At 69.2% G+C, this 56,945-nt stretch carries 53 protein-coding genes (2 of these 53 only partly in view); 27 read left to right on the forward strand and 26 right to left on the reverse strand.

Annotated features, from left to right (window positions below; translation table 11 throughout):
* The 3 genes from SFC76_RS02030 to SFC76_RS02040 form a co-directional block, all read left to right on the forward strand.
* Positions 1-776, forward strand: partial view of a ribonuclease J gene (locus SFC76_RS02030; protein ID WP_322847812.1) — the 3' portion only. Its footprint begins 880 nt before the window's first position; 776 of the gene's 1,656 nt are visible here — the last part of the coding sequence; the start codon falls outside the window, past its left edge; the stop codon is at positions 774-776.
* A 6-nt stretch (positions 777-782) separates the two neighbouring features.
* Positions 783-1,067 (forward strand): DUF1467 family protein, encoded by a 285-nt coding sequence (locus tag SFC76_RS02035; protein WP_322847813.1) that lies wholly within the window; start codon positions 783-785, stop codon positions 1,065-1,067.
* A gap of 112 nt (positions 1,068-1,179) precedes the next feature.
* Positions 1,180-1,335, forward strand: coding sequence for a hypothetical protein (locus tag SFC76_RS02040; protein ID WP_322847814.1), 156 nt, complete (start codon positions 1,180-1,182; stop codon positions 1,333-1,335).
* Between the two features lie 15 nt (positions 1,336-1,350).
* Here SFC76_RS02040 and SFC76_RS02045 read toward each other — a convergent pair whose 3' ends face one another.
* Positions 1,351-3,639, reverse strand: coding sequence for a hypothetical protein (locus SFC76_RS02045; RefSeq protein WP_322847815.1), 2,289 nt, complete (start codon positions 3,637-3,639; stop codon positions 1,351-1,353).
* Positions 3,640-3,750: 111 nt separating this feature from the next.
* On the opposite strand from SFC76_RS02045, the gene SFC76_RS02050 reads away from it, so the two are divergent.
* The 4 genes from SFC76_RS02050 to SFC76_RS02065 all read left to right on the forward strand — a co-directional run bounded on the left by SFC76_RS02050 (position 3,751) and on the right by SFC76_RS02065 (position 7,763).
* The gene (locus SFC76_RS02050) at positions 3,751-4,041 is read left to right on the forward strand and encodes an Hpt domain-containing protein (protein ID WP_322847816.1); all 291 of its coding nucleotides are present in this window, start codon (positions 3,751-3,753) and stop codon (positions 4,039-4,041) included.
* Between the two features lie 65 nt (positions 4,042-4,106).
* Positions 4,107-5,288, forward strand: coding sequence for a hypothetical protein (locus SFC76_RS02055; RefSeq protein WP_322847817.1), 1,182 nt, complete (start codon positions 4,107-4,109; stop codon positions 5,286-5,288).
* A 67-nt stretch (positions 5,289-5,355) separates the two neighbouring features.
* Positions 5,356-6,423 (forward strand): DUF2336 domain-containing protein, encoded by a 1,068-nt coding sequence (locus SFC76_RS02060; protein ID WP_322847818.1) that lies wholly within the window; start codon positions 5,356-5,358, stop codon positions 6,421-6,423.
* The gene (locus tag SFC76_RS02065; RefSeq protein WP_322847819.1) at positions 6,420-7,763 is read left to right on the forward strand and encodes a sensor histidine kinase; all 1,344 of its coding nucleotides are present in this window, start codon (positions 6,420-6,422) and stop codon (positions 7,761-7,763) included. The genes SFC76_RS02060 and SFC76_RS02065 overlap by 4 nt, the downstream gene beginning before the upstream one ends.
* Positions 7,764-8,126: 363 nt before the next feature.
* Here SFC76_RS02065 and SFC76_RS02070 read toward each other — a convergent pair whose 3' ends face one another.
* The 3 genes from SFC76_RS02070 to gltX are packed head-to-tail and all read right to left on the reverse strand — an operon-like array spanning position 8,127 to position 11,051.
* Entirely contained in the window at positions 8,127-8,288 is a 162-nt protein-coding gene (locus tag SFC76_RS02070; RefSeq protein ID WP_322847820.1) for a hypothetical protein, read from the reverse strand.
* 41 nt (positions 8,289-8,329) lie between these two features.
* Positions 8,330-9,628, reverse strand: coding sequence for a citrate synthase (locus SFC76_RS02075; protein ID WP_322847821.1), 1,299 nt, complete (start codon positions 9,626-9,628; stop codon positions 8,330-8,332).
* Positions 9,629-9,644: 16 nt separating this feature from the next.
* Positions 9,645-11,051 carry a glutamate--tRNA ligase gene (gltX, locus tag SFC76_RS02080; protein WP_322847822.1) on the reverse strand — a complete coding sequence of 469 codons (1,407 nt, stop codon included), beginning with the start codon at positions 11,049-11,051 and terminating at the stop codon, positions 9,645-9,647.
* A gap of 92 nt (positions 11,052-11,143) precedes the next feature.
* On the opposite strand from gltX, the gene SFC76_RS02085 reads away from it, so the two are divergent.
* On the forward strand, positions 11,144-13,267 hold the full coding sequence (locus SFC76_RS02085) for a ComEC/Rec2 family competence protein (RefSeq protein ID WP_322847823.1): 2,124 nt from the start codon (positions 11,144-11,146) through the stop codon (positions 13,265-13,267).
* A 370-nt stretch (positions 13,268-13,637) separates the two neighbouring features.
* Here SFC76_RS02085 and lexA read toward each other — a convergent pair whose 3' ends face one another.
* From lexA to SFC76_RS02115, 6 genes are read right to left on the reverse strand one after another with little or no spacing between them, the layout of a single operon-like run.
* Positions 13,638-14,327: a transcriptional repressor LexA gene (gene lexA, locus SFC76_RS02090; protein WP_322847824.1), complete on the reverse strand. Its 690-nt coding sequence runs from the start codon at positions 14,325-14,327 to the stop codon at positions 13,638-13,640.
* Positions 14,328-14,385: 58 nt separating this feature from the next.
* Positions 14,386-15,567, reverse strand: coding sequence for a molybdopterin molybdotransferase MoeA (locus SFC76_RS02095; RefSeq protein ID WP_322847825.1), 1,182 nt, complete (start codon positions 15,565-15,567; stop codon positions 14,386-14,388).
* A gap of 4 nt (positions 15,568-15,571) precedes the next feature.
* The gene (gene moaC / locus SFC76_RS02100; RefSeq protein WP_322847826.1) at positions 15,572-16,039 is read right to left on the reverse strand and encodes a cyclic pyranopterin monophosphate synthase MoaC; all 468 of its coding nucleotides are present in this window, start codon (positions 16,037-16,039) and stop codon (positions 15,572-15,574) included.
* Complete coding sequence (gene trpC, locus SFC76_RS02105) at positions 16,036-16,812, reverse strand: indole-3-glycerol phosphate synthase TrpC (RefSeq protein ID WP_322847827.1); 777 nt, start codon at positions 16,810-16,812, stop codon at positions 16,036-16,038. The genes moaC and trpC overlap by 4 nt, the downstream gene beginning before the upstream one ends.
* A complete protein-coding gene (gene trpD, locus SFC76_RS02110) occupies positions 16,809-17,804 on the reverse strand; it encodes an anthranilate phosphoribosyltransferase (protein ID WP_322847828.1) in 996 nt (331 codons plus the stop codon). The genes trpC and trpD overlap by 4 nt, the downstream gene beginning before the upstream one ends.
* The gene (locus SFC76_RS02115; RefSeq protein ID WP_322847829.1) at positions 17,801-18,385 is read right to left on the reverse strand and encodes an anthranilate synthase component II; all 585 of its coding nucleotides are present in this window, start codon (positions 18,383-18,385) and stop codon (positions 17,801-17,803) included. The genes trpD and SFC76_RS02115 overlap by 4 nt, the downstream gene beginning before the upstream one ends.
* A gap of 151 nt (positions 18,386-18,536) precedes the next feature.
* On the opposite strand from SFC76_RS02115, the gene SFC76_RS02120 reads away from it, so the two are divergent.
* Positions 18,537-18,959, forward strand: a complete 423-nt coding sequence (locus SFC76_RS02120) for a hypothetical protein (RefSeq protein ID WP_322847830.1) — start codon at positions 18,537-18,539, stop codon at positions 18,957-18,959.
* A gap of 39 nt (positions 18,960-18,998) precedes the next feature.
* Here SFC76_RS02120 and trpE read toward each other — a convergent pair whose 3' ends face one another.
* Positions 18,999-20,474: an anthranilate synthase component I gene (gene trpE / locus SFC76_RS02125; protein WP_322848058.1), complete on the reverse strand. Its 1,476-nt coding sequence runs from the start codon at positions 20,472-20,474 to the stop codon at positions 18,999-19,001.
* A gap of 28 nt (positions 20,475-20,502) precedes the next feature.
* Complete coding sequence (locus tag SFC76_RS02130) at positions 20,503-22,464, reverse strand: peptidylprolyl isomerase (RefSeq protein WP_322847831.1); 1,962 nt, start codon at positions 22,462-22,464, stop codon at positions 20,503-20,505.
* A gap of 109 nt (positions 22,465-22,573) precedes the next feature.
* Between SFC76_RS02130 and tpiA the strand changes: the two genes are divergently transcribed.
* Positions 22,574-23,320, forward strand: coding sequence for a triose-phosphate isomerase (gene tpiA / locus SFC76_RS02135; protein WP_322847832.1), 747 nt, complete (start codon positions 22,574-22,576; stop codon positions 23,318-23,320).
* 108 nt (positions 23,321-23,428) lie between these two features.
* Entirely contained in the window at positions 23,429-24,169 is a 741-nt protein-coding gene (locus SFC76_RS02140) for a TonB family protein (RefSeq protein ID WP_322847833.1), read from the forward strand.
* Here the strand turns inward: SFC76_RS02140 and SFC76_RS02145 are convergent.
* From SFC76_RS02145 to rimO, 5 genes are all read right to left on the reverse strand, one after another.
* Complete coding sequence (locus SFC76_RS02145) at positions 24,166-24,633, reverse strand: DUF1203 domain-containing protein (protein WP_322847834.1); 468 nt, start codon at positions 24,631-24,633, stop codon at positions 24,166-24,168. The genes SFC76_RS02140 and SFC76_RS02145 overlap by 4 nt on opposite strands.
* A gap of 82 nt (positions 24,634-24,715) precedes the next feature.
* The gene (locus SFC76_RS02150; RefSeq protein ID WP_322847835.1) at positions 24,716-25,225 is read right to left on the reverse strand and encodes a DUF2867 domain-containing protein; all 510 of its coding nucleotides are present in this window, start codon (positions 25,223-25,225) and stop codon (positions 24,716-24,718) included.
* Positions 25,222-26,586 (reverse strand): leucyl aminopeptidase family protein, encoded by a 1,365-nt coding sequence (locus SFC76_RS02155; protein ID WP_322847836.1) that lies wholly within the window; start codon positions 26,584-26,586, stop codon positions 25,222-25,224. Before SFC76_RS02155 ends, SFC76_RS02150 begins: the two co-directional genes overlap by 4 nt.
* A gap of 1 nt (position 26,587) precedes the next feature.
* Positions 26,588-27,979, reverse strand: a complete 1,392-nt coding sequence (locus SFC76_RS02160; protein ID WP_322847837.1) for a serine hydrolase domain-containing protein — start codon at positions 27,977-27,979, stop codon at positions 26,588-26,590.
* Between the two features lie 576 nt (positions 27,980-28,555).
* Positions 28,556-29,893 (reverse strand): 30S ribosomal protein S12 methylthiotransferase RimO, encoded by a 1,338-nt coding sequence (gene rimO / locus SFC76_RS02165; protein WP_322847838.1) that lies wholly within the window; start codon positions 29,891-29,893, stop codon positions 28,556-28,558.
* A 120-nt stretch (positions 29,894-30,013) separates the two neighbouring features.
* Here rimO and SFC76_RS02170 point away from each other — a divergent pair, with 120 nt between their 5' ends.
* Positions 30,014-31,099: an anhydro-N-acetylmuramic acid kinase gene (locus tag SFC76_RS02170; RefSeq protein ID WP_322848059.1), complete on the forward strand. Its 1,086-nt coding sequence runs from the start codon at positions 30,014-30,016 to the stop codon at positions 31,097-31,099.
* Positions 31,100-31,239: 140 nt separating this feature from the next.
* On the opposite strand, the gene SFC76_RS02175 is transcribed toward SFC76_RS02170, so the two are convergent.
* The 4 genes from SFC76_RS02175 to SFC76_RS02190 form a co-directional block, all read right to left on the reverse strand.
* Positions 31,240-32,418: a vWA domain-containing protein gene (locus SFC76_RS02175; RefSeq protein WP_322847839.1), complete on the reverse strand. Its 1,179-nt coding sequence runs from the start codon at positions 32,416-32,418 to the stop codon at positions 31,240-31,242.
* A 31-nt stretch (positions 32,419-32,449) separates the two neighbouring features.
* A complete protein-coding gene (locus tag SFC76_RS02180) occupies positions 32,450-33,013 on the reverse strand; it encodes a CHAP domain-containing protein (RefSeq protein ID WP_416222370.1) in 564 nt (187 codons plus the stop codon).
* A gap of 136 nt (positions 33,014-33,149) precedes the next feature.
* The gene (locus tag SFC76_RS02185) at positions 33,150-33,995 is read right to left on the reverse strand and encodes an AAA family ATPase (RefSeq protein WP_322847840.1); all 846 of its coding nucleotides are present in this window, start codon (positions 33,993-33,995) and stop codon (positions 33,150-33,152) included.
* 78 nt (positions 33,996-34,073) lie between these two features.
* The gene (locus tag SFC76_RS02190) at positions 34,074-34,733 is read right to left on the reverse strand and encodes a DUF6975 family protein (RefSeq protein ID WP_322847841.1); all 660 of its coding nucleotides are present in this window, start codon (positions 34,731-34,733) and stop codon (positions 34,074-34,076) included.
* A 224-nt stretch (positions 34,734-34,957) separates the two neighbouring features.
* Between SFC76_RS02190 and SFC76_RS02195 the strand changes: the two genes are divergently transcribed.
* From SFC76_RS02195 to SFC76_RS02215, 5 genes are all read left to right on the forward strand, one after another.
* Positions 34,958-37,174 carry a DPP IV N-terminal domain-containing protein gene (locus tag SFC76_RS02195; RefSeq protein WP_416222371.1) on the forward strand — a complete coding sequence of 739 codons (2,217 nt, stop codon included), beginning with the start codon at positions 34,958-34,960 and terminating at the stop codon, positions 37,172-37,174.
* A 264-nt stretch (positions 37,175-37,438) separates the two neighbouring features.
* Positions 37,439-38,155 (forward strand): MgtC/SapB family protein, encoded by a 717-nt coding sequence (locus tag SFC76_RS02200; protein WP_322847843.1) that lies wholly within the window; start codon positions 37,439-37,441, stop codon positions 38,153-38,155.
* Between the two features lie 63 nt (positions 38,156-38,218).
* Positions 38,219-39,247: an aspartate-semialdehyde dehydrogenase gene (locus tag SFC76_RS02205; RefSeq protein WP_322847844.1), complete on the forward strand. Its 1,029-nt coding sequence runs from the start codon at positions 38,219-38,221 to the stop codon at positions 39,245-39,247.
* 32 nt (positions 39,248-39,279) lie between these two features.
* A complete protein-coding gene (locus SFC76_RS02210) occupies positions 39,280-39,531 on the forward strand; it encodes a FitA-like ribbon-helix-helix domain-containing protein (protein ID WP_322847845.1) in 252 nt (83 codons plus the stop codon).
* Positions 39,528-39,947, forward strand: coding sequence for a type II toxin-antitoxin system VapC family toxin (locus tag SFC76_RS02215; protein ID WP_322847846.1), 420 nt, complete (start codon positions 39,528-39,530; stop codon positions 39,945-39,947). Before SFC76_RS02210 ends, SFC76_RS02215 begins: the two co-directional genes overlap by 4 nt.
* On the opposite strand, the gene SFC76_RS02220 is transcribed toward SFC76_RS02215, so the two are convergent.
* Together SFC76_RS02220 and SFC76_RS02225 are read right to left on the reverse strand one after the other, a co-directional pair.
* Positions 39,944-40,567: a YitT family protein gene (locus SFC76_RS02220; RefSeq protein ID WP_322847847.1), complete on the reverse strand. Its 624-nt coding sequence runs from the start codon at positions 40,565-40,567 to the stop codon at positions 39,944-39,946. The genes SFC76_RS02215 and SFC76_RS02220 overlap by 4 nt on opposite strands.
* A 104-nt stretch (positions 40,568-40,671) precedes the next feature.
* Complete coding sequence (locus SFC76_RS02225) at positions 40,672-40,950, reverse strand: hypothetical protein (RefSeq protein ID WP_322847848.1); 279 nt, start codon at positions 40,948-40,950, stop codon at positions 40,672-40,674.
* Positions 40,951-41,141: 191 nt separating this feature from the next.
* Between SFC76_RS02225 and SFC76_RS02230 the strand changes: the two genes are divergently transcribed.
* Together SFC76_RS02230 and SFC76_RS02235 are read left to right on the forward strand one after the other, a co-directional pair.
* A complete protein-coding gene (locus SFC76_RS02230) occupies positions 41,142-41,903 on the forward strand; it encodes an alpha/beta hydrolase (RefSeq protein ID WP_322847849.1) in 762 nt (253 codons plus the stop codon).
* Positions 41,904-41,977: 74 nt separating this feature from the next.
* Complete coding sequence (locus tag SFC76_RS02235) at positions 41,978-43,801, forward strand: M2 family metallopeptidase (RefSeq protein WP_322847850.1); 1,824 nt, start codon at positions 41,978-41,980, stop codon at positions 43,799-43,801.
* A 199-nt stretch (positions 43,802-44,000) separates the two neighbouring features.
* Here the strand turns inward: SFC76_RS02235 and SFC76_RS02240 are convergent, their stop codons facing one another.
* From SFC76_RS02240 to SFC76_RS02250, 3 genes are all read right to left on the reverse strand, one after another.
* Positions 44,001-44,537: a hypothetical protein gene (locus SFC76_RS02240; protein ID WP_322847851.1), complete on the reverse strand. Its 537-nt coding sequence runs from the start codon at positions 44,535-44,537 to the stop codon at positions 44,001-44,003.
* Between the two features lie 82 nt (positions 44,538-44,619).
* Positions 44,620-46,056 (reverse strand): AMP nucleosidase, encoded by a 1,437-nt coding sequence (locus tag SFC76_RS02245; protein WP_322847852.1) that lies wholly within the window; start codon positions 46,054-46,056, stop codon positions 44,620-44,622.
* A 282-nt stretch (positions 46,057-46,338) separates the two neighbouring features.
* Complete coding sequence (locus tag SFC76_RS02250) at positions 46,339-46,818, reverse strand: peroxiredoxin (RefSeq protein ID WP_322847853.1); 480 nt, start codon at positions 46,816-46,818, stop codon at positions 46,339-46,341.
* A gap of 121 nt (positions 46,819-46,939) precedes the next feature.
* Here SFC76_RS02250 and SFC76_RS02255 point away from each other — a divergent pair, with 121 nt between their 5' ends.
* From SFC76_RS02255 to addA, 8 genes are all read left to right on the forward strand, one after another.
* Positions 46,940-47,500, forward strand: coding sequence for a YqgE/AlgH family protein (locus SFC76_RS02255; protein ID WP_322847854.1), 561 nt, complete (start codon positions 46,940-46,942; stop codon positions 47,498-47,500).
* A 100-nt stretch (positions 47,501-47,600) separates the two neighbouring features.
* Complete coding sequence (gene ahcY, locus SFC76_RS02260) at positions 47,601-49,022, forward strand: adenosylhomocysteinase (protein WP_322847855.1); 1,422 nt, start codon at positions 47,601-47,603, stop codon at positions 49,020-49,022.
* A gap of 164 nt (positions 49,023-49,186) precedes the next feature.
* Positions 49,187-51,538, forward strand: coding sequence for a PAS-domain containing protein (locus tag SFC76_RS02265; RefSeq protein WP_322847856.1), 2,352 nt, complete (start codon positions 49,187-49,189; stop codon positions 51,536-51,538).
* Complete coding sequence (gene tsaE / locus SFC76_RS02270) at positions 51,535-52,002, forward strand: tRNA (adenosine(37)-N6)-threonylcarbamoyltransferase complex ATPase subunit type 1 TsaE (RefSeq protein WP_322847857.1); 468 nt, start codon at positions 51,535-51,537, stop codon at positions 52,000-52,002. The genes SFC76_RS02265 and tsaE overlap by 4 nt, the downstream gene beginning before the upstream one ends.
* A complete protein-coding gene (locus SFC76_RS02275; RefSeq protein ID WP_322848061.1) occupies positions 51,999-52,964 on the forward strand; it encodes an aminoglycoside phosphotransferase family protein in 966 nt (321 codons plus the stop codon). Before tsaE ends, SFC76_RS02275 begins: the two co-directional genes overlap by 4 nt.
* Positions 52,961-53,716: a nucleotidyltransferase family protein gene (locus SFC76_RS02280; protein ID WP_322847858.1), complete on the forward strand. Its 756-nt coding sequence runs from the start codon at positions 52,961-52,963 to the stop codon at positions 53,714-53,716. The genes SFC76_RS02275 and SFC76_RS02280 overlap by 4 nt, the downstream gene beginning before the upstream one ends.
* A complete protein-coding gene (gene addB / locus SFC76_RS02285; RefSeq protein WP_322847859.1) occupies positions 53,709-56,675 on the forward strand; it encodes a double-strand break repair protein AddB in 2,967 nt (988 codons plus the stop codon). The genes SFC76_RS02280 and addB overlap by 8 nt, the downstream gene beginning before the upstream one ends.
* Positions 56,662-56,945 carry the start of a double-strand break repair helicase AddA gene (gene addA / locus SFC76_RS02290; RefSeq protein ID WP_322847860.1) on the forward strand. 3,139 nt of this gene lie beyond the right edge of the window, so only the first 284 of its 3,423 coding nucleotides appear in the window; the start codon lies at positions 56,662-56,664; its stop codon lies beyond the right edge, outside the window. The genes addB and addA overlap by 14 nt, the downstream gene beginning before the upstream one ends.

Here is a 56,945-nt window from a genome sequence, read left to right on the forward strand (position 1 = left end):
AGAACAAGGTGCTGATCGTCGCCACCGGCGGCCAGGGCGAGCCGCGCGCCGCGCTGGCCCGCGTCGCCGACGGATCGCATACGATCAAGCTCGACCTCGGCGACACGGTGATCTTCTCGTCCAAGCAGATCCCCGGCAACGAGGTGGCGATCGGCAAGATCCAGAACACGCTCGCCGGCAAGGGCGTGGTGATGATCACCGAGCGTCAGGCGCACGTCCACGTCTCCGGTCACCCCGGCCGCCCCGAGCTGGCGCAGATGTACAAGTGGATCCGCCCCGAGGTGCTGATCCCCGTGCACGGCGAAATGCGCCACATGATGGAGCATGCCCGTTTCGCGCTGAGCGAGGGCGTGCCGCAGTCGATCGTGCAGAGCGACGGCGACATCCTGCGGCTGCTGCCGGGCAAGGTCGAGAAGATCGGCAATGCCGGCGTCGGCCGGCTGGTGCTCGACGGCGACGTGATCCTGCCGGCGGACGGCTCGACGATCAACGAGCGGCGCCGGTTGGCGATCAACGGCCAGATTTCGGTCGCGGTCGCGATCGGTCGCGACGGGCGGGCGCTCGGCCGGCCGCAGATCCGAGTCCAGGGCGTGCCGGTCGAAGAGGACCGTGCCGCCTTCGTCGAGGATGCCGCCGAGGCGGCGTTCGAGGCGATGAAGGGGCAGAAGCGCGAGATCGATCGTCGCCGCGAGGACATCCGGCTCGCCGTACGCCGCGTCGCGACGCGCTGGACCGGCAAGAAGCCGATCGTCGACGTGCTGATCGTCGAGGCCTGATCCTCGATGCGCTGGACGTCGGTACTCGCGATCTACGTCCTGTTCTGGGCGTTCTCGGTATTCCTGGTCCTGCCTTGGGGCGTCCGGACGACGCGCGAGGCGGGGGGCGACTATGTCGCCGGCCAGGCCGAGAGCGCCCCGCACGAGTTTCAACTGGGCCGGCTGGCGATCCGCGTGACGATCGTCGCGACCTTGCTGTTCGGCCTGTTCTTCGCCAATTACCGCTTCGGCTGGGTCACGCCGCAGATGCTCGACCTCTTCAATCGCGAGGCGGTCTATAACGCGGTGTGAGCGGCCGAGATGACGTCGATGTCACCCGGACGCCAGCTTCCCACGACCAGCATCTGATATTGCCTGCGAAGAGGGCGGCCGATGGGGTCGCCCGATCGTGGAAGGCGTGCGCGTGAACCTGACCTGCCTTCAGACGCTCGATCTGCTGACCCGCGCGCTAGACCTGATGGACGAGGAGGGTCGCGACCATATCGCCGTTCGCATCGCGATGGCGATCGACGATCTCACCGACGACCAATCCTCTCCGGAGCGTACGACGATCAACTGATCGCCGTGCCCGATCCTAGCGCAGCCGTTCGATCGCCTGCGCCAGGGCGACGTACAATTTGCCCATGTCGGAAGACAGCAGCGTCACGCTAAGCGGCGAGCCGTCGCGCTGGGCGAGGATGTTACGCAACATGCTCTCGAAATCGTGGATGTAACGATTGACCGCCTCGCGGAACGTCTCGTCGTCGTCGTACAGCCGGGCGATATCGCGGGCGTCGGTGGGGTCGAGCACGCGGACGGCGCGGCGGGTGAAGACACCGCGGTCGCCCTTGAGATAGGCCGCCCAGGCGCTGTCCGAGATTTCGGGCGCGAACGCCTTGGTGATGTCGATCGAGGCCGAGTGGAGCGATTCGATCAGCAGCGATGCGCGACGGGCGAAGGTGTCGTGTTCCGCCTCGTCGCGTTCGCTACGCGCCTGATCGATCTTCGTTTCGACCAGCGCGGTCTGTTCGAGGATCTGGCGGACCTGCGCGGAGATCCGTTCGGTCGCGCGGGTGGCGGCCTCGACCGCTTCGCCGGTCGCATCGGCGATGGCGCGGACCTGACGCTCGACGGTATCGCCGGTGGCGCGGCGCATCGCGTCGGCGCTCGCCTGCTCCCATTGCGCGGCGGCATCGGGAATGACGGTCGACAGCGTCTCGCGGGCCTTGTCGGCGGCGACCGTCGCGGTCTCGCGGACGCGGAGCAAGGCATCGACCAGCCGCGGCGCGGCATCCTCGGCGAAGCGGTGCGTGCGCTCGATCGTCTCGTCGACCATCATGCCGAGCGCATCCGCCTTGGCGCGCCCCTCGCTGAGCGTCTGGAGCAAGGTGCCCGAGAGCTGATCCAGCGTGCCGCTCTGTTCGGAGATGACGCCGGCGATCGCCTCGATCGCCTCGTGCGTGCTTTCCGCGGCAGCGACGAGCGCCAGCAGTTCGGGCTTGGCGGCGACGACGACCTGCTTGCTGGCGAGGACCTTGGTATCGAGGCGGGCAAGCGCCTCGGGCAGCGTCTCGTCGATCTCGCGCGCCGCGGCATCTAGCGCGATCAGCAGCGATTCGGTGGTGGTGATCGTCCGGGATGCCATAGTGTCGCCGGCGCGCAACGCCTCGGTCATCCCATCGGCGGAGCCGCCGAGCGCGCTGATCGACGCGGCGAGCATCTGCGATCGTTCGACGCCGTGGACGTGCAGCTGATCGAGACGCGTTTCGACCTGCCCGATGCTGCCGTCGAGCCCGGCGAGTAGTTCCTCGCTCGCCATCCGCTGGTCGTGCAGCCGCAGGGTGACGCGATCGATCACGTCCTCCAGCCCCGCGACCCGATCGGTGAGCGCGTCGACGCTGTCGCGCGCGGCGCTGTCGAGCGCGGCCTGGTTGACGCGCAGCATCGCCAGCATCGCCTCGCCCTGGACGGCGATGCCCTTGCGCGCCTCGTCCACTGCATCGGCGGTACGGTCGAGCAGACCGTCGACCGCACCCGACATGCTGCCGGTGACGGCTTCGAGCCGCGCGCTCGCGGTTTCGCTGGTCGCTTCCATGCGGGCGATATGCGCGGCGAGCTTCTGCGCCGCGCTGCCCGTGACGTGTTCGGCCTCGCGACCGCGCTCGGCGAGCGCGGTGAGCTGCGCCGACAGCGCCGCGGCATGCTCGCTCGCGGCGAGCCCGGTATCGTCGAGCAGATGCTGGATATCGACGACATCGGCCTGCGCGCGCGGCAGGGAGGCGAGCAGCACGCCGAGGCTCTGCTGCGCATCGGTAGCGGCTTGAGAGAGGGCGTAGGCGTGGGCCTCCGCCTGGTCGATTTGCTGGGCCATGCCGCGGCTGACCGATGTGAGGCGTTCGCTGGCGGTGTCGCCCATGGTTTTGAGCGTCGCGACCTGTTCGGCGAGCTGGCGGCGGTTGCCGTCGAGCGCATGCGAAAGCATCGCGACGGTGCGCTCGAGCCCGGCGGCCTCGGCATGCATCGCCGCGGCGGTGGCGCCGAACCGCCGCGCCTCGCGCCGGCTGGTCCGCATCGCGAGAAGGTAGACGATGCCGATCAGCACCGGCACGACCGCGAGCGCGGCGATGAACTGGACGAGGTCGACGGGCAGCAGGAAGGGCAGCTGATCGCGCGCCAGCCACAGCATGCCGCCCAGCCAGAGCAGCGACACCGCGATCGCGAGCACCGGTCCCAGCCAGGCGAAGCGGGGCGCCTCCGGCTCGGCCGCGTCCGCCCAGGGGAGCGGCTCGGTCTGCCAATCGCTATCGTTTTCCGCCATATAGCCGCCGATCCGATCGTGCTCACCAGAGGCGTAAGCGTCGCTGGTGGCGCTGTCTGCCCGCATGTCGATGATCATGGAACCCCCGTTCTTCGCTGGCGAACCTACCCGTCTTCGCCCCCCTCATAAAGCAAAACCGCAACACTTGGTTAAGCAGAGCGGCGCTACACGATGACGATGGCTTATGATCCAGGTGCGATCGATGCGGCGCTGGCCGCGGCGGTGGGTGACGAACCGGCGTTGATCGCCGAGTTGCGGATGGCGTTCGTCGAGAGCGCGCAGCGCGGCTTGGCGGCGCTGGAGGCGGCGCACGACGACGAGGAATGGCGCGGTGCGGCGGCACGGCTGAAGGGGCTGGCGGCCAGCTTCGGCGCGGTGCGGCTGATGGCCCTCGCGACGCAGGCGGCCGAACTGCCGCACGATGCGGCGCTGCTCGCCAAGCTGCGGCGGTCGATCGACCGTCTCTGACGCCGGGCGCGACAAAGCGCGCGTGGCTCTAGGCACGAGCGGCATCACCGCCTAACAGCGGCCGGATGCTCGCCGGCCTTCTCTTCGCCATGCACGACGCGGACGATCGGCCCGCGATGCTGACCGCGACGCTGCCGTTCGGCGGCGTGACGCTCATCGAATATCAGGCGCGGCTGCTGATCGCGGCGGGGGCATCGCAGATCGTGATCCTCGTCGCGCGCCTGACGCCCGAATTGCTCGGCGCGATCAGCCGGATCGGCAAGCGCGGCGTCGCGGTCGATACCGTGCGCACTGCGGCCGAGGCGGCGGAGAAGCTGCACCCGCTCGCCCGCGTGCTGATGCTCGCCGACGGCCTGACGACGACGACCGAGACGCTGGCGGCAATGGCGCGGGACGGCGGCGACGCCTTGCTGGTGATGCCCGAGGAGCAGGCGACGCTCGGCTACGAGCGGGTCGGCAGCGGCATGGTTTGGGCGGGCGTCGCGCGGCTCGATCCGCGCCGGGTCGCGGAGCTCGCCGCGATGCCGCGCGATTACGACGTCCAGTCGACGCTCGTCCGTCTCGCCTCGCAGGCGCATGCGGTGCACCTGTTGCTGCCGCAGGAGGCGATCCGCGGCGGGCATGGCGTCGGCCATGCGGCGGCCGCGCTGGAAGCGCGCGGGCGGACGGTGCTCGCGGCGATGATCTCCGGCCGGAGCGGCTGGTTCGAGCGATTCGTCACCGCACCGCTGGCACGTACCGTGATCCCCTTGCTCGTCCCGCGCGCGGTCCCGGCGACCGCGGTGGCGGCGGGGGCCGGCGTCGTCGGGCTGCTGGGGCTGACGCTGATCGCCATCGCCTATCCGGGGTCGGGTCTGCTGCTGACCTTGCTCGGTACGCTCGGCCTGTCGCTCGCCGCGACGCTGGCGGACCTGCGCGACGAGCCTGCGGTCGAGCGCTGGTTGCAGGGGCTGGCCGGTGGCCTGCCGGCGCTGGCGGTGCTGGTATATGGTCGACAGGCGGCACAGGTGCAGGCGGACGGCGCGCCGGAGATACTGGCGATCGGCCTCGTCCTGCTCGCGGTGCTCGGCGAACGTGCGCTCGGCCGCCGGCCGCGGCGGACGTGGTGGGGCAGCGCACCCGCTTATCTGATGCTCGTCTGGTTCGGCGCGATCGTCGCCGCGCCGGTCGCCGGGCTCGGCCTCGCCACCGTATACGCCGGCGCCACCTTGACCGCTGCAATCGAACGATTGCGGCGTCAGCCTTAGCGCTGTCTTAATGATAGAGAGGTAGCGTCAGGCCATGGCGGTCGGACCGGAACAGACGGAGCGGGATGTGCTCGACACCCGTATCAATGCAGCGCGCCGGCTCGCCGCGCGCGCGGACGCGCGCCTGACGGGAGCGATCGCGGACTTCTTCCTCGCAGAAGAGGCGCGACTCGACGAGCAAACGCGGCTGACCCTCGGCCGGGTGCTGAGCGGCGTCGTGCAGGGTATCGAGCTCGAGATTCGCCGCCACGCGGCACGCATGCTGACCGGACGGGGCGCCGAAGCGCGGGCCGAGCAATTGCTTACCGGACATGACGACGTGGTGCGGCGGCTGTCGCGCGCCGGCCTGTTGCGCGACCGGCTGCTGATCGACGAATTGCTGGCACAGGTCCGCTGCGATCTGATCGCCGCGCGCCTTGCGCCCAGTGCGGCGACCCCCGAGCAGGCGAGCCTGCTGGTCCGCCTCGCCGAGGTCGACGACGGCGTCGTCGCCGCGGCGGCGCGCGCGCTGCTGTCGGCGGAGACGCGGCGACGCGCGGCCGCGGAGCAGGGCGGCGTTGTGACCGGTATCCTGCCCGCCGAACGCCATCATCAATTGGTCTGGTGGGTCGCGGCGGCGATCCGCGAGGCGCAGGTCGCGGCCGGCGGCGAGGACGGCGGCGTCGATCGCGCGATCGTCGAGGCGGCGCAACGCAATCTCGCCGCGCATGACGAGGGGCAGCGGCCCGAGGCTGCCGCGGTGCGGCTGGCGGCGGCGATCGACGCGCGCCCGCACGAGGTCGGCGAATTGCTGATCGAGACGCTGGGGGACCGGCGGCTGCTATTGTTCATCGCGGTGCTCGGCCGTGCGGTCGATCTCGACTTCGAGGGCGCGCGGACGATCGTCCTTGAGCCGGAGGGCGACCGCCTGTGGCTGGCGCTGCGTGCGGCGGGGCTGGACCGCGCGGCGATCGCACGGATCGCTTTGGCCCTGGCGGATGCCGACCCGCGCCGTGACATCGAGGCGTTCGCCGACGATCTCGACGCGATCGTCGCGGTGTCCGCGGAGGCGGCGCGATCGGCGCTGGCGCCGTTGACGCTGCACCACGATCTGCGGCTGGCGATCGCGGCGCTGACCCGCGAGGCGATGCGATGAGGGTCGACAGCATTCCCGACATGCCGGTGAGCCACGCGTCGCTTGACGGCGAAGGGCGGTTGATCGCCGCGGATCCGGCGCTGACGGCGCTCAACGATCAGGCGGGGGGCGCGATCGGCGCGGCGCTGGCGATCCCGCAACTGGCGACGGTGGTGCGGCTCGCGCGGCGACTCGGCATCCTGGTGTCGCGTTCGGTGACCGTCGCCGATCAGGACGCCGACCTCGAACTCTGGGTGCGGGTGCAGCCGGAGGGCGAGGGGGTGCGCATGGCGGTGAGCGGGTGGCGCGGGTTGCGGCCGCAGCCCGTCGCCGAACGGCCGCTGGCGACGGTGATCGAGGATGGCGCGATGTCGTGGGAGACCGATGCGGGCCTGCGGCTGACCTTCGTCTCGATCGATCCGGCGCGGCGGCTGGGGCTGGACGCGCTGGCGCTGCTCGGCCAGCCGCTGACCGCGCTGTTCACGCTCGATGCGACCGAAAGCGGCGCCCTGCCGATCCTCGAGGCGGTGGCGCGGCGGCGGCCGTTCGACGAGCAGCGCGCGCGGCTGCGCAGCGGCGACACGCGCATGCTGCTGACCGCGACGGTCAAGGAGGATGCCGCGGGCGATTTCGCCGGGCTTGCCGGGGTGGCGCGCATCGCCGAGGCGGCGCCCGCTCCCGTCGAGGCGACGATCTCGACCGACTTTACCGAGGGGCTCGATCGTGCGTTGCGGTCGCCGCTCGCGCGGATCATCGCGCACGCCGATACGATCCACGCCGAGGCGGAAGGGCCGGTGCAGCGCGACTATGTCGATTATGCATCGGATATCGCCAATGCCGGCCGCCATCTGCTCGGGCTGGTCGACGACCTCGTCGATCTGCAGGCGGTCGAGCGTGCCGATTTCACGCTGGAGACCGAGGCGATCGATCTGGCCGACGTCGCCCGCCGCGCGGCGGGCCTGCTGTCGGTACGCGCCGCCAATGCCGGGGTGGCGATCGCGCGGCCGTTGCCGGACCTGCGCGTGCCGGCGTCGGGCGATTTCCGCCGGGCGTTGCAGATCATGGTCAATCTGATCGGCAATGCGTTGCGCTATTCTGCCGAGGGCGGCGTGGTCAGCGTCACCGTCAGCCGCAATGGCGATATGGCCGAGGCCATCGTCGCCGATCAGGGCAAGGGCATCGCACCGGAGGATCAGGCGCGGATCTTCGAGAAATTCGAGCGCGTCGATCCGAGCGAGGCGGGCGGCAACGGCCTCGGCCTCTACATCGCGCGCCGGCTGGCGCGGGCGATGGGGGGCGATCTTGGCGTGGAAAGCGTCGCCGGGGAGGGCGCGCGGTTCACGCTGTCGCTGCCGGTTTAGGGCGTATTGGGGATCTTTCCCGCTGGGGCAAGGCAATCGCATATGGCCGTTGGAGCGTGGCAACGGCTCCTACATCCCCGTCATGCCGGACTCGATCCGGCACCCCGCTTCTTCGCACCGTCCGAAGAAGCGGGACCCCGGCGCAAAGCCGGGGTGACGGGGTAGGTTTTGAAATCGGCGGAACCATACGCGATAGTCCTCCCCCGCCAGGGGGAGGTGGCGCGGCGAAGCCGTGACGGAGGGGGAGGAAAGGGTGGAAGCCCGCTCGTGAAGCTTCCGCCTTTTCCTCCCCCTCCACTATTCGGCTGCGCCGAACGGTCCCCCTCCCCCTGGCGGGGGAGGAATTAGGCGATCGACGGCGTCTTACCGCCGCATCCGCCGCGTCACGAGGATCAGCAGCAGCCCTGCGACCGCGAGCGCGACGCCGCGGTCGGCCCAGGGGCGCTGGTCGAGCATGAAGCTCGATTCGGGCCAATGGATGTAGCCCAGGCCCTGGCCGATCCACAGCAGCCCCATCAGCGCCATGAGGACGCCGATGGAGAGGAGGACCGGCCGGGCGCGGCGCATCAGCGCTGGTCCACCGGGACGTAGCTACGCTGCGTCGGGCCGGTGTAGAGCTGGCGCGGACGGCCGATCTTCTGGTCGGGATCGGTGATCATCTCGTTCCACTGCGCGACCCAGCCGACGGTGCGGGCGAGCGCGAAGAGGACGGTGAACATCGACGTCGGGAAGCCGATCGCCGACAGGATCACGCCCGAATAGAAATCGACGTTCGGGAACAGCTTCTTTTCGATGAAATAATCGTCGCTGAGCGCCAGCTCCTCGAGCCGCAGCGCGGTGTCGAACAGCGGATCGTTGACCTTGAGCGCGTCGAACACCTCGCGCACCGTCTTCTGCATTACCGTCGCGCGCGGATCGTAGTTCTTGTACACGCGATGGCCGAAGCCCATCAGGCGGAACGGATCGTTCTTGTCCTTGGCGCGGGCGATGAACTCGGGGATACGCTCGGGCGTGCCGATCTCGCGCAGCATGTTGAGCGCCGCCTCGTTGGCGCCGCCGTGCGCGGGACCCCACAGGCAGGCGATGCCCGCCGCCATGCACGCGAACGGATTGGCGCCCGACGAGCCGGCGAGACGCACGGTCGAGGTCGAGGCATTCTGCTCGTGATCGGCGTGGAGGATGAAGATGCGATCCATCGCCTTCTCGACCGCCGGATTGACCTCATAGGGCTCGGCGGGCACGCCGAAGGTCATGCGCAGGAAGTTGCCGGTGTAGCTGAGCGAATTGTCCGGATACAGGAACGGCTGGCCGACGCTGTACTTGTACGCCATCGCCGCGATCGTCGGCATCTTGGCGATCAGGCGGTGGCTGGCGATCGTACGCTGCACCGGATCGTGAATGTCGGTCGAATCGTGGTAGAAGGCCGACAGCGCGCCGACGACGCCGCACAGGATCGCCATCGGATGCGCATCGCGACGGAAGCCGCGGAAGAAGGTCGCGAGCTGCTCGTGCACCATCGTGTGGCGCGTGATCGTGTGGTTGAACTGGTCGAGCTCGCCCTGGTCGGGCAGCTCGCCATTCAGCAGCAGATAGGCGACCTCCATGAAGCTGGAGCTTTCCGCCAGCTCACCGATCGGATAGCCGCGGTGCAGCAAAACGCCTTCGTCACCGTCGATATAGGTCAGCTTCGACTGGCACGACGCCGTCGAGGTGAAGCCGGGGTCATAGGTGAAGTCGCCGGTCTGGGCGTAGAACTTCCGGATGTCTACGACATCCGGGCCGACCGTGCCGGACATGACCGGATAGTCGAACTCCTTGCCGTCCACGGAAACTTTGGCCGGGGATGTCGGGGCGGCGTCGGTCATGTCGTTGTCCTTCCTATCAGACTGCCATTCGGTCCGCGATTCGGCCGAGGCTTTCCTCTTTGCCGAGAAGCGCGAGCACGTCGAAGATGCCGGGCGATGTCTTGCGCCCGGTGAGAGCGGCGCGGAGCGGCTGGGCGACCTGCCCGAGCTTGACGCCCTGGGCCTCGGCGACCTGCCGTACCGCTGCTTCGAGAGCCTCCTGATCCCACTGCTGCACCGCGTCAAGCGCGGCGTGCAGCGCAGCGAGAAGCTGGGGTGCGGTGCCACCGAGCAGGTCCGAAGCTGCCTGATCGAGGTCGAGCGGACGCTGCGCGAACAGGAAGCGCGCGCCTTCGCTCAATTCGTTGAGGTTGGCGGCGCGGGCTTTCAGCACCGGCATCGCGCGGGTCAGCAGATCAATGTCGTCGTAGCCGCCGATCGGCGCGATCAGCGCGGCGAGGCGGGCATCGTCGGCGGCACGGATGTAATGGCCGTTGAGGTTCTCGAGCTTCTTGAGGTCGAAGCGCGACGGGCTCTTGCCGACGCCGCCGAGGTCGAACCATTCGGTCGCCTGGTCGCGGCTGATGATCTCGTCGTCGCCATGGCCCCAGCCGAGGCGGAGCAGGTAATTGTCGAACGCTTCAGGCAGGATGCCGAGTTCGTCGCGATACGCCTCGATGCCGACCGCGCCGTGGCGCTTGGACAGCTTCGCGCCGTCGGTGCCGTGGATCAGCGGGATATGCGCATAGACCGGTTCGGGCCAGCCGTTCGCCTTGTAGATCGGCAGCTGGCGGAAGGCGTTGTTGAGATGGTCGTCGCCGCGGATGACGTGCGTCACGCCCATGTCATGGTCGTCGACCACCACCGCGAGCATATATGTCGGCGTCCCGTCGGAGCGCAGGAGGATGAAATCGTCGAGTTCGGCATTTTGGACGGTCACCGAACCCTGGACGCGGTCCTCGATCGTCGTCGCGCCCTCGCGCGGCGCCTTGAGGCGGACGACGAAGGGCTGGCCTGCCGGCGCGGTCGCCGGATCGGCGTCGCGCCACGGCGAGCGGATGCGCAGCGGCATCTTCGCCGCCTGCGCCGCCTCGCGTTGCGCGGCGATCTCCTCGGCGGTCATGTAGCAGCGGTAGGCGTGGCCGTTGGTCACCATCTGGTGCGCGACCTCGGCATGGCGATCGGCGCGGGCGAACTGGAAGACCGCGTCGCCGTCCCAGTCGAGGCCGAGCCATCTGAGCCCGCCGAGGATCGCGTCGATCGCCGGCTGGGTGGAGCGGGCGCGATCGGTATCCTCGATCCGCAGCAGGAATTTGCCGCCGTGATGGCGCGCGAAGAGCCAGTTGAACAACGCGGTGCGTGCACCGCCGAGATGCAGATAGCCGGTCGGCGACGGCGCGAAGCGCGTGACGATCGTCGCAGGATTATCGTTGGTGGCGCTCAACCGCGCTTGCTCCCGAGGTTCGTGACGTGACGGCCGGATCGGCCGCGGCCGGCCCTAGCACGCGGCTTCTGCCCCTTCAAATGCCCCGACCCATGGATCGGTTGCGCGCCGGTATCGAAGAATGGCTGGAGGCCGAACGCGATCAACTGGTGCTGTGGCTGCCGGTGGCGTTCGGCGGCGGCATCGCCGCGTGGTTCGTGCTGCCCGATCCGCGGGCGTGGACGACGACGCTGCTGCTGTGCGCGGCGCTGGCGTTCGCTGCGGCCGGCCTGGCGCGTGGCGGCCGGGCCGCGCGGGCGGTGGCGCTCGGCGCGATCGCCACCGCCGCCGGGTTGGCGTTGGTCTGGTGGCGCGCGGAGCGGGTCGCCGAACCGGTGCTGGCGCGCCCCGTCGTGGCGGCGATGCGCGGCAGCGTCGAGCGGGCCGAGCCGTTGACCGCGCGCGGACTGATGCGGCTGACGATCCGCAGCGATGCCGGCCAGGGGCTGCCATCCCGGCTGCGCGTCAACCTCGCGGTGGCGGACGTACCGGCGGGATTGGGGGCGGGCGCCGTCGTCCGGCTGCGCGCGCGGCTGATGCCGCCGCCCGCAGCCGCGGTGCCCGGCGCCTATGATTTCGCGCGGGTGGCATGGTTCGCGGGGGTCGGCGCGACCGGGCGCGGCTTCGCGCCGGTGACGGTGATCCGACCCGCCCCGGCCGGCGGCGGCCTGCGCGCACGGCTGACCGATCATATCACCGCAAGGCTGGACGGCAGCCGCGGCGGCATCGCAGCGGCGCTCGCGACCGGCGACGAGGGCGCGATCACCCCGGACGATTCGGAGGCGATGCGTCGCGCGGGCCTCGCGCATCTGTTGTCGGTGAGTGGGTTGCACATCACCGCGGCGGTCGGCGCGACGATGTTGCTGGTGATGCGGCTGCTCGCCTTGTGGCCGTGGCTGGCGATCCGCGTCCGGTTGCCCTTGGTCGCGGCGGCGGCGGGCGCGCTGGCGGCGATCGGCTATACGTGGCTCACCGGCAGCCAGGTGCCGACGATCCGCTCCTGCGTCGCATCGCTGCTGGTGCTGGGGGCGCTGGTGCTCGGTCGTGAGGCGGTGACGTTGCGGCTGGTCGCCGCGGGGGCGATGACGGTGCTGCTCGCCTGGCCGGAGGCACTGACGGGCGCGAGTTTCCAGCTGTCCTTCGCGGCGATCGCGGCGATCGTCGCGCTGCACGAGCATCCGCGGGTCGAATCGTGGTTCGCGCCGCGCGAGGAGGGGCGGTTGCCGCGCGTGCTGCGGTCGTTGGCGTCGCTGCTGCTCACCGGGCTGGTCGTCGAGGCGGCGCTGATGCCGATCGCGGTCTATCATTTCCACAAGGCGGGCCTCTATGGCGCGGCGGCGAACATCGTCGCGATCCCGCTCACCACCTTCGTGGTGATGCCGCTGGAGGCGCTGGCCTTGCTGCTCGACGCCGCGGGCTGCGGCGGGCCCTTGTGGTGGGCGACCGACATCGCCCTGCGTCTGTTGTTGATCCTCGCCCATGCCGTCGCCGCGGCGCCGGGATCGTCGCTCGCCCTGCCGTCGATGTCGGCGGCGGCCTTCGCGCTGATGGTGGCGGGCGGATTGTGGCTGGCGTTGTGGCGGACGCGATGGCGGCGGCTGGGCGTCGTGCCGCTCGTCATCGGCGCGAGCTGGACGTGGCTGACGCCCGCACCCGACCTGCTGGTGACGGGCGACGGGCGGCATATGGCGGTGCGCGTCGGTGGCGGGCTGGCGCTGCTGCGCGACCGGGCCGGGGATTATACGCGCGACATGCTCGCCGAAAACGGCGGCGCCGACGCGGCGATGCTGCTCGTCGAGCAGGCGGCGGCACGGTGTACGCGCGATGCCTGTGCGGTCGATGTGGATGCGGGTGGCCGTCGCTGGCGGGTGCTGGCGACGCGCAGCCTCTATCCGGTCGATCGCGACGATCTGGCGACGGCCTGTGCGCGGGCGGATGTGGTGGTGAGTGAACGCCGCCTGCCGCGGGCATGCCGGCCGCGCTGGCTCAGGCTGGATGCGCCGATGCTGCGGCGGACCGGCGGGGTCGCGGTGACCTTTGCGGACGGAGGGGTGTGGACGGTGCGGCGCGACGGCGATGCGCATCCGTGGTTCGCTGCGGCGCGGGTGATGCCGGCGGTGACGGGCGCCCTCCGCAGACGGTTTCGTCGCGGTGGGGATGCTGGCGGGGGGAGGTGACTTCTCTGGTCACCGGAACGTGGTGCGATGGTGAGGGGATGTTGTGGTCACCGCGGCCTGCGGACGTCGAGCCAAGCGGTATTTTCGAGCAGGGGCAATAGGCGGGATCGACATTCATCGTCGTAGAGAAATCCTCCCCCTGGCGGGGGAGGACTTTGCATCGTCCAAGAGTTGAATGTCGATCGGCCTTAGGTCCAGCAGAGTGACAGCCGGAACTGCGCGCAACCCTGGGCTCCTGCTTTCGCAAGAGCACTGGGACGACTTTCGCAAAGGTTTCGGTCGAGCCCAGGGTGACGGAAAGGGGTAATGCTTCGGTGCAGCCGATGGATGCAGGAGGGCACGTCCGCAAGGCGTTCGCCCCCCGTCCGGATCAATCGTAGCGGCGCAGGATACCCGACAATTTGCCCTGTACGCGGACGTGCGACGGCACGTAGCGCTGCGGTTCGTAGGCGCGGTTGGCCGGGTCGAGCCGGACCATCGCGCCCTCGCGACGGAAATATTTGAGCGTCGCCTCGCTGTCGTCGATCAGCGCGACGACGATCTCGCCGTCGCGGGCGACCTCGGTCCGCCGGATCAGCGCGTAATCGCCGTCGAGGATGCCCGCCTCGACCATCGAATCACCAGATACTTCCAGCGCATAATGTTCGCCCGAGCCGAGCAGGGCGGCGGGCACCGCGAGCATCGAGCTCCCCTCGAACGCCTCGATCGGGACACCGGCGGCGATGCGGCCGTGCAGCGGGATCTCGATGACGTCGTTCGCCGGCGTCGCCGCGGCGCGGACGTTGCCGGTCTTCGCGGGGGCCGGGGCGGGCGCGGGCGTCGCCGGTGCAGGCTTGCGCTCCGAGCGTTCCGGCATGCGCAGCACTTCGAGCGCGCGGGCGCGGTTGGGCAGGCGGCGGATGAAATGCCGTTCCTCGAGCGCGCTGATCAGGCGGTGCACGCCCGATTTGGATTTGAGGTCGAGCGCTTCCTTCATCTCCTCGAACGAAGGCGAGATGCCGGTTTCTTCCAACCGGTCGTTGATGAAGCAAACGAGCTCGTGTTGCTTGCGCGTGAGCATGAGCGGACCTTCCCCGTCGGAACAGACGCGGAACTTCTAGGGAACAGGATGGCGCCCGTCAAGCGATGACGAGGATTTCTGCCGAGTCGCCCGCGCTGGCGGCGGGTGCGTCGATCGACCGCACGATCAGGCAGTGCGAGCGGGCGAGGGTGAGCAGCATCGAACTGTCCTGAATGGTCGAGGCATAGGCCCGGCCATCGCGCAGCTCGGCGCGCAGATAGTCGGTGCGCGGACCGTTCGCGGGCAGGTCTTCGCCGAGGATCGTCATCGTCGTGCGCGGCAGCGGGTCGGCGGCGCCGGAGAGATGCGCGATCAGCGGTTTGACGAACAGCAAGGCGGTGACGAAGGCCGACACCGGATTGCCGGGAAGGCCGAGCAGGATGGTGTCGGCGAGCCGCCCCGCCATCATCGGCTTGCCGGGACGCAGCGCGATCCGCCAGAAATCGATCGCGCCACCGGCGGCTTCGAGCGCCGGGCGGACGAGATCGTGGTCGCCGACCGAGGCACCGCCGGTGGTGACGAGCAGGTCGGCGTCGACGCCGGCGAAGGCGTCGCGCAGCGTGCCGAGATCGTCGGGCAGGATGCCGAGGTCGACGAGATCGATCGGCAGGTCGGCGAGCAGCGCCGCCAGCATCGCGCGGTTCGATTCGGGCAGCGCGTCGGGGGTATCCCCCTGACCGGGCTCGACGAGTTCGTCGCCGGTCGCGCAGATCGCGACCCGCACGCGGCGATGGACGGCGATCGTCGCCACCCCGCCGGTCGCCGCGACCGCGATCCGCGCCGGCGTGAGCCGCTCGCCCTGCGCGATCAGCCGGTCGCCGGTCGTGAAATCGAGGCCGCGGCGGCGGGTGTTGCGGCCCAGTCTCGGCGGACCTTCGCCGGTCAGCCGGATCGTCGTGCCGTCGGCGGCGACTTCTTCCTGGATCATCACCGTATCGGCGCCCGCGGGCATCGCCGCGCCGGTGAAGATGCGGACCGTCTCGCCCGGACCGACCGTGCCGGCGAAGGGGCGGCCGGCGGCGCTCTCGCCGATCAGCGTCCAGGGTCCGGGAAGGTCGGCGAAGCGGATCGCATAGCCGTCCATCGCCGACAAATCGTTCGCCGGCTGCGTCCGTCGCGCGCCGACGTCGGCGGCGGCCCAGCGTCCGTGCGCCTGGCCGAGTGGTACGTCCTCGACGGCGACGGGGGGGGCGGAGGCGAACAGGCGGGCTTGCGCCTCGGCGATCGGCAGCAAGGCCATGGCGTCAGGCGCGCCAGTCGCCGGACTTGCCGCCGGCCTTTTCGAGCAGGCGGATGCCGGAGATTGTCATGCCGCGGTCCATCGCTTTCGCCATGTCGTAGATGGTCAGCAGCGCGACCGAGACGGCGGTGAGCGCCTCCATCTCGACGCCGGTCTTGCCGTCGGTGGCGGCGAGCGCGGTGGCGGTGATGCCGGTGTCGTCCAGCTCCAGATCGACCGTGACGCGGGTGAGGGGAAGGGGGTGGCAGAGCGGGATCAGCTCGGCGGTCTTCTTCGCCGCCATGATGCCGGCGACGCGGGCGACGGCGAGCACGTCGCCCTTCTTCGCCGCACCGTCGCGGATCGCGGCGAGCGCATCGGGCGCGATTGCGATACGGCCGCTGGCGACGGCGTGGCGGCTGGTCACCGCCTTGTCGCCGACATCGACCATATGCGCCGCGCCGTCGGCGTCGAGGTGGGTCAGGCGGGTCAACCGATCATCGCCCGCGTCGCCGCCTCGACATCGTCGGCGCGCATCAGCGCCTCGCCGATCAGGAAGCAGCGCACGCCATGTTCGGCCATCGCATCGAGGTCGGCAGGCGTCTCCAGCCCGCTCTCGGCGACGAAGGTGCAGCCCTTGGGCGCCTTGTCGACCAGTTCGTAGGTGCGGGCGAAATCGACCGAGAAATCGCGCAGGTCGCGGTTGTTGACGCCGATCAGCCGCGATTTGAGCTTGAGCGCGCGGTCGAGCTCGTGCGCGTCGTGGACCTCGACCAGCACGTCCATACCGCAATCGAGCGCCGAGCCCTCGATTTCCGCCATCTGATTGTCGTCGAGCGCGGCGACGATGATGAGGATCGCATCGGCGCCGATCGAGCGGCTCTCGGTCGCCTGCCACGGATCGACCATGAAGTCCTTGCGGATCACCGGCAGGTCGCAGGCGGCGCGGGCGGCGATGAGATACTCGTCCGAACCCTGGAACCATTGTTCGTCGGTGAGCACCGAGAGGCAGGCGGCCCCGCCGGCCTGATAGGCGCGGGCGTGGGCGGGGGGATCGAAATCGGCGCGGATCAGCCCCTTGGACGGGCTCGCCTTCTTGATCTCGGCGATCAGCGCATGGCCCGGCTTGGCGTCGAGCGCGGCGCGGAAGCCGCGCGGCTTCGTCACCGCGGCGATGCGCGTGTCGAGGTCCGCGAGGCTGGTCGTCGCCTTGCGCGCGGCGACCTCGGCGCGTTTGGTTTCGATGATGCGGGAGAGGATGGTCATCGGTAGGCGATCCAGGCGTCGAGCAGCGCGCCCGCGCGGCCGTCGTCGAGCGCGGCCGCGGCGGCATGCGCGCCGGCGGTGAGATGGGGGCTGTGGTCGGCGACGACCAGCGCGGCGGCGGCGTTGAGCAGCACCGCGTCGCGATAGGCGCCCGCCTCGCCGGCGAGCAGGCGGCGCAGCGCGGCGGCATTGTAGGCAGGGTCGCCGCCGCGGATCGCGGCGAGCGGGTGGCGCGGCAGGCCCGCATCCTCCGGCACGATCGTGCGCGGCAGCGTCGCGCTGCCGACGTTCACCGCGATGCTCGGGCCGGCGGTGGAGAGTTCGTCGAGCCCCTCCTCGCCGGAGATCACCGCGGCGCGGGTCGTGCCGAGCTGTTCGAGCGCCTCGGCATAGAGGCCGGCGTAATCGGGGCGGGCGATGCCGATCAGCTGATGCGTGACATGCGCCGGATTGGCGAGCGGCCCCATCAGGTTGAAGATCGTGCGCTTGCCGATGCGGCGGCGGATCGGGGTGATCCGCGCCATCGCCGGATGATGGTTGGCGGCGAAGAGGAAGGCGATGCCGAGATCGGCGAGGCTGCCCTCCGCGGTGGCGCCGGCGACGGTCATGTCGAGGCCGATCGCTTCCAGCGTGTCGGCGGCGCCGGCCTTGGACGAGGCGGCACGGTTGCCGTGCTTGGCGACCGGCACGCCGCAGGCCGCGACGACCAGCGCCACCGCGGTCGAGACGTTGAGCGTGTGGTGGCCGTCGCCGCCGGTGCCGCAGACGTCGATCGCGCCGACGGGTGCGGCGATCGGGATCAGCCGGGCGCGCAGCGCGCGGGCGGCCTCGGCGATCTCGATGCTGGTCTCGCCGCGGTCGGACAGCGCGATGAGGAAGGCGGCGATCGCCTCTTCCGACACGCGCGCGTCGAGGATGTCGCCGAAGGCCTGCGCCGCGCTCTCGCGCGACAGCGGCGTCGCGGGATCGGGCAGGAGTGCGCGAACGCTCACGCCGCCGCCTTCACCGCGATGCCGGCGATGCGCAGGAAATTGGCGAGCATCGCATGGCCGTGTTCGGTGGCGATGCTTTCGGGATGGAATTGGACGCCGTGGATCGGCAGCGTCGCGTGGCGGAAGCCCATGACGTTGCCGTCGTCGGCGCGCGCGTTGACGACCAGCGGCGCGGGCACGTCGTTGACGATCAGGCTGTGATAACGCGTCGCGGTGAATGGCGAGGGCAGGCCCTCGAACAGCCCGGTGCCGTCGTGCGCCACCGGCGAGGTCTTGCCGTGCATCAGGCCACCGCGTTGAACGCGGCCGCCGAAATGCTGACCGATCGCCTGATGGCCGAGGCAGACGCCGAGCAACGGCCGTCCCGCATCCGCGGCGGCGGCGACGAGATCGAGGCTCACCCCCGCCTCGGTCGGCGTGCACGGGCCGGGCGAGATCAGGAACGCCTCGGCACCCGAGGACAGCGCCTGTCCCGCCGAGATGGCATCGTTGCGCACCACCTCGACCTCGCTGCCCAGCTCCATGAGATAGTGGACGAGGTTCCAGGTGAAGCTGTCGTAATTGTCGACGACCAAGATCATCGCGCCGCCATAAACGATGCCCGCGCCGGTGCAACGCCTGTTGCGTCCCGGCAATCCTGTAGCAATCTGCCGCCGCTTATAACCGCTCCGTGTCGCGCGCCGGGAGAAACTGCGTCGCCTGCACGTTGAAGCCGCAAAGGAGACGCATGCCATGTTCCGCCCGTTTATGATTGCCGCTTTGATCGCGTTGCCCGCGGTCGCCGGTGCGCAAAGCGCGCCGGTGGCGGATACGGCAGGGTCGGGCACCCCGCCGCAGCGCGTGCGCGCGGTCACGCTCGGCGTCGGGCAGAAATGCCCGCAGAGCAGCGACACCGAAATCGTCATCTGCTCGACGCTCGAACAACCCTATCGTATTCCCAAGCAGTTCCGCGACAGCGGCCCGATCCCGGCCAAGAACCAGGCGTGGGGCAATCGCGCCGCGACGATGGACCAGGTCGGCCGTGCCGCCGGCGGTCTGCCCGACACCTGTTCGCCGGTCGGCACCGGTGGCCAGAGCGGCTGCGCGCTGGCGACCAACCGCCAATGGGCGGCAGAGCGCCGCGCCAAGCAGGATGCCGATTCCTCGGTCCCCTGATCACCAATCGAAGGCCGCCGCGCGTCGGCGCGGCGGCGGTTACTGGCCGAAGCCGCCCTGGGCAGCGCGGCTGACCGCATCGCGCGCGGCGGCGAGGATGGCGCCGGCCTTGGCCTCGCACTCGCGCTGTTCCGAAGCAGGATCGCTGTCGGCGACGATGCCCGCGCCCGCCTGCGCGTGGATCGTCCCATCCTTCACCACCGCGGTGCGCAGCACGATGCAGCTGTCCATCGATCCGTCGGGCGAGAAATAGCCGACACCGCCGGCATACGCGCCGCGGCGTTCGGGTTCGAGCTCGGCGATGATCTGGCAGGCGCGTACCTTGGGCGCGCCGCTGACCGTGCCGGCGGGAAACCCGGCGAGCAACGCGTCGATAGCATCGGCGGTCGGCGATAACCGGCCGACGACGTTCGAGACGATGTGCATGACGTGGCTGTACAATTCGATGCCATAGCTCGCCGTCACCCGGACCGAGCCGGGCGCGGCGGAGCGGCCGACGTCGTTGCGCCCGAGATCGAGCAGCATCAGATGCTCGGCGCGTTCCTTGGGATCGGCGAGCAGGCTGGCGCGGTTCGTCTCGTCCTCGGCGGCGGTCTTGCCGCGCGGGCGGGTGCCGGCGATCGGCCGAATCGTCACTTCGCCGTCGCGGACCCGGACGAGAATCTCCGGGCTCGACCCGATCAGCGCGAAGCCGGGCAGATCGAGATGGTAGAGGAAGGGCGACGGGTTGATCCGCCGCAGGCTGCGATACAGCTCGAACGGCGGCAGCGCGAAGGGCGCCGAAAAGCGCTGCGCCAGCACCACCTGAAAGATGTCGCCCGCGGCGATATAGTCCTGCGCCCGCGTCACCATACGGGCATAGTCCGCCGGCGGGATCGCCGGTGTGTAGGCGAGATCGTCCGCGCCCGCCCGCACCGGCGCGGGCAGCGGTGTGTTGGCGAGGCGGGCGGCGACGCCGTCGAGCCGGTCTTCCGCTTCGGCGACGAGCTGCGCGGGATCGCGCGCCGCATCGGGCCAGACCGGCGCGACCAGATAGAGCGCGTCGGCGAGCCGGTCGAAGACGCAGATCACCGTCGGCCGGACGAACAGCATGTCGGGCAGACCGAGCGGATCGGCGGCGGGTGCGTTGAGCCGTTCGACCAGCCGGATCGTCTCATAACCGAAATAGCCGACGAGGCAGGCAAGCGCCTTGGGCAGTTCGGCGGGCACGTCGCCCTGGCATTCGGCGACCAGCCTGCGCAGCGCTTCGAGCGTCGGCATGCCCGCGGGCTCGAACGCCTCGCGGTCGGTGGCCCACCGGCGGTTGATCTCGGCGGTGTCGCCGTGCGCGCGGAAGACGAGGTCGGGGGCGAGGCCGATCAGGCTGTGCCGCCCGCGCGTCGCGCCGCCCTCGACCGATTCGAGCAGATAGTCGCCGCGCCCGGGCTCGATGAGCTTGAGCGCGGCGGCGACCGGCGTCTCGGTATCGGCGACCTGCCGCCGCCAGACGAACGCCGGGCGACCGGCGGCCAGCATCTCGGCGGCGGCGGTCGGCGCCTTCACCTCAATTGCCGCCGGTGTTGCCGGCGAGGTCGGCGCGGACGCGGGCCAGGGCTGCGGCATCGGTCTTGACGCCGACCGCATTGCGGACCGCGCGCGCGAACTGTTCGGCATATTCGCGGCCGACGAGTCGGGCGATGCTGCCGCGCGCACCGGCGACGGCGGCGGGCGTGCCGGCGGCGTTGCCGGGGACGATCGTATCGAGCTTGACGATCAGCCAGCCGGCGTTGTTCGGCGCCTCCAGCAGCTTGGCATTACCCTTGGCCATCGAGAACAGCAGCGCGAGCGGCGGCTGGACGTTGCCCTGCGCCGCGGCGAGCTGCGCACGGCTGGCGCCGGCGGTCTGCACCGGCGGCAGCGCACGGCCCGAGGCGGCCATCGCCTGCGCCAGCGGCATGCCCTTGTTGACCTTGGCGAGGATGTCCGTCGCAAGCTTGCGCGCGGCGGTGCGTGCTCGATCGGCGGTGACGTCGGCGACGACCTGCGCCTTGACCTGATCGAGCGGCCGCGGGGCGGCGTGGACGACGCGGCCGATCGCGACGACCGCGAAGCCGCCGTCCTGGCCGACCGGTACCAGCTGCGCCGGATCGCCCTCGGCCATCTGGAAGGCGGCGGCGACGATCGGCGCCACCGCCGGATCGGGCCGCGCGGCGGGGGCATCGGGGTTGGTGCCGTTGGCGAGCAACGGCGCGGTGGTCTGCGCGCTCAGCTTCTGGTCGGCGACGGCCTCGTCGAAGGTGGCGTTCTTGCCGAGCGACGTGTCGAGCGAATCGTGTACGTCGGCGAGGGCCTGTTGCAGCTTGCGCTTGGACAGTTCGGCGACGAGTTCTGGCTTCGCCTGTTCGAGCGTCTTGCCCGGCACCTGTTCGATCTTCTCGACGCGGGCGACGACCCAGCCGAGCGGACCGCGGACCGGGCCGATCACGCCGCCGCTGGGCGCGGCGAAGGCGGCGTCGGCGATGCCCGCGCTGCTCGCGGCGGCATACGCGGTCTTGGTGAGGCCGGTCTGCACCGCGGGCTCGAGCCCGGCGGCGCGCGCGGCGTCGGCGATCGGCTTGCCGGCCTTCACCTTGGCGGCGAGCGTATTGGCGCCGCCCTGATCAGCGACGACGACCTGGCTGATGTCGCGCTTCTCGGCGGCGGCGAAGCGGCTGCGCTGCTGGTTGTAGGCGGCGGCGATCTCGGCGTCGGTCGGCACCGCGCGTGCCTTGACCTGATCCGGCGTCACCACCGCATAGCGGACGACGCGGCGCTCGGGCACGGTGTAGCGCTGGATGTTGCGGCGATAGAAGGCCTGCTGCTCGGCGTCGGTCGGCGCCGGGCCGGTGTCGACCGCTTTGGCGGGGACGAAGGCGACCTGACCCGAGCGCTTTTCGAGCATCAGCGAGGCATAGGGCAAGGCGACCTTCATCGGCACCTGCGTCGCGCCCTGCGTCGGCAGCATGAGCTGCTGCGCGATGATGTCGCGGGCGATGTCGGTGCGGACCTGCGCATCGGTGAGCTTCTGGTCGGCGAGCAGCCGCTGGTAATTGGCCGGATCGAACTGGCCGTTGGGGCCGCGGAGGCCGGGGATGCTGGCGATCACGCCGTCGACCGAACGCTTGCTGACCACCATATGCTGGCCGCGCCCGAAGGCTTCGAGCGCGAGGCCGTTGATCGTCCGGTCCAGCGTCGCCTGCAAGCCGCCCTGGTCGAGCAGTTGCTGCATCGTCGGTGCCGGCTGCTGCTGGCGCGCGGCCTCCTGCGATGCCGCCTGCAGCTCGGTCTGGACGCGGCCGCGCAGCTCGGTGGCGGTGATCTTCTCGCCGCCGACGGTGGCGACGCTATTGCCCGACAGGCTGGTGCCATTCCCCGCCAATCCGGTGATGTCACCCGCCGCGAAGGCGAGCGCGATCACGCCGAGGACGATGAAGGTGACGACAATGCCGGCCTTGGAATTGATGATCCGGCGGAAAAAGCTGAGCATGAAAAGGCCGATCGTCCCTCTTGAAGAGCAGCGTCTTTAGGGGCGCAGCGGCTTGCCATCAAGCGCGCGGGCGGGCAGGGTTTGTTGAACATGTAAAACAGGAGGTCGGATGACGCGGCGCAAGCTGGTGGCGGGCAATTGGAAGATGAACGGATCGCGTGCCGCGCTCGCCGAACTCGACGGCATCGCCGCGGCCGCGGCCAGGGCGCCGGGCGTCGACGTGATGGTCGCGGTGCCGTTCACGCTGATCGCACCCGCGGCGGACCGGGCACCGGGCCTGCTGATCGGCGCGGAGGACGTGCACGAGGCGGACAGCGGCGCGCATACCGGCTGCGTCTCGGCGGCGATGGTCGCGGAGGCGGGGGCGCGCTTCACCATCGTCGGCCATAGCGAGCGACGGATGGACCAGGGCGAGACGAGCCACGACGCCTGGGCGAAGGCGGCGGCGGCGCGGCGGCAGGGGCTGCACGTCATCTCCTGCTGCGGCGAGACCGAGGCGGAGCGCGACGCCGACCGCGCCGAGCGCGTCGTCCAGGCGCAGATCGAGAAATCGGTGCCCGACAATGCCGACGGCAGCTGGTTCACGCTCGCCTACGAACCGCGCTGGGCGATCGGCACCGGCCGCACGCCGACGCTGGAGCAGATCTGCGCGATCCACGCGATCGCCCGCGCCAAGCTGCGCACGCTGATCGGCGATGCCGCGGACGGCGTGCGCATCCTGTACGGCGGATCGGTGACCGGCGAGAATGCCGCGACGATCCTCGCCTGCGACAATGTCGACGGCGCGCTGGTCGGCGGCGCGAGCCTGACCGCCGCGAAGTTCGTGCCGATCATCGAGGCGGCGGCGGGGGTGTAGGGCAGCCCGTTCGTCATCCCGGCGAAAACCGGGACCACGATTGGGGAGAGCGATTGCACACCGCCGGTCAGCGTTGCGAAAGGCGAAGTGTGTCATCATCTTACCATCGTGATCGCGCCTGCACCCTTACGCGAACGGCTCGGCGCCGCCGCCCTGACCGCCGTCATCGTCGTGGCGCTCGGCTATGTCCTGTGGCTCGGACTCGCCTTTCGGGCCGGCGTCGCGCCGATGCAGAGTGCGCTCGCGACGTTCACGGTCGCCCCCGAACCGCCGCCCCCCGAGCGCGTCCTACCGCCGCCGAAGCGGATCAACCGGGCGAGCGGCAGGGCCTCGCCGCCGAATCTCCGCTCCAAGGCGACCGAGGTCGTCGCGCCGGTGCCAATCGTCCAGATCGCCCCGCCGCCGCCGATCGTCGTCGCGCCGCGTCCCAACATCGGCGCGCAGGCGACGTCCGGCGCCTCCGACCGGGCGGGGCCGGGCACCGGTGCGGGCGGGATCGGCGACGGCAATGGCGCGGGTGGCGACGGCGATGGCGACGGCAGCGGCTGGGAACGGGTGCCGCGGCTGGTCAGCGGCCGGATCAAGGGATCGGACATCCCCGAAGCGATCCTCGACACCGGCTTTCGCGGCGTCGTCGGCGTCCGCTACCGCGTCGAGACCAATGGCCACGTCACCGGTTGCACGATCGCCCGGTCGAGCGGCAATGCGCTGATGGACCAGGTGACCTGCGCCGCGATCGAGAAGCGCTTTCGCTACGATCCTTGGCGCGACGCGGCGGGGCGGCCGGTACGCTCGACCGTGCTGCGCGACCAGCAATGGGACATCGATCCGCCGGCGATCGATCGCTAGGCGCGGGTGATGCGGGCGGCGTAACAGCCCGGCTTGGCATAATGCGCATGAAGATAGGCGATTGCCGGGTCGGCGAGCAGTCGCTCGATGACGGGCGCGAGTCGCTCACCGTCTGCGAGATCGGCCGCGGTCATGTATCCGGCGGCGGTGAAGGCGCGCAACGAGATCGGGCGGATGCGCAGCGCATCGGGGATCATGTCGATCCGGTCGAGCGCCTGCGTCGCCGTTTCGCCGATGAAGATGGCGTGACGCGATCGATAGGGGGTGCCGGCGGGCTGATGCTCGTAGTTGAGCAGGATCGCGGTTTCGCCGATCGCCAGATCGCGCACTTCGATCCGGTCCGGAAAGCCGGGATGCGCATCGACGACACAGCGTCTTGCGCCCTGCGCCGCCAATGCCGCGTCGGTGCGCCCGATGAGGTGCCGGAACGGTGCGGGATCGAGGCCCTGGATACGAAAAGACATGGCTTGGCTCCTATGGTGGAGCCACGCTTTGCGCCGGTCGCCGCCCGCCCGGCATCCCGTAGCTTGCGCTCAAACGCCTCCGTCAGCGCGCGGCGAAGCCGGCGGCCTCCGCGCGCGCGAGGCTGGAGCGGACGACGAGATGGTGGAACGGCGTGATCGCGGCGAGATAGGCGCGGCCGAGCCGGTTGCGGCAGCGGACCACCGTCGTCGCGAAGACGGTGGCGGTGCCGTCCGCGCGGCGGTCGACCAGCAGCGAGAGGCGGAAATCGAGGTGGCGATCGTCTTCGCCGAGGATGATCTCGTCCGCCGATCTTGCGCGGATCGGGAAGAAGGCGACGCGCGCGTCGGCGGGGACCGACTGGCGGATATCGTCCGTCGTCTGCAGCCCGGCGCTGCGCGCGAAGCCGTCGCGGATCGTCAGCAGCGTGCGGAACCACCACGACGGCCGGTCGAGGATCGCCAGCGCGATGCGGTGGATATCCCCGTCGTGACCCGGCGGCAGCGGCGCGGCGTAGCAATCGAGCAGGTCGGCGCCGTCATACCAGCCGGCGATGCCGCTGCCGCCGGGCGGATCGCGGCGGGTGACGCTCATCGCGCGCCGTAGCGCTGCTTCAACACCGCATAGCAGGCGCGCAGCGCATAAGCGTCGCCACCCTTCGGCCGGCCCGGCTTCGCCGCGGGACGCCAGGCGAAGACGTCCATATGCGCCCACGCCACGTCCTTCGGGACGAAGCGGCGCAGGAACAGCGCGGCGGTGATCGCGCCGGCGAAGCCGCCGTCGGGGGCGTTGACCATGTCGGCGATGTCCGACTTCAGCATCTCGTCATAGGCGTCCCACAACGGCAGCCGCCAGAGCGGGTCTTCGAGCGCATCGCCCGCGGCGAGCAGATCGGCGGCAAGCGATGCGTCGTCGGTGAACAACGGCGGCAGATCGGGGCCGAGCGCGACGCGCGCCGCGCCGGTGAGCGTGGCGAAGTCGAGGATCAGCCCGGGCTTGGCTTCGCCGGCGCGGGTCAGCGCGTCGGCGAGGATCAGCCGGCCCTCGGCGTCGGTGTTGGTGTTCTCCACCGTCGGCCCGAGCCGGCTGCGCAGCACGTCGCCGGGGCGGAAGGCGTTGCCAGCGATGGCGTTCTCGACCGCCGGGATCAGCAGGTGGAGCCGCACCGGCAGCCGCGCCGCCATGACCAGGCTGGCGAGTGCCAGCGCATGCGCCGCGCCGCCCATATCCTTCTTCATCAGCCGCATGCCGGCCGACGGCTTGATGTCGAGCCCGCCGGTATCGAACACCACGCCCTTGCCGACCAGGGCGATGCGGGGATGCGCGGGGTCGCCCCATTCGATTTCTATGAGCCGCGGTGCGCGTTCCTTGACCGCCGCCTGACCGACCGCGTGGATCATCGGGTAGCCGGTGGCGAGCGCATCGCCGCGGGTGACGGTGACGGTCGCCTGATGATCGCGCGCCAGCCGTTCGGCGGCGGCTTCCAGCTCGGCGGGGCCGAGGTCGCCCGCGCCGGTGTTGACGAGGTCGCGCACCCAGCCGGTCGCCGCGGCGAGGCGCAAGGTTTCCTCGATGCCTGCGGCGTCCTGCGTGAGAAGGATGCGTGCGCCGGTGTCGTCCGCCTTGCGATAGCGGTCGAAGCGATATTGGCCGAGCAGCCAGCCGAGCGCGGCGGGGCCGATCGCGCCGGCGACGCGATAGGTGCCGGCGGGAAGCGCCTCGGCGAGCCTGGCGAGCGTCCACACGTCGGGCGTGGCGGCGACGACGACCGCCTGCACCTCCTCGTCGGCGTAGATGGCGTGGCTGCCGGGCTTGCCGGTGAAGCGCTGCGCGGCGAGCGCCGTGCGGACGCGCGGCGGCTGGGCGGCGAGCCACGCGTCATAGGCGTCGGGCGAGATCAGGGCGATGGTGCGGGCGGGCTGGCCGCGGTCGGGCTGGAGCAGGGTATCGGGCATGTCAGTTCGCCGGGCTGACGAGGAATTGCTCGTAGCGCTCGGCGCCGTCGGGCTCGGCGAAGGTGCCGATCGACAGCTTCCGGCCGGGATAGGTCACGGTGTAGCGCCGCTGGACGAAGCCGCCGCGCAACTGCGTCTGCCCCGCTTTCTCGAAGCTGGTCGGCTCGCCCAGCGCGGACAGGCTGGTGCGATAGTCCGCGATCACCTGCGGCGTGAAATAATAAGAGGCGTCCGCGGTGAGCAGCGTGCGGTCGAGCGTGCCGCCGCGCAGCGCGTCGAACATCGCGCGCGCCGCCTTGGTCTTCGCCGCCTCGGTCGCGTCGGCATCGGCGGGGAGGACGACCTTGGCGATGCCCTGCGCGATGCTGACGAAGGCATTGCCGAAATCGGCGTTGGTCAGCACGACGATCGCCGCTTTCTGCTCGGGATAGACGATATTCTCCGAAAGGAAGCCGACCGCCTCGCCGCTATGCTCCACGAAGGGCTGCCCGGCGCGCTTGCCGAGGCTGACGCCGAGGCCGTAATTGGTCGTGCTGCCGTCGGTGAGCAGCACCGCTTTCTCCTGCGCCGCCCAATCGTCGGCAGGGAGCAGGCTGCGGTTCAGCCGCGCCACGTCCCATTTGGCGAGATCGCCGGCGCTCATCGACAATTCGCCCGCGGCGAACAGCCAGCCGTCGGCGGGCGGCGGCGCGGCGCGGACCGGTCCGAGCGCGTTGCGGTGATAGCCGGTCGGGAAGCGGCCGCCGATCGCCTTGTCCTGATCGATCGCGGTGATGCCGAGCGGTTTGAAGATCCGCCGCTCCAGCAGAGTCATCAGCGGCTCGCCCGCCGCCTTTTCGGCGATCAGCCCGGCGACGACATAGCCGGTGTTGGAATATTGCCATTGCGTGCCCGGCGCGAAGTCGAGCGGCTTCTTCGCCCAGCGGTCGACGATCGCCTGCGGCGTGGTCGGCGTCTCCATCGCCTGGAAACTGTAATCCTGCGGCCAGTAATCCTGCAGGCCCGCGGTGTGGCTGAGCAACTGGCGGATCGTGATCCGGTCGCCGCCGCTGATCCCCGGCAGCCATTTGGCGACGGTGTCGTCCATCGACAGCTTGCCGTCGTCCTCGAGCAGCAGCAGCGCCGCGGCGGTGAATTGCTTGGAGATCGAGGCGATCTGATAGGGGGCATCGGTGCGCGCCGCGGCGGTGTCCGACTGCTTGCCATAGGCCTTTGTCAGAACGATCCGCCCGCCGCGGACGATCGCGACCTGTGCCGAGGGCGTGCCGGTCGCGGCGAGGCCATCGGCGACGACCTTGTCAATTGCACCCTGTTCGGCGGGGGTGAGCGTCTGGGCGGCGAGGGGGGTGGCGGTGACAAGGAGGGCGAGCGTGGCGAGCGTCTTTGAAAGCATCGCAGAAGGCTGCCACATCCGGGCGGCCCCGCGAAAGGGAAATCGGATGCGGTGGGCGCGCTCGGCGCACGTGATGGTGTCGGGTTGGAATACCGGGCGATATCGGAACCCGTATGGGTATGGGATGCCTTGCATCCTAGGCGATCCGCTTCCCGCACTAAATCGATCATCCGCTCGGCGGACGACGTTGCTATTTACCACTTTCTGTAAGCCAGTATTTTGAAAAGGCGGAAGCTCCGAGCAATGTCGGGTATCGCCCAATTCAAGTCATTCATCAGGCGCGGGTAACACCGCGCCGGGAGTAGAAACCATCCCAGCCGACCGGTTCGGGGTTGTCAGTCGCATAGCGCCACTTCGCCTCAACGTGCTTTCGTGCAAACCACTGGTTGAACTGATCTAAATATTCTTCACCTCTACCCATCCGCCACCCGATCGAGCCTGCGTGAATGTCGGGGTGGGCGGTCCAAGGAGGGATCATTCGAGCAAGGTACTGCGACAGGCCCTATGTCCGCAATCCACCAAACTAAGACATTCTCGTAACATCATCCATCGCGGAGAAAGCAGCGCTGCCCTGTGCTATACCGGCACGCCGTACAGGTCGTGCTCGTCGGCGTCCTCGATCGCGACGGGGACGATGTCGCCGACCGCGAGATGCGCGGCGTCGCGGAGGAAGACCTGGCCGTCGATCTCCGGCGCGTCGGCCTGGCTGCGGCCGGTGGCGCCCTCGTCGCCCACTTCGTCGATGATGACGGGGAGGGTGCGGCCGATCTTGGCGGCGAGCTTGGCGGCGCTGATCGCGGCGGTCTTGGCCATGATCCGCTGGTAGCGTTCCTCCTTGACCTCTTCGGGCACGTGATCGGGCAGGAGGTTGGCCGCGGCGCCCTCGACGGGCTCGAAGCGGAACGCACCGACCCGGTCGAGCTGCGCCTCGTCGAGCCAGTCGAGAAGGTATTCGAAATTCGCCTCGGTCTCGCCGGGGAAACCGACGACGAAGGTCGAGCGGATCGCGATGTCCGGGCAGATGTCGCGCCACTGGTGGATGCGGCTCAAGACCTTGGCGTCGTTGCCGGGGCGCTTCATCCGCTTGAGCACCGACGGCGCGGCATGCTGGAAGGGGATGTCGAGATAGGGCAGCACCAGCCCCTCGGCCATCAGCGGGATGACCTGATCGACATGGGGGTAGGGGTAGACGTAGTGGAGGCGGACCCACCCGTTTACTGGGGCCGCGATCTTGCCAAGCTCGCGGGCGAGATCGGTCATGTGCGGGACGACCTCCTGCCCCTTCCACAGCCGCGGTTCCCGGCGGATGTCGATGCCATAGGCGCTGGTGTCCTGGCTGATCACCAGCAGTTCGCGGGTGCCGGCGGCGACGAGCTTCTCCGCCTCGCGCAGGATCGCGTCGGGACGACGGCTGACGAGATCGCCGCGCAGCGAGGGGATGATGCAGAAGGAGCAGCGGTGGTTGCAGCCCTCCGAGATCTTCAGATAGCTGTAATGGCGCGGGGTGAGCTTGAGGCCCGCGTCGGGGATCAGGTCGATGTACGGCGAGAGGTGGGCGGGGGCCGCCTCGTGCACCGCCTCGACGACCTGCTCATATTGATGCGCGCCGGTGACCGCGAGCACCTGCGGGAAGCGCGCGCGGATGACGTCCGCCTCCTTGCCCATGCAGCCCGTCACGATGACGCGGCCGTTCTCGGCGATCGCCTCGCCGATCGCCTCGAGGCTTTCCTCCTTCGCCGAATCGAGGAAGCCGCAGGTGTTGACCAGCACGACGTCGGCGCCGGCGTAATCGGCGGACATCTGATAGCCGTCGGCGCGCAGTTGCGTGAGGATGCGTTCGCTGTCGACCAGATTCTTGGGACAGCCGAGCGACACCATGCCGACGCGCGGCGGAGAAGGGAGACGAGTTGCCATGAGAGAGGCGCACATAGGCGTTTCGGCGCGCTTTTGCCAGACGGTGCCGCGTCCGCCGCGGTTGATCGCTCGACAGCAGCCGGGGCAGGCGGCACAGCGCCTGCCGAGGAGTGACGTGTGATGCTGGCAATAGGGTTGATGTCCGGAACGTCGCTCGACGGGATCGATGCGGCGCTGATCGAGACCGATGGCGAGGGCGAGGTGCGCGCCGTCGCGTTTCGCGGCGAGGCCTATTCCGATGCGGCGCGGGCGCAGCTCGCTGCGGCGACGACGCTGGCGCTGACCTTCGACCGGCCGCGCGCGAGCCCCGATCTGGTCGCGGCGGGCGAGCTGATCGACCGGACGCATGCCTTCGCCGTCCACAAATTGCTGCGCGAGGCGGGCGTCGAGGCGGGGGCGGTCGACGTGATCGGCTATCACGGCCAGACGGTGGCGCATCGTCCCGATCGCGGCTGGACGTGGCAGATCGGCGACGGCGCGGTGCTGGCGCGGGCGACGGGCATCGCGGTGGTCGGCGACTTCCGCAGCGCGGATGTCGCCGCGGGCGGGCAGGGGGCACCGTTGCTGCCGGTCTATCATGCCGCGCTGACCGCGGGGCTGGAGCGGCCGGTCGCGGTGCTCAACTTGGGCGGGGTGGGCAACATCACCTTCGTCGGTGCGGACGGAGCGCTGGTCGCCTTCGACACCGGGCCGGCGAACGGGCTGATCGATAGCTGGGTCGAGGCGGAGACGGGGGCGCGGTTCGACGAGGGCGGCGCGCTGGCGGCGGCGGGGCGCGTCGACGAGGCGGTGCTGACCGGGATGCTCGATCATCCCTTCTTCGAACTGGCGCCGCCCAAGAGCCTCGACCGCAACGATTTCACCATCCAGCCGGCGCGGGGGCTGGCGGCGGCGGACGGGGCGGCGACGCTGACCGCCTTCACCGCGGCGAGCGTCAACGAGGCGATCGACCGGCTGCCGGCGCGGCCGCGGCGGCTGATCGTCGCGGGCGGCGGCCGACACAATCCGACGTTGCTGCGGATGATCGGCGAGCGGACCGGGCTGGTGCCCGAGCCGAGCGATGCGCTGGGCTGGAACGGCGATGCGATGGAGGCGGAGGGGTTCGCCTATATGGCGGTGCGGACGCTACGCGGGCTGCCGATCAGCTTTCCGGGAACGACGGGGGTGGCGGCGCCGCTGGCGGGCGGCGTGGTGAGCCGGCCTTAGCGCGTGCCGTGCTGGCCAACATGGACAAGTTGGACACCTTAACGGAAACGATCGACTTCCATCGTTTCCATTTCTGTAGCGATGAGACAGAGCGGACGGTGAGTCTATAACCCGTTTCGGGGATGTAGGACAGCCTGCGGCTAGCGTTTGCGGGTGAGTTCCCGCATCGCCTCGTCCAGTCCCGCCAGCGTCAGCGGGTACATGCGGTCGCTCATCAGCTCGCGGATCATGCGGATCGACGGGCTGTAGCCCCATTGCGGTGCGGGCAGCGGGTTGAGCCACACCGCCGCCGGATAGGTGTTGGTCAGCCGCTGCATCCACGTCGCGCCGGCCTCTTCGTTGTTATGCTCGACCGAGCCGCCGGGATGGCTGATCTCATAGGGGCTCATCGAGGCGTCGCCGACGAACACGAGCTTGTAATCGTGGCCGAATTTGTGGAGCACGTCCCACATCGGCGTGCGTTCGGCGAAGCGGCGGCGGTTGTCCTTCCACACGCCTTCATACGGGCAATTGTGGAAGTAGAAGAATTCGAGGTTCTTGAACTCGGCGGTGGCGGCGCTGAACAGCTCCTCGCACAGCGTCACCCATGGGTCCATCGAGCCGCCGACGTCGAGGAACAGCAGCAACTTGACCGCATTGCGCCGCTCGGGGCGCATCCGCACGTCGAGCCAGCCCTGGCGCGCGGTGCCGTCGATCGTGCCGTCGATGTCGAGTTCGTCCGCCGCGCCCTCGCGCGCGAAGCGGCGCAGGCGTCTGAGCGCGACCTTGATGTTGCGGGTGCCGAGTTCGCGGGTCGAATCGAGGTTGCGGAATTCGCGCTGGTCCCAGACCTTAATCGCAAGCTGGTGGCGGCTTTCTCCACCGATGCGGACGCCTTCGGGATTGTAGCCGCCGTTGCCGAACGGGCTGGTGCCGCCGGTGCCGATCCATTTGCTGCCACCCTGATGGCGCCCCTCCTGTTCGGCGAGACGCTGTTTGAGCGTCGCCATGATCTCGTCCCACGATCCCAGCGACTCGATGCGGGCCATCTCTTCGGGGGTGAGGTATTTTTCGGCGATCGCCTTCAGCCAGTCCTCGGGAAGCTCGGTCGCTTCGGTGCCGTAGCTGGTGGCGATGCCGCGGAAGACCTTGGCGAAGACCTGATCGAACCGGTCGAGGAGCCCCTCGTCCTTCACATAGGTGGCGCGGGCGAGGTAGTAAAAAGCCTCGGGGGTGCGGTCGATGACCTCGGCGTCGAGCGCTTCGAGCAGGACGAGATGCTCCTTGAGGCTGGCCGGGATACCGGCGGCGCGCAGCTCGTCGAGGAAGGCGAGAAACATGGCGGCATCTTAGGCGTGCCGCCGCGCGTGTCTACCGGCCGGCGCCGGGGACATAGGCGTCGATCAGCGCGCCGACGTAATCGGGGTTGCGGCTGGTGAGCTGCGGGGAGGGGTGGCCGCCGTAGATGAACCCCTTGACCGGATAGATGCCGCCGCCGAGCCCCTCGGCGTCGCGATACCAGACCTTGACCTCGCTCCAATCATTGCCGGGCGAGACGTCGTAGAGCGTGACATCCTGTTCGGCGTGGCCGCGCTTGCCGTTCTGGCGCGACCAATTGGCGTGGGTGAGCATCAGCACGCGACGCTCGACGACGCGGCTGACCACCGCGACATGACCGAGCGGCAGGCGACCGGTCTTGGCGAAGACGATCACCGATCCCTGGCGCGGACGATGGCCGCGATCGTAACGGCCCTCGGCCTGGTTCCACCAGGTCCAGGCATCGCCGTAGATCTCGATCCCCGATGCGGCGCGCGCAAACGGCACGCACTGGCCGACATAGTCGAGCAGCCCGGCCGACGCACCGAGCGGCGCGACGGGCATTGCCGCCTGGGCGGCAGCGACCAGCAGGCCGCAGATGGGAAAAAAGCCCCGCATCGGGGCGAGTTAAGCCAAAGCGGATGACTGGCAGATTGGCAGTAATGGTTAACGGGCAATAAAAGCGGCAAAATGTTGCCGGTCGTTGCGGGGACGGAATGACGCGCCTTTTCGTCCGGTCGCAGGGCGCGCCGGATCAGCGCTGGCGTTTAGCCATGAACGCGAGGCGTTCGAACAGCATGATGTCCTGTTCGTTCTTGAGCAATGCGCCGTGGAGCGGCGGGATCGCCTTGGTGGGGTCGCGGTTCTGGAGCACGTCGAGCGGCATGTCCTCGTGAAGCAGCAGCTTCAGCCAGTCGAGCAACTCGCTGGTGCTCGGCTTCTTCTTGAGGCCGGGGACGTCGCGGACCTCGTAGAAGATGTCCATCGCCTTGCCGACCAGGATCTTCTGGATGCCGGGGAAGTGGACATCGACGATCGCCTGCATCGTCTCGCGATCGGGGAATTTGATATAGTGGAAGAAGCACCGGCGCAGGAAGGCGTCGGGCAGCTCCTTTTCGTTGTTGCTGGTGATGACGACGATCGGCCGTTCCACCGCGCGCACCGTCTCCTTCGTCTCGTAGACGTGGAATTCCATGCGATCGAGTTCCTGCAACAGGTCGTTGGGGAATTCGATATCGGCCTTGTCGATCTCGTCGATCAGCAGCACCGGCGGGGTCGGCCGGGTGAACGCCTCCCACAATTTGCCGCGGCGGATGTAATTGGCGATGTCGTGGACGCGCGCATCGCCCAACTGGCCGTCGCGCAGCCGGGCGACCGCGTCATATTCGTACAGGCCTTGCTGCGCCTTGGTGGTCGACTTGACGTTCCACTCGATCAGCTCGGCACCGGTCGCCTTGGCGATCTCATAGGCGAGGACGGTCTTGCCGGTGCCGGGTTCGCCCTTGACCAGCAGCGGGCGGCGCAGCGTCACCGCGGCGTTGACCGCGACCTTGAGGTCGTCGGTCGCGACATAGCTTTGCGTGCCTTCGAAGCGCTTCATGGCCGTTCCCGACGTTGGATCATCGGCACGGTGGTTGGCGCATCGCGTCGCCCGGCGCAAGCGATGCGCGGTCGCGGCTCAGCCGTTGCGGGCGCTGCCGCGGGCTTCGAGCAGGTCCCACAAGGCGCGATGCTGCGCGAGCAATTGCTGCGCGCCGAAGCGGACCGCGCGTTCGGTGGCGGGCGTCGCGCCGAGCATCGTGACGCTCGATGCGGTTTCGGCGAGCGACGGGAAACCGGCGGGGACCGGCTCGACGCCGAAGCGCTGCGCGGCATGATCGAGCAGCAGGCGGATCGTCGTCCAGTCCTGCACCAGCGCGGCGACCGCACCGGTCGCGCAGCCGCGGCGCTCCGAACGCGCGAGCGTTTCGAGCGCGTGGCGGCTGGCGATCAGCGCCGCCTCCGTCTCGGCCTGACCCGGCGTCGAGGGGGTGGGGCCGGCGGCGGCGGCGAGGCGGGCGATATAGCTGCGCTCACCGACGAAGGCGTCGGCGACCGCGGTCAGCCAGTCGCAGGCGTCGGGCTGGACGCAGAAGGTGCGCGCCTCGACCGCGAGGCCGGGCGGGTCACCGTGCACGGCGCAGAGCGCGTGGACCGCATCGGACAGGTCGCGCGACGCGGCGGCGGGCGAGATGAGCAAAGAGAGATGCGGATGCGCGACGCTGCCATCGGCCTCGCCGAGCTTGGTCACCACGTCCCAAGCGCTCGCTTGCCCACCCTTCTGTGCCGTGTCCAACATGCTGTCCCGCTAATCGATATCGTCCCGCCAAGCCGGTCCGACATGGTCCTTGTCTACCCACTAACTATACCGAAGCGAGTAAAGACACGGTTTATGCGTCGGTAACCCTGTCTCAATCCATCTTTACGCGGGCGGGGCGTGCCGTAAGAACGCCAACTCGTTGTTATTGGAGAAGGTGGATGCGGGGATGGATCGTGGCCTTGGCGCTCGCGTCGGTGGGGAGCATGGCGATGACCGCTGAAGCGGGGGCGCAGACCGGCGCGACTCGGCCGGCGGCGACCGCCGAGACCGGCAAACTGACGCTGGCGCGCGTGTTCGGCAGCCCCGATCTGTCGGGGTCGCAGCCGCGCGGAGTGCGCCTGTCGCCCGACGGGACGCTGCTCACCTTCCTGCGGCCGCGCGCCGACGAGAAGGAGCGCACCGATCTGTGGGCGCGCGACACGCGCACCGGCGCCGAGCGGATGCTGGTCGACAGCAAGACGGTCGGCAGCGGCGCCGAGCTGAGCGAGGCGGAGAAGATGCAGCGCGAACGTGCGCGCATCGGCGGGTCGAAGGGCATCGTCGCCTATGACTTCGCGCCCGACGGCAAGGCGATCCTCGTGCCGCTCGACGGCGACCTGTATCTGGCGACGCTCGACGGGCAGGTGCGGCGGCTGACGCAGACGCCGGCCGGCGAGCTCAATCCGATCGTGTCGCCGAAGGGCGGCTATGTCAGCTTCGTGCGCGACCAGAACCTGTTCGCGCAGCCGCTCGCCGGTGGCGCGGCGCGCGCGGTCACGCAGGGCGGCGGCGGCACGATCCATTACGGCGAGGCGGAGTTCGTCGCGCAGGAGGAAATGCATCGCACCACCGGCTATTGGTGGTCGCCCGACGAGCGGTTCATCGCGGTCGAGAAGTTCGACGAGGCACCCGTCCACGTCTTCACCCGCGCGTCGATCGGCGCGGCGGGGACCAAGACCTACGAGCAGCGCTATCCGGCGGCGGGGACGCCCAACGTGCTCGTCGAACTGTATGTGATGCGGCCGGACGGGTCGGGGCAGGTCAAGGTCGATCTGGGCACCAACCCCGACATCTATCTGGCGCGGGTCGACTGGACGCCCGACGGCAAGACGCTGCTGGTGCAGCGGCAGAGCCGCGACCAGAAGACGCTCGACATGCTGCGCGTCGATCCCGCGACGGGCAAGGCGAGCGTGCTGTTCACCGAAAAGGCGGGGGCGAAGAGCTGGCTCAACCTGTCGGACGATTATCAGCCGATGAAGGACGGCAGCCTGATCTGGCGTTCCGAGCGCGACGGCTATGGCCATCTGTATCGCTGGACCCCGGGCGGCAAGTGGACGCAGCTTACCAAGGGGCCGTGGGTGGTCACCGGCCTCGTCGGCGTCGACGAGCAGAAGGGCCGGCTGTATTTCACCGGGCTGAAGGACGACGTGCTCGAACAGCATCTCTATACGGTCGACATCGCCAAGCCCAATGTCATCGAGCGGCTGACCGAGCGCGGCTGGACCAACAGCGCGACGATGGACAAAGCGGCGAGCCGCTTCATCGTGTCGCGATCGAATTCGGCGCAACCGACGCAGGTCTATATGGCCGATACCAGCGGCAAGCGGATCGCGTGGATCAACGAGAATGCCTTGGTCGCGGGCCATCCCTATTTCCCGTTCCTCGCGCGGCATCAGCCGACCAAGTTCGGGACGATCAAGGCCGCGGACGGCACGACGCTCTATTGGGAGATGATCACGCCGCCGCTCGTCGCGGGTAAGACATATCCCGTGTTCTTCGAACATTACGGCGGTCCGGGGACGGGCCAGCAGGCGACGCGCGGCTGGCAGGGGGCGCTGCCGCAATATCTAGTCAGCCAGGGCTGGGTCTATTTCAAGATCGACAATCGCGGCTCGTACAATCGCGGCAAGGCGTTCGAGGATCAGATCTATCACGCGATGGGGACGGTGGAGGTCGAGGATCAGCTCGCCGGGGCCAATTATCTGAAATCGCTACCGTTTGTCGACGGCAGCAGGATCGCGACCTATGGCTGGTCGTATGGCGGCTATATGTCGCTGAAGATGCTGGAGAAGACGCCGGGGGTCTATGCCGCGGCGGTGTCGGGCGCGCCGGTGACCGACTGGCAGCTCTACGACACGCATTATACCGAACGCTATCTCGGCGATCCGGCCAAGGATCCGCAGAGCTATGCCGGATCGGCGGCGGTCGAGGAAGCATCGAAGATCCGCGACCCGCTGCTGCTGATCCACGGCATGGCGGACGACAACGTCTTCCTCGACAATTCGACCAAGGTGGCGGCGCGCATGCAGGCGACCGCGACGCCGTTCGAGATGATGTTCTACCCCGGCTATACGCATCGTGTCGCGGGACCGGGGGTCAGCCAGCATCTGTGGGGGACGATCCTCGAATTCCTCGACCGGAACGTGAAGGACAAGAAGTAGGGCATCCCATTCCCCCCTCGCGAAGCGGGAGTGCAGGGTCGATCATGCTTCCGGCATGATCTTGGATTGCCGGGGGCAATCCAACCCTGCGCTGGGAACCGCCCGGCGCAGCCGGGTGGTGGAGGGGCGTTTCCGCAGACGACGTACTAGGCCGTATCCTCCCCCTCCGTCAGTGCTTCGCACTGCCACCTCCCCCTGGCGGGGGAGGAATGTTACCGTAACCGCGGACATGATTTCGTCGCGGACCCTCGCTACACGCCGCCGATGCGTTTCCTGACCCTCTTCCACCTCTGGCCGTTCCTCGACACGCTGGTCAGCTACGTGACCGCCTTCATCCTCGGCACGGTGATCGGCGCGGAGCGGCAATATCGGCAGCGTACCGCGGGGCTGCGCACCAATGCGCTCGTCGCGATCGGCGCGGCGGCGTTCGTCGATCTCGGCCAGCGGCTCGGCGGCGACGTCGAGTCGATCCGGATCATCGCTTATGTCGTGTCGGGGATCGGTTTCCTCGGCGCGGGCGTGATCATGAAGGAGGGGATGAACGTCCGCGGGCTCAACACCGCGGCAACGCTCTGGTGTTCGGCGGCGGTCGGTGCGATCGCGGGGTCGGACATGGTCGCCGAGGCGGTGCTGCTCACCGTCGTCGTGCTCGCCGCCAACACGTTGCTGCGGCCGCTGGTCGATGCGATCAACCGCATCCCGCTGGTCGGCCATTCGGTCGAGGCGACCTATAGCGTGACGATCACCGTCGATCCGGCGCAGGCGGGGCCGATGGGCGACATGCTCGTCGCGCATCTCGAAAGCGCGCAGCTGCCCGTCGCCGAGCTGGAGACCGAGCCGCGTGGCGACGATCGCGTCGAGGTGACGGCGACGCTGGTCAGCACCAACGTACCCGATGCGGAACTCGACACGCTGGTCGATCACCTCGCCCGCGTGCACGGCATCGGCCATGCGACGTGGCAGCTCAGCACGCACGATTAGCAAAGCCGATGGACGCGGCCACGCAAGCGTATTAGGCGGCGCTGCAACGCAGCGGAGGGTTTCATGGGTTATCGGGTGGTGGTCGCGGGCGCGACGGGTAATGTCGGGCGCGAGATGGTCAACATCCTCGCCGAGCGCGAATTCCCCCTCGACGAGATCGCCGTGCTGGCATCGAGCCGCAGCCAGGGCGAACAGATCGAATATGGCGACACCGGCAAGATGCTCAAGGTGCTCAATATCGAGCATTTCGATCCGACCGGCTGGGACATGGCGCTGTTCGCGATCGGCAGCGAGGCGACCAAGGTCTATGCGCCCAAGTTCGCCGCCGCCGGCTGTACGGTGATCGACAATTCGTCGCTCTACCGCATGGACCCCGACGTGCCGCTGATCGTGCCAGAGGTGAACGCCGCGGCGATCGACGGCTACAAGGCCAAGAACATCATCGCGAACCCGAACTGCTCGACGGCGCAGATGGTGGTGGCGCTGAAGCCGCTGCACGATGCCGCCAAGATCACGCGCGTCGTCGTCTCCACCTATCAATCGGTGTCGGGCGCGGGCAAGATCGGCATGGACGAACTGTTCGAGCAGAGCCGCAACATCTTCGTCGGCGATCCCGCCGAGGCGAAGAAATTCACCAAGCAGATCGCCTTCAACGTCATCCCGCATATCGACAGCTTCCTCGACGACGGTTCGACCAAGGAGGAGTGGAAGATGGTGGTCGAGACCAAGAAGATCCTCGACCCCAAGATCAAGGTCACCGCGACCTGCGTGCGGGTGCCGGTGTTCGTCGGCCATTCGGAATCGATCAACATTGAATTCGAGAACGAGATTTCGGCAGAGGACGCCAAGCGCATCCTGCGCGAGGCGCCGGGGATCATGCTGATCGATAAGCATGAGGACGGCGGCTATATCACCCCGATCGAGGCGGCGGGCGACGATGCTACCTATATCAGCCGCGTCCGCGAGGACCCGACGATCGAGAACGGCCTCAACCTGTGGTGCGTCAGCGACAATCTGCGCAAGGGCGCGGCGCTGAACGCCGTGCAGATCGCGGAACTGCTCGGCCGGCGGCATCTCAAGAAGGACGGTTGAGGGGCTAACGGAGCGATGATAGCATCGCTCCCATGGCACAGGTGCTTATCCCTGATCTCGATGACTCCCTGCTTCGCGACTATCAGCGGGCGGCCGATGGCAACGGCCGCTCGCTCGAGGCCGAGTTGCGATCGGCGTTGCAGCGGCTGAGGCCCGATACTAGCGAGCGGCATCGCGACGTGCGGGCGAGGCTCGCCGCGATTCGCGCGATGACCCCGGATGTGCCGCAGACGCCTGCCGAGCGGCTCGTCCGCGAGGATCGCGAGGGCTTTCGCGAGGCTTGACCTGGATCGTCGATACCAGCGTCGCCGTCAAATGGGCGGTGGCCGAGGAGGGCTCGGAACTGGCCGCTCCATTTCTCGGCGGCGATGTGGTTGCACCGGATCTGTTGCGAAGCGAACTTGCCAACGCGCTCTGGAAAAAGGTGCGGCGCAATGAGATCGGTGCGTTGCAGGCAGTCGCCGGATTTGCGGCGATCGAGGCTGCGCTGACGTTCCTGCCGACCGATCGGCTAGCCGCCCGCGCCCTCGACATCGCTTTGACGATCGCCCACCCGGTGTATGACTGCGTTTACCTCGCACTCGCGGAATCCACCGGCATCAGGATCCTGACGGCCGATCGGAAGCTGATCGTCAATTGTCAGGGCACGCCCTTCGGCGACTGGCTGGTATCGTTGGAGGCTGCCAGCCGCGCAGGCTAATGCCCGATATAGCGCCCCGGCCGGTGCCAGGCGATCAGGATCAGGCTCATCGCCGCGGCGCTGAGCGCCGACCAGGCGAGTTGCGTGGCGGTGAGGACCGGCGCGGAGATGGCGAGGATCACGACGTCGATCGCGATCTGCGAACGGCCGGCGTTCCAGCCGCGGGTGCGCTGCAGCCATAAGGTCAGCACGCCGGTGCCGCCGACGCCGGCCTGATGCCGTGCCAGCGCCAATATCCCCATCCCGATCACCGTGCCGCCGACCAATGCCGCGAAGGCGGGATGGATGACGACCACGCGGATCGATGCGCGGGCGAGCGCCGAAAACGATGCGATGCCGATGTTGACGAGCAGCGACTTCACCGCGAAGCGCGCGCCCATCACCTTGTGCGCGAAGGCGAAGAAGGGGATGTTGATCAGCGTGAACAGCACGCCGGCGGGCAGCGGCACCTTATAGGAGATCAACAGCGCGATGCCGGCGACGCCGCCGGTGACCAGCCCTGCGGCCTTCAGGAAGATCAGCCCGACGACGATCAGGATGCACCCGATCATCAAGGCATAAGCGTCTTCGGCGACGCTGTGGGGTCGACCGTGGGAGAAGGCAATGTCGCGGGACTGCATCGGACCTCATGCGTGATGGGTCAGGCGCCTCTCCCGGGCGATGCCGCTCTCGGGGGCGGCATCGCGGGCTATACAGACTTGGGATGCGAACGGAAGGCCCGCGCCTAGCCGAGCCGGCGGTGCTTGCCGCCATAGCGATGGCCGACATATTCGCCGATCCGCGCCATCTCGCGTGCCGCACCCTGCGTCGCCTCGACGCAGCAGGGCAGGGGATCGCGCTCCGCCTGTGCCGCGCGGACCGCGACGCGATCGGTCAGCTCCTCGATATCGGCGCGGCTGAGCAGGTTCTTCTCGCGCAGCAGGCACAACAGGCTCTGGAGGATCACCAGGCTCTCGTCACCCGCCGGATGCACGCCACGGGATTGCAGACCATTGTCCATCATCGCTCTCCATCTTATGCTTTGAAAGGAGAGTATGCCTCTTTTGCCGGCTTGGAAAGGCCGATTTCGACGGTTCTGCCCGATCGTCACGGCGCCGGTGGCGACGGCGGGCGGGGGATCGAGGCTGGACTTATCGTTGCGCCCGACCCACGGACGGCGCCTTGACCGTATCGCAGCAGCAGGACCGACGACTCGTGGCCGACTCGCCCACCGAACCGCAATATTTCGACAGTTTCGACGGCACCCGCATCGCCTGGCGCGAGCTGGGGACGGGACGGCCCGCGGTGCTGATCCACGGCTATTTCTCCACCGCCGAGGTCAATTGGCTGAAATACGGCCATGCCGCCAAGCTCGCCGCGCGTGGCTTCCGCGTCATCATGCCCGATCTGCGCGGCCATGGCCTCAGCGACCGGCCGCACGACGTTGCCGCCTATCCGCCCGATGCGCTGATGCGCGACGGAATGGCGCTGATCGCGCATCTCGGCCTCACCGACTACGATCTCGGCGGTTATTCGCTGGGCGGACGGACGACGATGCGCATGCTGGTCAACGGCGCGACACCGCGGCGGGCGGTGCTCGCCGGCATGGGGCTGACCGGCATCCTCACCACTGCGGGCCGCGGCGACTATTTCCGCAAGGTGCTGACCCACCTCGGTAGTTTCGAGCGTGGCAGCAACGAGTGGATGACCGAGGCCTTCCTCAAGACGACCAAGGGCGATCCCGTCGCGCTGCTCAACGTGCTCGAGACGTTCGTCGATACGCGGCTCGACGCGGTCGAGGCGATCACCGTGCCGGTCGCGGTGGTCACCGGGGCGGAGGATGACGACAACGGTTCGGGCGCGGCGCTCGCCGATGCGATCCCGCATGCAGTGTATCGCGAGATTCCCGGCGGCCATATGAGCGCGGTCGCCAAGCCCGAACTGGGGCAGGCGATCGCCGACTATCTCGCCGGCTGAGCCATGGCTTGACCCGCGGGCGGTGACGCGGCCATCCTGACGACAATCATACGATCGTCAGGGGGTTTCCATCCATGCGTCTCGTCTCCACCGCCGCGCTCGCCGCGGCCCTGTTCGTCATGCCCGCCGCCGCCCAGACCGGCGCGAACACCGCAGCCAAGCCGACCGCAGCGGAAGCCGACGCCTATGTCGCCGCGGTCGAGAGGGAGGCTGCCGACCTGTCGGTGCCGGCGCAACAGACCGCCTGGGTCAACGCCACCTATATCACCGACGATACCGATGCGCTCGCCGCCAAATCGGGCGCCGAACTGACTGAGAAGGCGGTGCAATGGGCGAAGGGCGCGGCGCGGTTCAACGGCGTGTCCGGCGTGTCGTTCGACACGCGCCGCAAGCTCGACCTGCTCAAGAACGGCGTCGGCCTGCCCGCGCCGACTACGCCCGGCGCCGCCACGGAACTGGCGACGCTGACCACGCGGATGTCGTCCAGCTACGGCAAGGGCAAGGGCACGCTCGACGGCAAGCCGATCAACGGCTCCGATATCGAGGCGGCGATGGGCACGTCGCGCGACCCCGCCAAGCTCAAGGAGATGTGGGTCAGCTGGAACGACAATGTCGGCGCGCCGATGCGCAAGGATTATACGCGGATGACCGCGATCTCCAACGCCGGCGCCAAGGAGCTGGGGTTCGCCGATGTCGGCGCGATGTGGCGGTCCGGCTATGACATGACGCCCGCGCAGTTCGAGACGCTGACCGATCAGATATGGAAGGAGGTCGAGCCGCTGTATCTGTCGTTGCACACCTATGTGCGCTGGAAGCTCAACGAGAAATACGGCGACGCGGTGCAGGCCAGGACGGGGCCGATCCGCAGCGACCTGCTCGGCAATATGTGGGCGCAGGAATGGGGCAACATCTACGACATCGTCGCGCCGAAGGGGGCGGGCGACGTCGGCTACGACACCGGCGAGCTGCTCAAGGCGAAGGGCTATGACCCGACGCGGATGGTGAAGCAGGGCGAGGCCTTCTATTCGTCGCTCGGTTTCGCGGCGCTGCCCAAGACCTTCTGGGAGCGGTCGCAGATCGTCAAGCCGGCCGATCGCGAGGTGATCTGCCACGCCTCCGCCTGGGATGTCGACAATCTGGACGATATCCGCATCAAGATGTGCACCAAGGTGAACGGCGACGATTTCGTCACCATCCACCACGAACTCGGCCACAATTACTATCAGCGCGCCTACAAGACGCAGCCCTATCTCTACAAGGGCGGCGCCAACGACGGTTTCCACGAGGCGATCGGCGATACCGTCGCACTGTCGATCACGCCCGATTATCTCGTGAAGATCGGCCTGCTCGCGCCGGCGCAGGTGCCGAGTGCGGACAAGGAAATCGGCCTGTTGCTGCGCCAGGCGATGGACAAGGTCGCGTTCCTGCCGTTCGGGCTGCTCGTCGACAAATGGCGCTGGGAAGTCTTCTCGGGCAAGATCGGCAGCGGCGATTACCAGAAAGGCTGGGACGTGCTGCGCCTGCGCTATCAGGGGATCACGCCGCCGGTGGCGCGCGACGAGAGCAAGTTCGACGCCGGCGCCAAATATCACATCCCGGCGACGGTGCCCTATACGCGCTACTTCCTCGCGCGGGTGCTGCAATTCCAGTTCTACAAGGCGGCGTGCGATCAGGCCGGCTGGAAGGGGCCGCTGCATCGCTGTTCCTTCTACGGCAACACGGCGGTGGGGACGAAGCTCAACGCGATGCTGGCGATGGGGCAGTCGAAGCCGTGGCCGGATGCGCTGCAGGTGATGACGGGGTCGCGGCAGATGTCGGGCAAGGCGCTGGTAGAATATTTCGCGCCGTTGAAGACGTGGCTCGACCAGCAGAACAAGGGCAAGCTGACGGGGTGGTGAGGGGAGCGTAACTCCCCCGCAAAGGCAGGGCTATCGCATATGGACGCTCGGGCGAGCCCTCGTATTCCAAACCCGTTCCGTCACCCCGGCCTTGCGCCGTGGTCCCGCTTTTCCGGGCGGCGCGAGGAAGCGGGATGCCGGAACACGTCCGGCATGACGGTAGATGCGTGAACCCTCCCCCTGACGGGGAGGGATCAGGTTAGGCCTCGGGGATCGAATTTTCGTCGGCGATGCCGGCCTCGAAGGACTTGGACGCGTCCTCGCCTGCCGGGCTGTGCGCCTTCTTGCCGTCCTTCGGCGTGCTGCCCCGCAGCGACAATAGCGCCGCCGCCGCGACCGCGCCGACCGTCGCCACGCCCGCGCCGATCGCGGCGATGCCCCATTTGCTGGTGCCGTCGGTATCGCGCTTCTTCGCGGCGGGCTTCTTGGTCGCGGCGCGCGGCGTCGCACGCTTGGTCGAGCGCGGCTTGACCGACTTGGCGGCAGAGGCGACCGCGCCTTCCGCCTTGGTCACCGCGGCCTTGGCGCGGCGGGTCGTCTTGGCGGCGGCGTCGCTGACCGCGGTTTCGACCTTCTCGACTGTTGAGGTATCGGCCGGCTTGGCGCGCGGCGCGCGCGGCTTGGCGGGAGCCTTGGCCGGCGTCGCGCGCGTCGTGCTCGTCTTGCGCGGCGCGCGGCGGCGCGGCGTCACTGCCGGCGTGTCGGACTTCGGCGTGTCGTCGGTTTCATCGGCCACGGCAGCAACTCCCTGATAGATTCGGAACCGTAACGCACTAGGCCCGGATCGTTTCCAATTTGCGGAACGCCACCGCCCGCGATCAGCGGAACGGCGGCTCGTCGAACGCGCGCAGCTTGCGGCTGTGCAGCTTGGCGCCTTCGCGGCGGAGCTGTTCGCAGGTTTCGATCCCGATCCGCATATGCTCGCTGATCGCGCGTTCGTAGAAGCGGTTTGCCTGTCCCGGCAGCTTGAGTTCGCCGTGCAGCGGCTTGTCCGAGACGCAGAGCAGGGTGCCGTAGGGCACGCGGAAGCGATAGCCCTGCGCGGCGATCGTCGCCGATTCCATGTCGATGCCGACCGCACGCGAAAGCGAGAAGCGCAGCGCCGAGGCGGAATAGCGCAGCTCCCAGTTGCGATCGTCGGTGGTGACGATCGTACCGGTGCGCAGGCGGCGCTTCAGCTCCTCGCCCGATTGGCCGCTGACGATCTCCGAGGCGCGGGCGAGCGCCTGCTGCACCTCGGCGATCGCGGGAACGGGAATCTCAGGCGGCAGCACGTCGTCGAGGACATGGTCGTCGCGCAGATAAGCGTGCGCGAGGACATAGTCGCCGATCCGCTGCGACGGGCGCAGGCCGCCGCAATGGCCGATCATCAGCCACGCCTCGGGACGGAGCACCGCGAGATGGTCGCAGATCGTCTTGGCGTTGGACGGGCCGACGCCGATGTTGACGAGCGTGATGCCGGTGCGGTCGTCGGCCATCAGATGATAGGCGGGCATCTGGTGCCGCCGCCACGCGCTGTCGTTGACCAGTTTGTCGATGTCGCCGGGATTGTCGATGACGATATTGCCGGCGCCCGACAGCGCGGTGAAGCGGCTTTCGGGGCCGAGCTGCGACGCGCCCCAGCGGACGAATTCGTCGACGTAACGGTGGTAGTTGGTGAACAGCACGAAGCGCTGCGTGTGCTCGGACGGCGTGCCCATATAATGGCGCAGGCGGGCGAGGCTGAAGTCGGTGCGCAGCGCGTCGAACAAGGCGAGCGGGCGGGTGCCGCCGTCCGAAATCCACAGTCCGTCGGCGATCTCGTCGCCGATATGCGCAAGCTCGGTAGCGGGGAAGTGGCGCGACAATTCGGTCGCCGACACCGTGTCGAGGCTCAGCGCATGGCCGGGATCGAGGACGTAGGGGAAGGGTATCTCCTGCCGCCCCGGCACCGCCTCGACCTCGACGTCGTAGTCCTCGAGCAGCAGCGTGAGCTGTTCGGTGAGGTAGTCGGCGAACAGCGCGGGCTTGGTGACGCTGATCGTATAGTCGCCGGGCGATACGAGCCGGCCGAACGAACGCAGCGGCGTCGGGCGATCGCCGACGCTGGCATAGCGCAGGTGGATGACGGGATAGGCGAACGACCCGTCGACCCGGCTCTCGGGCGAGGGCGGCGTGCCGTCGGTCAGATAGGCATTGAGTGCGACCTGCAGGCGTTCGACGGAGGCACGATAGAGGCGGTCGAGGTCGGCGACGATCCGGGATGCGAGTGTCATCCCGGATGGTTACGCGCCGGGGGTGACGGTGGCAAGACAATGGGATGACCGCCGGCCCTCCCTCTTGCGGACAGGCAATCCCCTATGAGCGTCAGAGTGTTTCGCGCGATTGCGGAAATCTACTCCGTCACCCCGGCCTTGGGTCGGGGTCCCGCTTCTTCGGACGGTGCCGAGAAGCGGGATGCCGGATCAAGTCCGGCATGACGAAGATATAAAGACGGGTGCGACACCCCATTCGTCATATACGATCACCTTCCCCCTGTGTGGGGGAGGACGATGGGGTCAGAGCTCGCCGAGCAGATATTCCGCGCTGCTGACCTTGAACTCGCCGGGGGCCTCGACGTGGAGCTGCTTCACGACGCCGTCCTCGACCAGCATCGTGTAGCGCTGGCTGCGCTTGCCCATCGCGAACTTGCTGCCGTCCATCGTCAGGCCGATCGCCTCGGCGAAATCGGCATTGCCGTCGGCGAGCATGGTGATGCCCTCGGCATTCGCCGACTTGGCCCAGGCGGCCATCACGAAGGGGTCGTTGACCGAGATGCAGGCGATCTCGTCGACGCCCTTGGCGGCCAGTTCCTCGCGCTTGTCGACGAAGCCGGGCAGATGTTTGGCCGAGCAGGTCGGGGTGAAGGCGCCGGGGACCGCGAACAGCGCGACGGTGCGGCCGTCGAACAGCGCGTTGGTCGTGATCTGGTCCGGGCCATCGGAGGTGACCTTGGTCAGGGTGGCGGCCGGTATCTTGTCGCCGACGGTGATCGTCATCTTGGGTCTCCGATGCTGGAAAGCGGGTGGTCGCCGGACGGCGCCACGCCGCGGGAGGTCGGGCATGACGGCGTTGATTTCAAGCATGGCAGAACCCGCGGCGCAGCTTATGTTTGCCGCGATGCACTATCGACCCTTCCTTGCCGGCCAATTCCTTCTCGCGATGCCGGGCATGCGCGATCCCAGCTTCGACCATGCGGTGATCGCGATGTGCGCGCACGACGCCGACGGCGCGATCGGCATCGGCGTCGGCGCGACGATCGAGGGATTGAGCCTGCACGATCTGCTCGACCAGTTCGAAATCCCGCACGGCGTCGCGCCCGACGCGCCGGTGCATTTCGGCGGCCCGGTCGATCCGCGGCGCGGCTTCGTCGTCCATTCGAGCGACTGGAGCGGCCAGGACACGATCGACGTCGCCGGACGCTGGTCGCTGTCGAGCACCGTCGACGTGCTGCGCGCGATCGCCGAGGGCAGCGGCCCGACGCGCTATCTCGTCGCGCTCGGCTATGCCGGCTGGGGCGGCGGCCAGCTCGAGGGCGAGCTGACCCAGCCGGGCTGGTTCCATGTCGCCGGCGACGAGGATCTGCTGTTCGACACCCCCGCGGGACGGCGCTGGACCGCCGCCTTCGGCAAGGCGGGGATCGACACGCGGCTGCTCGTCCCCGACGCCGGCACCGCCTGACGCGGACGGGCCCGACGACATATAAAGATATCTTTATATTTGATCCGGCCGGCGGGACCGGCTAAGGGGCCGCCATCCATCTTCTTGAGGAGCATGACACGTGGCTACTGCGCTCGCGGTCGAAAAGAACGATTACGTCATCAAGGACCTCGGCCTCGCCGACTTCGGCCGCGCCGAGATCCGCATCGCCGAAACCGAGATGCCCGGCCTGATGGCATTGCGCGACGAGTTCGGCGCCAGCCAGCCGCTCAAGGGCGCGCGCATCACCGGTTCGCTGCACATGACGATCCAGACCGCGGTGCTGATCGAGACGCTGACCGCGCTCGGCGCCGACGTGCGCTGGGCGACCTGCAACATCTTCTCGACGCAGGACCATGCCGCCGCCGCTATCGCCGCGACCGGCGTGCCGGTGTTCGCGGTGAAGGGCGAGAGCCTGGCCGAATATTGGGATTATGTCGGCGACATCTTCTCGTGGGATCGCGACACGGACGGCCAGACCGCCAACATCATCCTCGACGACGGCGGCGACGCCACGATGTTCGCGCTGTGGGGTGCGAAGCTCGAGGCCGGCGCGACGCTCGGCGAGCCCGAGAATGAAGAGGAAGTCGAGTTCCAGCGCGCGCTCAAGGCGTTCATCGCCAAGAAGCCGGGTTACCTGACCGAGACGGTCAAGAACCTGAAGGGCGTGTCTGAAGAGACGACGACCGGTGTGCACCGCCTGTACGAGATCGCCAAGAAGGGCGAGCTGCCGTTCCCGGCGATCAACGTCAACGACAGCGTCACCAAGTCGAAGTTCGACAACCTCTACGGCTGCAAGGAATCGCTGGTCGACGCGATCCGTCGCGCCACCGACGTGATGCTGGCCGGCAAGGTCGCCGCCGTCGCCGGTTTCGGTGACGTCGGCAAGGGGTCGGCGCAGTCGCTGCGCAACGGCGGCGCCCGCGTCATGGTCACCGAGATCGATCCGATCTGCGCGCTGCAGGCGGCGATGGAGGGCTTCGAGGTCGTGACGATGGACGAGGCGGTCAAGCGCGCCGACATCTTCGTCACCGCGACCGGCAACGCCGACGTCATCACCGCCGATCACATGAAGGCGATGAAGCCGATGTCGATCGTCTGCAACATCGGCCACTTCGACAGCGAGATCCAGATCGCCGCCCTGTCGAACTACAAGTGGAGCGAAGTGAAGCCGGGCACCGACCTGGTCGAATTCCCCGATGGCAAGCAGATCATCGTCCTCGCCAAGGGCCGCCTGGTCAACCTCGGCTGCGCGACCGGCCATCCGTCGTTCGTGATGAGCGCGAGCTTCACCAACCAGACGCTCGCGCAGATCGAGCTGTGGACCGCCGGCGAGAAGTACAAGAACGAAGTGTACGTCCTGCCCAAGCATCTCGACGAGAAGGTGGCCGCGCTCCACCTCGAGAAGCTCGGCGTCAAGCTGTCGAAGCTCAGCGAGAAGCAGGCCGGCTACATCGGCGTGCCGGTCGAAGGACCGTTCAAGCCGGACCATTACCGCTATTGATCGCTCGCGATCGTGGTGAGGAAGGGGCGGTGCCGAAAGGTGCCGCCCTTTTTTATGCCCCCGGCCGGGGGCGGTGGCCATCGACTCTCATTGTCGCTGCCGTAGGTTGCGTTCTACACGCGGGCCGTGCACGCCGTGCGGACGGGCGTGACGAGGGGTAAGCGTTGATCCAGCTTTCGGTGATGGCGGCGGTCCTGTGTGGCGCGGTGCTGGCGGCACTGATCGCCGGCGGCGGTTTCGCGCTGTTCGTCGGCTGGCGGCTGCGCGGCGAGGCCGCGGCGGTGATCGCGCGCAGCCGCGAGGCCGAGGTGCTGCGGAGCGTTTCGCCGGCGATGGCGATGCTGGTGCGCGCCGATGGGCGAATCGAGATGCCGCCGCGGCTGGTCGAATGGCTGGGGCTCTCGGTGGCGCCGCGTTTCCTGGGCGATCTTGCCGCCGAGGGTGCTGGCCTGCCCGCCGAGGAGGCAGAGGCGCTCGCCGCCGACGTGCAGGCGGCGCAGCGCGCGGGGCGCGGCTTCGTCCGGGCGCTGCATCCGATCGGATCGGGGCGGGCGATCACGATCCGCGGCAGCCGCGCGCCGGGCGAGCTGGGCGCGACCGGCGCGGTCGTCATCTGGACGCTCGACGCCACCGACAGCGAGGCGGAGATCACGCATCTGCGCGATCAGGTCGAGCAATTGTCGATCGCCTTCGAGGCGCTGACCGGGCTGATCGAGGCGGCGCCGCTGCCGATGTGGTATCGCAGCGGCGACATGCGGCTCGCGATGGTCAACAGCGCCTATGTCCGTGCCGTCGACGGCGTCGATGCCGCCGACGTCATCGGCCGCCAGCTCGAACTGGTCGAGGGATCGGGGCGCGGCGGGCCGCGCGCCGGCGCGCATGCCGCGCGTGCATCGGGGACGCCGCAGCGCGAGATATTGCCTGCGACAATCGGCGGCGAGCGCCGCTCGCTCGAAGTGCACGACGTGCCGCTGCCGACCGGCGGGGTGGCGAGCTTCGCGGTCGACATCGAGGATCTCGAACAGTCGCGCGCCGGCGCCAAGCGCTTCGCCGATGCGCAGCGCGCGCTGCTCGACCGGCTGTCGGCGGGCGTCGCGCAATTCGGCGCAGACCGCGGCCTCGTCTTCTGCAACCAGCCGTTCCGGCGGATGTTCGCGATGCGCGCCGAATGGCTCGCCGACCGGCCCGAATTCGACCGCGTGCTCGAACGGATGCGCGAGGCGAGCCGCGTGCCCGAGGTGCGCGACTTCCCGAGCTGGAAGGCGGAGCGGCGCGGCTGGTTCGTTCCCGGCGAGACGGCGAGCGAGGAGAATTGGCATCTGCCCGGCGGCACGCATCTGCGCGTCGTCGCGCAGCCGCTGCCCGACGGCGGCCTGCTGACGATCTTCGAGGACCGCACCGAGGAGGTGCAGCTCGCCAGCGCGCGCGACACGCTGCTGCGCGTGCGCACCGCGACCTTCGACAATCTGTTCGAGGCGCTGGCGGTGTTCGCCGCCGACGGCAAGTTGCAGCTCTGGAACAATCGCCTGCGCGCGGTCTGGGGGTTCGAGGAGGAATTCCTCGCCGGCCATCCGCGCGTCGATGCGTTCGCGGCGGCGGCGGCGTCGAAGCTCGCGACGCCCAATCGCGCCGCGCTCATCCCCGAGCTGGTCCGCTCCGCCACCACCGAGCGCCAGCAGCGCGGCGGCCGCGTCGCCTTCGCCGACGGGCGGCATTTCGCCTTCGCCGCGGTGCCGCTGCCCGACGGCAATGCCTTGCTGACGATGCTCGACATCACCGACAGCCGGCGCGCCGAACAGGCGCTGCGCGACCGCGCCAATGCGCTGGAGGCGGCGGACCGGGTCAAGACGCAGTTCGTCGCCAACATGAGCTACGAATTGCGCACGCCGCTGACCTCGATCAGCGGGTTCGCCGAAATGCTGCACGCGGGGTTCGCCGGCAAGCTGACCGCGACCGCCGACGGCTATGTCGAGGCGATCCTGCAATCGGTCGAGCGGCTCGGGCTGCTGATCGACGACGTGCTCGACCTGACGCAGGGCGGCGACGATGCCGAGATCGAGCGCGTCGATGTCGATCTCGCCGCGACGGCGCGCGCCGCGGCGGAGACGATCCGGCCGGCGGCGAAGCGGCGCAAGCTCGACTTCGCGGTCGAGCTGGCGCGCTCGACCGGGCGGGTGCGCGGCGATCCCAAGCGGCTGAAGGAAGTGATCGAGCATCTGCTGCGCCACGCGGTCGCCTCGACGCCAGAGGGCGGGCGCATCCTGCTCCACGCCGACGGCAGCGCGACGGGGGCGCGGATCGTCGTGTCGGACGACGGCTTCGGCATGGATGCGGAGAGTATCGCGCGCGCGTTCGACCGGTTCGGCGAGCCCGGCATGCAGCCGACCGGCGAGCGCGCGCTGGGGCTGGGGCTGCCGCTCGCACGGCAGTTCGTCGAGGCGCATGGCGGGCGGATCGAGCTGGTCTCGCAGCCCGGCGAGGGGACGCTGGTAACGGTGGAGCTGCCGCGGCGATGAGGGGGGTAGGCAATAGGACGACCGGCATCCGGCTGGCCGATCCCGCCGCCACCGAAGCCTTCGGCGCATCGCTCGCCGGGCTCGTCCGCCCCGGCGATGTGATCACGCTGCAAGGCGATCTCGGCATGGGCAAGACGAGCGTGGCGCGGGGCCTGCTCGCCGCGCTCGGGCTCGCGGGCGAGGCGCCGAGCCCCAGCTTCGCGATCGTCCAGCCTTATGAACCGCCCGAGGTCCGGCTGCCCGTGCTCCACGTCGACCTCTACCGGATCGAGGACCCGGACGAGCTGGAGGAACTCGGCCTTGCCGAGGCGCTGACCGATACGCTGCTGCTGGTCGAATGGCCCGAGCGGGCGCCGGGCTATTGGCCGCAGGCGCTGGCGCTCACCTTGCGGCCGGGGCCGGACGACGGACGTATCTTGACAGCCGACGTGCCGGCGTCTTGGAAGCCGCGATGGCCGATATGACCCCGCCCGCCGGCGCGCTGGCGTTCCTCGCAACGCATGGCTGGACGGGCGATATTTCCCCGGTCGCCGGCGATGCCTCGTTCCGCCGCTATTTCCGCGTCGCCAGCGGCGGGCGTAGCGCGATCCTGATGGACGCGCCGCCGCCGCACGAGGACCCGCGGCCGTTCATCCGCATCGCGCAATGGCTGACCGACCACGGCTTCGCCGCGCCCGCGATCCACGCCGCCGATCTCGCGCAGGGGCTCGTCCTGATCGAGGATTTCGGCGACGTGCGGCTGCGCGAGACCGCCGATGCCGGCGAGGCGGCGGCACTGCCGCATTATGCCGCGGCGATCGACCTGCTGGTGGCGCTGCGTGCGCATCCCGCCGGCGATCTGCCGCCGTACGACCGCACGGTGCTGCATCGCGAGGCGGGGCTGTTCGTCGACTGGTATTGCCCCGCGGTCGGGATCACCGTCGACGAGCCGGGTTATCGCGCCGCCTGGGATGCGGTGTTCGATCATGCGCTGACCGAGGCGCCGGTCACCGTGCTGCGCGATTATCATGCCGAGAATCTGATGCTGGTCGGGGCGGAGCAACGGCTCGGACTGCTCGACTTCCAGGATGCGCTCGCGGGTCATCCGGCCTACGATCTCGTCTCGCTGCTGCAGGATGCGCGGCGCGACGTCGATCCGTCGCTGGAGGCGGCGATGCTCGCGCGCTACCGGGCGGCGACGGGGGCGGGCGACGATTTCCTCGCCGCCTATCACGTGCTCGGCGCGCAGCGGAACGCCAAGATCATCGGCATCTTCACCCGGCTGTGGAAGCGCGACGGCAAGCCGCGCTATCCGACGTTGTGCCCGCGCGTCTGGCGCTATCTGGAGCGCGATCTGGCGCAGCCGTCGCTGGCGCCGGTGGCGCGCTGGTTCGACGCCAACGTCCCGCCCGCGCTGCGCGGCGATCCGGCGGCGCTGAGCGCATGACGCGGCAGCGGATCCTGCACCCCGATCCCGGCGGCATCGTGCCGGCGACGGCGATGGTGATGGCCGCCGGCCTCGGCAAGCGGATGCGGCCGCTGACCGCGACGCGCCCCAAGCCCTTGGTCGAGGTCGCGGGCAAGCCGCTGATCGATCACGTCTTCGATCGCCTCGTCGCCGCCGGGGTGCAGCGCGCGGTGGTCAACGTCCATTATCTCGCCGACACGCTCGAGGCGCACGTCACCAACCGCAACGACGGCATCGCGGTGGCGATCAGCGACGAGCGCGCACAATTGCTGGAGACCGGCGGCGGGCTGGTGCAGGCGCGCGGCTTGCTCGGCAACGATCCGGTGCTGGTGATCAACAGCGACAATCTGTGGTTCGACGGGCCGGTCGACACGCTCAAACTGCTCGCGTCGCGCTGGGACGATGCGACGATGGACGCCTTGTTGCTGGTGGTGCCCTATGCGCGCGCCAACAACCATCAGGGGCAGGGCGATTTCCGCATCGCCGCGGACGGGCGGATCATCGCGCGTCGCAAGGCGGCGACGGTCGCGCCCTTCGTCTATACCGGCATCCAGATCCTCCACCCGCGCCTGCTGCGCGACTGGCCGGAGGGGGCGTTCTCCACCAATCTGTTCTGGAACCGCGCGATCGAGGCGGGCCGCGCCTATGCGCAGGTGCATCAGGGGCTGTGGTTCGACGTCGGTACGCCCGCGGCGATCCCGAAGACGGAAGCGCTGATCGCCAATGGCTGAGGCGCGCAGGCCGCACCTCTATTCGATCCCCTCGCACAAGGCGTTCGCCGACACGCTCGTCGCCGGGTTGCTGCGGCGGGCGGGGGGCGATGCGATGGCGCTCGCCCGCGGGTTGGTGCTGTTGCCCAACAATCGTGCGGTGCGCGCGGTGACGAGCGCGTTCGTGCGCGCGAGCGGCGGCGGGCTGCTGCTGCCGCGGCTGGTGACGCTCGGCAGTCCCGATCTCGGCGAGGCAGTCGGCGCGGCGCTCGATCCGGCGGACGAAGGCGCGCCGCCGCCGCCCGCGGTCGCGCCGATGCAGCGGCGGATGATCCTCGCGCGGCTGGTGTTCGAGGAGCGCGCCCGTGCCGGTGCGGCGATCGATGCGGCGGAGGCGGTGCGGCTGGCGGGCGAATTGTGCCACACGCTCGACCAGTTGCTGGTCGAGGAGGTGCCGCCGACGGCGCTGCGCGACATCGATCTCGCGCCGGAGCTGACCGAACATTGGCAGCGCGCGCTGTCGACCTTCACGATCGTGCTCGAACGCTGGCCGGCGGAGCTGGCGCGGCTCGGGCTGATCGATGCGGCGACGCGGCGGCGGTTGCTGCTCGACCGGGTCGCGGAGCGCTGGCGGCAGCAGCCGCCGCAGGGCTTCGTCTGCGCGGCGGGCGTGACCGATCCGGCGCCGGCGGTGGCGCGGCTGTTGCGCTGTGTCGCGGAGGCGCCGCAGGGGATGACGGTGTTCGCCGGCCTCGATCTGGCGATGCCGCAGGAGGAATGGGACGCGCTCGGGCCGCACCAGCCCGATCCCGTCACCGGCCGCATCCGCCGCTCGCTGGAGACGCATCCGCAATATCATCTCAAGCTGATGCTGGAGCGGATGAGCGTCGGCCGCGGCGAAGTGACCAATTGGCCCGGCACCGCGGGGCCGGATGCCGGCGTCGCACGCGGACGGGCGATCGCCAACGCGCTCGCGCCCGCCGCCTTCACCGGCAAATGGACCGAGCTGAAGGCGGAGGACCGGCGGCTGACCGGCGTAGCCGCCGCCGAACTGGCGACCCCCGCGGAAGAGGCGCAGACGATCGCGCTCGCGCTGCGCGGCGCGCTGGAGGAGGAGGGGCGGACCGCGGCCTTGGTGACGCCCGATCGCGCGCTGGCCCGTCGCGTCGCGGTGCATCTGCGCCGCTGGGGGATCGAGGCGAACGATTCGGCGGGTCGGCCGCTGTCGATCCTGCCGCCGGGGACGCTGCTGCTCGCGCTCTCCGAGGCGGCGGCGCAGCGGTTCGCGCCGATGGCGTTGCTCGCGCTGCTCAAACATCCGCTCGTGCGCAACGTGCCGGGCGACCGCGCCATCCGCGGCGCGTGGCTCGACGGCGTGCGCGGGCTCGACCGGGGGCTGCGCGGGCCGCGGCCGGCGGCGGGGCTCGACGGGATCATGGGGCATCTGCTGACCAACACGCGCGACCGCGCGGCGGCGTGGTTCGCCGAGCCGGTCGGGCTGCTCAAGCCGATCGAACTGGTCTTCGAACAGGGCATGCAGCCGCTCCCGGCGTTGCTCGCGGTGTTGCGCGAGACGGCGCAGGCGCTGTGCGGCGACGATCTGTGGTCGGGGCCGGCGGGGCGCGCCGCGGCCGAGTTCCTCGACGCGCTCGAGGCCGACGCGCCCGCCGGGCCGCCGCGGATCGCGCCCGATGGGCTCGCGCCGCTGTTGCGCGGGCTGCTCGACGAGGTCGCGGTGCGGCCGGGCTCTGGCGTCGGCCATCCCCGCATCGCGATCTACGGCCTGATCGAGGCGCGGTTGCAGACCGCCGATCTGATGGTGCTCGGCGGGCTCAACGAAGGCGTATGGCCGGGGCGCCCGGCCCCCGATCCGTGGCTGGCGCCGCGTATCCGTGCGACGCTCGGGCTGCCCGGACTCGAGCGTGCGGTCGGCGTCGCCGCGCATGAATTCGGCCAGGCGCTCGGCGCACCGCAGGCGATCGTGACGCGGGCGCGGCGCGATGCCGCCTCGCCGGCGCTGGCGTCGCGGCTGTGGCTGCGGCTGCAGGCGATGGCGGGCGAGCGCTTCGTCCGCGCGCACGACCTCGAACGCTGGGCGCATGCGCTCGACGATCCCCGTGAGCATGTCCCCGCCGACCGGCCGGCGCCGCTGCCCGATCCGGCGCGCCGCCCAAAGGCGATCTCGGTGACCGAGATCGACCGGTTGAAGGCCGACCCCTATGCCTTCTACGCGCGGCGGGTGCTCGGGCTGATGCCGCTCGATCCCGTCGATGCCGATCCCAGCGCGGCATGGCGCGGCACCGCGGTGCACTACATCCTCGAACAATGGTGGAAGCGTGACCGCTGCGCCGCCGATGCTTTGCTGCCGCGCGCCACCGCGATGCTCGACGACGAGCGGACGCACCCGATGATGCGCGCGCTGTGGCGGCCGCGGCTGGTCGAGGCGATCGACTGGATCGCCAGGACGGTCGCCGCGCAGGATGCCGAGGGCCGCAAGGTCGCCTCGGCGGAGGGCAAGGGGCATATCGAGGTGGCGGGGGTCAAGCTCTCCGGCCGCTACGACCGCGTCGATCGGCTGCCCGACGGCAGCCTCGCGATCGTCGATTATAAGACCGGCAAGCCGCCGTCAGCCGCCGCGGTCAAGGCCGGCTACAGCCTCCAGCTCGGCCTGCTCGGCGCGATCGCCGAGCGCGGCGGGTTCGACGATGTCTCGGGCCGCGCCGGCGGCTTCGAATATTGGTCGCTCGGCAAGAAGCGCGACCAGTTCGGCTATGTCGAAAGCCCGGTCGATGCCGAGGGCAAGCGCGACCGGATCGTCACCACCGACTTCACGACGATCGCGATGAGCAATTTCATCGAGGCGGCGGGCCATTGGCTGACCGGCAACGCGCCGTTCACCGCCAAGCTGGTGCCGGAATATGCGCCCTATGCCGAATACGACCAACTGATGCGCCGGGACGAATGGTATGGCCGGGACTGAGCTTGCCACTTTGCCGCGGCTGAAGGGCGCGCAGGCGGCGGCGAGCGATCCGCACGCGCACGTCTGGCTGTCCGCGTCGGCCGGCACCGGCAAGACGCAGGTGCTCGCCGCGCGCGTGTTCCGGTTGCTGCTGGGCGGGACGCAGCCGGCCGCGATCCTGTGCCTGACCTTCACCAAGGCGGGCGCGGCGGAGATGGCGCAGCGGATCAGCAACCGGCTCGCCGCCTGGGTGCGGATGCCGGGGCCGCAGCTCGCCGCCGACCTCGAAGC

This window comes from Sphingomonas sp. CD22 (assembly GCF_034556155.1).
Lineage (GTDB): Bacteria > Pseudomonadota > Alphaproteobacteria > Sphingomonadales > Sphingomonadaceae > Sphingomonas.

Coding starts and splice junctions, on each gene's coding strand:
- SFC76_RS02225 (WP_322847848.1), bottom strand. CDS start 40,950: ATGATGGACAATGGTCTGCAATCCCGTGGCGTGCATCCGGCGGGTGAC.
- SFC76_RS02130 (WP_322847831.1), bottom strand. CDS start 22,464: ATGCTCAGCTTTTTCCGCCGGATCATCAATTCCAAGGCCGGCATTGTC.
- SFC76_RS02085 (WP_322847823.1), top strand. CDS start 11,144: ATGGATCGGTTGCGCGCCGGTATCGAAGAATGGCTGGAGGCCGAACGC.
- SFC76_RS02200 (WP_322847843.1), top strand. CDS start 37,439: ATGCGTTTCCTGACCCTCTTCCACCTCTGGCCGTTCCTCGACACGCTG.
- SFC76_RS02075 (WP_322847821.1), bottom strand. CDS start 9,628: ATGACCGACGCCGCCCCGACATCCCCGGCCAAAGTTTCCGTGGACGGC.
- SFC76_RS02170 (WP_322848059.1), top strand. CDS start 30,014: ATGCTGGCAATAGGGTTGATGTCCGGAACGTCGCTCGACGGGATCGAT.
- SFC76_RS02045 (WP_322847815.1), bottom strand. CDS start 3,639: ATGCGGGCAGACAGCGCCACCAGCGACGCTTACGCCTCTGGTGAGCAC.
- SFC76_RS02120 (WP_322847830.1), top strand. CDS start 18,537: ATGTTCCGCCCGTTTATGATTGCCGCTTTGATCGCGTTGCCCGCGGTC.
- SFC76_RS02070 (WP_322847820.1), bottom strand. CDS start 8,288: ATGGCGCTGATGGGGCTGCTGTGGATCGGCCAGGGCCTGGGCTACATC.
- tpiA (WP_322847832.1), top strand. CDS start 22,574: ATGACGCGGCGCAAGCTGGTGGCGGGCAATTGGAAGATGAACGGATCG.
- SFC76_RS02190 (WP_322847841.1), bottom strand. CDS start 34,733: ATGTTGGACACGGCACAGAAGGGTGGGCAAGCGAGCGCTTGGGACGTG.
- lexA (WP_322847824.1), bottom strand. CDS start 14,327: ATGCTCACGCGCAAGCAACACGAGCTCGTTTGCTTCATCAACGACCGG.
- SFC76_RS02175 (WP_322847839.1), bottom strand. CDS start 32,418: ATGTTTCTCGCCTTCCTCGACGAGCTGCGCGCCGCCGGTATCCCGGCC.
- SFC76_RS02035 (WP_322847813.1), top strand. CDS start 783: ATGCGCTGGACGTCGGTACTCGCGATCTACGTCCTGTTCTGGGCGTTC.
- SFC76_RS02195 (WP_416222371.1), top strand. CDS start 34,958: ATGGCGATGACCGCTGAAGCGGGGGCGCAGACCGGCGCGACTCGGCCG.
- SFC76_RS02185 (WP_322847840.1), bottom strand. CDS start 33,995: ATGAAGCGCTTCGAAGGCACGCAAAGCTATGTCGCGACCGACGACCTC.
- SFC76_RS02155 (WP_322847836.1), bottom strand. CDS start 26,586: ATGCCCGATACCCTGCTCCAGCCCGACCGCGGCCAGCCCGCCCGCACC.
- trpE (WP_322848058.1), bottom strand. CDS start 20,474: ATGCTGGCCGCCGGTCGCCCGGCGTTCGTCTGGCGGCGGCAGGTCGCC.
- SFC76_RS02095 (WP_322847825.1), bottom strand. CDS start 15,567: ATGGCCTTGCTGCCGATCGCCGAGGCGCAAGCCCGCCTGTTCGCCTCC.
- SFC76_RS02065 (WP_322847819.1), top strand. CDS start 6,420: ATGAGGGTCGACAGCATTCCCGACATGCCGGTGAGCCACGCGTCGCTT.
- SFC76_RS02255 (WP_322847854.1), top strand. CDS start 46,940: ATGCACTATCGACCCTTCCTTGCCGGCCAATTCCTTCTCGCGATGCCG.
- SFC76_RS02150 (WP_322847835.1), bottom strand. CDS start 25,225: ATGAGCGTCACCCGCCGCGATCCGCCCGGCGGCAGCGGCATCGCCGGC.
- SFC76_RS02210 (WP_322847845.1), top strand. CDS start 39,280: ATGGCACAGGTGCTTATCCCTGATCTCGATGACTCCCTGCTTCGCGAC.
- SFC76_RS02180 (WP_416222370.1), bottom strand. CDS start 33,013: ATGCGGGGCTTTTTTCCCATCTGCGGCCTGCTGGTCGCTGCCGCCCAG.
- SFC76_RS02275 (WP_322848061.1), top strand. CDS start 51,999: ATGACCCCGCCCGCCGGCGCGCTGGCGTTCCTCGCAACGCATGGCTGG.
- SFC76_RS02280 (WP_322847858.1), top strand. CDS start 52,961: ATGACGCGGCAGCGGATCCTGCACCCCGATCCCGGCGGCATCGTGCCG.
- SFC76_RS02235 (WP_322847850.1), top strand. CDS start 41,978: ATGCGTCTCGTCTCCACCGCCGCGCTCGCCGCGGCCCTGTTCGTCATG.
- tsaE (WP_322847857.1), top strand. CDS start 51,535: ATGAGGGGGGTAGGCAATAGGACGACCGGCATCCGGCTGGCCGATCCC.
- SFC76_RS02145 (WP_322847834.1), bottom strand. CDS start 24,633: ATGTCTTTTCGTATCCAGGGCCTCGATCCCGCACCGTTCCGGCACCTC.
- SFC76_RS02115 (WP_322847829.1), bottom strand. CDS start 18,385: ATGATCTTGGTCGTCGACAATTACGACAGCTTCACCTGGAACCTCGTC.
- addB (WP_322847859.1), top strand. CDS start 53,709: ATGGCTGAGGCGCGCAGGCCGCACCTCTATTCGATCCCCTCGCACAAG.
- rimO (WP_322847838.1), bottom strand. CDS start 29,893: ATGGCAACTCGTCTCCCTTCTCCGCCGCGCGTCGGCATGGTGTCGCTC.
- SFC76_RS02245 (WP_322847852.1), bottom strand. CDS start 46,056: ATGACACTCGCATCCCGGATCGTCGCCGACCTCGACCGCCTCTATCGT.
- SFC76_RS02160 (WP_322847837.1), bottom strand. CDS start 27,979: ATGCTTTCAAAGACGCTCGCCACGCTCGCCCTCCTTGTCACCGCCACC.
- trpC (WP_322847827.1), bottom strand. CDS start 16,812: ATGACCATCCTCTCCCGCATCATCGAAACCAAACGCGCCGAGGTCGCC.
- SFC76_RS02250 (WP_322847853.1), bottom strand. CDS start 46,818: ATGACGATCACCGTCGGCGACAAGATACCGGCCGCCACCCTGACCAAG.
- SFC76_RS02055 (WP_322847817.1), top strand. CDS start 4,107: ATGCTCGCCGGCCTTCTCTTCGCCATGCACGACGCGGACGATCGGCCC.
- SFC76_RS02205 (WP_322847844.1), top strand. CDS start 38,219: ATGGGTTATCGGGTGGTGGTCGCGGGCGCGACGGGTAATGTCGGGCGC.
- SFC76_RS02220 (WP_322847847.1), bottom strand. CDS start 40,567: ATGCAGTCCCGCGACATTGCCTTCTCCCACGGTCGACCCCACAGCGTC.
- SFC76_RS02050 (WP_322847816.1), top strand. CDS start 3,751: ATGGCTTATGATCCAGGTGCGATCGATGCGGCGCTGGCCGCGGCGGTG.